Here is a 57671-nt window from a genome sequence, read left to right on the forward strand (position 1 = left end):
ACTGGCTCAACCCGGGCGATGTGGTGAGCATTCACTATTAGGAGGGATCTGCCAGTCCTATTGACAGGTTCTCCAATTGAGGCGATGGTTCCCTGTGGGGGGGTGAGCGATGGCTCACCCCTTTTCATATCCGCAGGATGAACGGAGGATTGCCACATGCCCGACCGAATCGTCTTCTCGGGCGAGAACCCCGGGTTGACCCTCTTCAAGCCCGGGACTGAGCAGGTTATAGCCAGAGTGAGCTATTGGCGCTGCGTCTATTCCGCCGCCGGCGATGGCAACGCCACGCTGATCTGGATTGATCCCGAAGTGTCCGGCCTCGGCGACGCCGCGCCACACGCGATCTACACCGACAATCCAGCCATGGCCCGCATCGTCGCCGATCGGTTCACGCAGCACTTCGGCGGTTGGGGAGAGCTCGGCTTAGATCGTATCGAGCCGACACTTGCCCGTTTCTTCCAGGAGGGTGATGGTCGCTGGTATCACCGGGTCGTATCCAATACCGGCGACATGGTCGTCGAGCTGACCTGGTGGGATGTCATTGAGCATCAGATGACGATCCGACAGGACTATCAGGTTGGACCAACGCAGTGGGATCTGGCGACGCTCATCTGTCCGTGCAAAGAAGCGTCGATCTCGGTCAACAACATCCCGGTTGAAGGCGAGGTGCGCTGGAAGACTGACGGCGATGCGCCATCCAGCTCCGCATTCCTGGCGTTCTCGGAAACGTGGCGGGAGCGATAGCAGTCCAGTTCTCGGCGTCGAGCCGCATTGTCAGGCTTAGAGGGGAGGAGTCGACATGAACGAGGCTCTGCTGAATTCTCTCGAATGGCGACTAATCGGACCATTCCGCGGCGGGCGTGTGCCTGCCGTTGCCGGTCATCCAAATGAAACAGGCACGTTCTATTTCGGGGCGTGTGCTGGCGGCGTCTGGAAGACGACAAACGCCGGTGATTACTGGGAGAACATCTCCGACGGCTACTTCAATACCGCTGCTGTCGGCGCGATCGCCCTGGCTCCATCTGACCCGAATGTGATCTATGTTGGCATGGGCGAGACATCGATTCGCGGCGACGTCTCGCACGGTGATGGCGTCTACAAGTCGACTGACGGTGGCCAGACCTGGCAGCACGTTGGGCTGGCTGACACGCACGCTATCTCGACGATTCGCGTGCATCCAAACGATCCTGATCTCGTATATGTCGCTGCGTTGGGCCACGTCTGGGGACCGAACGCGGAACGCGGTGTGTATCGCTCGGCTGATGGTGGAGCCACTTGGGAGCAGATTCTCCACGTCAGTCCAAGGGCCGGGGCGATTGACCTGGCGATGGACCCCCATAATCCGCGCGTGCTGTATGCGGCGATGTGGGATGCCCAGCGCTACCCGCATGCGCTCCGCTCTGGTGGCCCTGACAGCAGCATTTACAAGACGGTTGATGGCGGCACTACCTGGGAGAATCTGACTTCGAATCCTGGCCTGCCAACTGGAACGCTAGGGAAGATCGGCGTTGCCGTGTCGGCGAAGCCGGGGCGAGTCTGGGCATTGGTTGAGGCAGACGATGGTGCGTTGTTCCGCTCGGAGAATGGCGGCGCGACATGGCAGCGAGTTTGCGACAACGCCGATCTCCGCCGACGCGCCTGGTATTACATGCACATCGTCGCCGATCCGCAGGATGGCGATACCGTCTATGTGCTCAACCTGAAGTTCTGGAAGTCGATTGACGGCGGTCGGACATTCACCGCGATCCCCACGCAGCATGGTGACAATCAGGATTTGTGGATCGATCCGAACAATCCGCAGCGCATGATAGAAGGCAACGACGGCGGAGCCAACGTCAGCTTGAATGGCGGGAAGTCGTGGTCGACGATCTATAACCAGCCGACCGCGCAGTTCTATCACGTCACCACCGACGAGCGCGTGCCGTATCGCCTCTACGGATCGCAGCAGGACAACACCGCGCTCTCGGTGCCGAGTTCATCCATCCGTGGCGCGATCACTGAAACCGAGTACTTCGAGCCAGGCGGCGGTGAGTCTGGCTACATCGCGATCAAGCCGGACGACAACAACATCGTCTATGGCGGTGCGATCGGCTCCGGTGCTGGCAATGGCCGGCTGCTGCGCTTCGATCAGCGGACCATGGAGACGCGGATCGTTACGCCATGGCCCGAAGTGCAGGGCATGGGCCGTGGCGCGGGAACGATGAAGTATCGCTTCCAGTGGACGTTCCCGATCGTCTTCTCGCCACACGACCCGAACACGCTCTATGCGACGTCAAACGTCGTCCACCGCACGCGCGATGAAGGCATGAGCTGGGAGGTCATCTCTCCCGATCTGTCGCACAATGACCCTGAGACCCTCGTCGCATCAGGCGGACCGATTACTCGCGACAACACCGGCGCAGAAGCGTACGGGACGATCTTCGCGTTCATAGAGTCGCCCCACGAGCCGGGGGTTTACTGGGCGGGGTCGGATGACGGTCGGGTGCACATATCGCGCGATGGCGGTGAATCGTGGGATGACGTCTCGATTCCAGCGAGCCTTCTGCCCGATCGCCCGATGATTTCAGTGATCGAGCCGTCACCGCACGATCAGTCGACGGTATACATCGCCGCGACACGGTACAAGCACGACGATTTTGCCCCGTATCTCTACAAGACGACGGATGACGGCGCGACCTGGACGAAGATCACGAACGGCATTCCGGACACGGATTTCACTCGCGTCATCCGGGAGGATCCGAATTGCAGGGGCCTGCTCTATGCCGGTACCGAAACCGGCGTTTACGTGTCGTTTGACGACGGTGCGAACTGGCAGCGCTTCAACGCCAACTTGCCGATCGTGCCGGTTTATGACCTGATGATCAAGGGTACCGACCTGCTGGCGGCAACACACGGTCGTTCGTTCTGGATCCTCGACGACCTCAGCCCGTTGCATCAGATGGACGCCACGACGGCGGATCAACCGGCCACACTGTTCGCGCCGCGTGTCACCAAGCGCATCAAGGTGCTGGGTCGCCTCGGTGATCCGTCGCCCGAGACGTACTCCTATGGTCGCGCTGGGGGCATGGCGATGACAACCCGCCAGCGCCCGAACGCGCTGGGCGGGACCGATGTGCAGTTCTTCGACGCGGGAAAGAACCCGCCCGACGGCGCGATCATTCACTACTGGCTGAAGGGATCGCCGAAGTCCGTCACCCTCACCATCAAGGACTCCGATGGCAATGCGATTCGTCACTTCAGCAGCGACGGCAGCGCCGCTGAAGGTCTGCCTGCTGAGGCGTTGAAGGTCTCGGTGGCCGATGGCGCGAACCGCTTTGTCTGGGATCTGCGCGTGCCAGGTGCTGCGCCGATCTCGGGAATCGATCCGACGTTCACCAGCGGGTTGAACCGCGATTCGTTGGTCGGACCGGTTGTCGCTCCGGGCTCGTACTCGGTCGATTTGACCGTTGATGGCACGACGTATTCGCAGCCGCTGACCATCGAGGCCGACCCGCGCGTGACCGGGAATCAGGCGGACCTTGAGGCGCAGTTCGATCTCCTGATCAAGATTCGCGACAAGATCAACGAAACGCATGCTGCCGTCGACCGCATCCATTCAATCCGCGGACAGGTGCGCCAGGCAACGAGTCGCGTTGCCGACGATGCAGCAAGTGCTGCTGGAGAGCAGATCCTCGAGCGGCTCGCGCCGATCGAGGAATCGTTGGCGCAACCACGGGCGACCGACCCGCGCCAGTTCCCCAATGGCCTGAACGACAAGCTTGCGGCTCTGCCGGGGATGATCTCGAACGCGGATACGCGCCCGCCAAAGCAGTACTACGATGTCTACGAGAAGCTTTCTGTTGAAGTAGACGAGCAACTGAAAGCACTAAATGATGTGATCGACAGCGATGTTGCGACCTTCAATCAGATGCTGGCCGGGAAGATTGCTGCGGTCACGGTTTCCTGAGCGCCTGTCTTGAGTCGTCTCGCGATACCTGCTGGACGGCTCATCTGGCTCAATTGGATAACGGTTGCCATGGCATGGCGACTTTGGGTTTATGTCGATGAGAAAGAGGGCTGCATTGACTGCAACGGAATCGTCGACCGGCAAGGTCGGCGAGAGTGTCCTGTCGTCGCTGGACTGGCGGCTAGTCGGGCCGTACCGTGGTGGGCGTGTCGTCGCTGTCGCCGGTGATGTCTCAAGCCGCGAGACGTTCTACTTCGGTGCGTGCGCGGGCGGTGTCTGGAAGACGACCGACGCAGGTGTCTTCTGGCACAACGTCTCCGATGGCTATTTCAAGACAAGCGCTGTTGGAGCAATCGCCGTATCGCAATCTGACCCGAACGTTATCTACGTCGGCACGGGCGAAACCTCTATTCGCGGCGACGTTTCGCATGGCGATGGCGTCTACAAATCGACCGATGGCGGAAAGACCTGGACGAACGTTGGTCTTGCCGACACGCGCCACATTGGCCGCGTCCGCATTCACCCGACGAACCCGGACATAGTCTACGTCGCCGCGCTCGGCCATGTTTGGGGGACCAACGAAGAGCGCGGTGTTTTCCGCACCAAAGATGGCGGCAAGTCCTGGGAGAAGGTGCTCTACAAGAGCGATCGCGCCGGTTCTCACGACCTCTGGCTCGATCCGTCGAATCCTCGTGTTCTGTACGCGTCGATCTGGCAGGCACAGCGACACCCCAACGCGTTGTCGTCCGGCGGTGAAGACTCGGGTATCTGGAAGTCGACTGACGGCGGTGACACCTGGGTCGAGCTGACCCGCAAATCCGGTCTGCCGACCGACGCAGTGCTCGGCAAGATCGGCATCGCGTCATCTCCCGCGCAGCCGGAGCGGGTCTGGGCACTGATCGAAGCGGTCAACGGCGGGCTGTTCCGCTCCGATGATGGCGGCGAGACCTGGGAGAAAGTCAACGTCGAGGCCAAGCTACGCACGCGCGCCTGGTACTACATGCATATCGTCCCCGATCCGCGCGATGCCAACACCGTCTACGTCATGAACTACAACTTCTGGAAGTCGATCGACGGCGGCACGACGTTCGAGGAAGTACCCTCGCGACACGGCGACGAGCACGACGTCTGGATCGATCCAAACGATACCCAGCGCATGATCAAGGGTGACGACGGTGGTGCAACAGTGTCGTTTGACGGCGGCCGCAGCTGGTCGACGATCCTGAATCAGCCAACTGCCCAGCTCTATCACGTGACGACCGACGATGCGTTTCCGTTCCGGCTCTATGGATCGCAGCAGGACAACTCGGCGATCAGCATCCCGAGCGCCACTGTTGATGGCGCGATCCTTGAGCGCGACTGGTTTGCACCGGGCGGTGGCGAGTCGGGCTACATCGCGATCAAGCCGAGCAATCCGAACATTATCGTGGCCGGCGCGATTGGCTCCGGTAACTTCAACGGTCGCCTTATCCGCTTCGATCGCAGCACCGACCAGTGGAAAAACATCACGGTCTGGCCAGATGTTGCCGGTATGGGCAGCGGTGCCGAAGACCTGAAGTACCGGTTCCAGTGGACCTACCCGATCTTCTACTCGCGGCATGAAGAGGACACCCTCTATGTCGCTGGTAACCACGTCTTCCGGTCGACTGACGACGGTATGTCGTGGGAAGTCGTGTCGGATGATCTGACGCGCAACGATCCGACCAAGCTCGGACCGTCGGGCGGACCGATCACGAAGGACAATACCGGCGCTGAGGCGTATTGCACGATCTTCGCGCTGGCTGAGTCAATTCAGGAAGCCGGCACGCTCTGGGCTGGCACTGACGACGGGCTGGTCAAGATCAGCAAGGATCGCGGCAAGACCTGGGCCGATATCACCCCATCGGATCTCCCCGAGTGGGCGTTGATCTCGATCATCGATCCTTCCCCGCACGACCCGGCGACGGCGTATGTCGCAGCCACGCGCTACAAGCTGGATGACACGCAGCCGTATCTGTTCAAGACCAATGACTACGGCGCGACCTGGACGAAGATTACCGATGGCATCCCTGACGGTGAGTTCACGCGCACGATCCGCGAGGATCCGGCGCAAAAGGGCTTGTTGTTCGCAGGCACCGAGACCAGCGCATACGTCTCATTCAATGATGGCGAGACGTGGGAGCGCCTGGGCGGCAACGTGCCGGTTGCTCCAATCTACGACCTGATCATCAAGGACAACAGTCTGGTCGTCGCGACTCATGGCCGATCGTTCTGGATGCTGGACGATCTCACCCCGTTGCGCAATGTCGCGGGCGGCGCTGCCGCTGGCGAAGTTGTGTTGTTTGCCCTCCCGACGAAGGTGCGCTTCTCGTTGCGCGAAGGGTTTGGCAGCACCCCACGCAAGGGCTACGCGGCCTACCAGGGTGTGAACACGAGCCAGGTTGCTTACCACGAGACCGAACGACCGGACGGCACCAAGCAGAAGGTCATGCTCGACGGTGGTGACAATCCGTTCGAGGGTGTGGTCGTCACCTACTACCTCGCATCGGAGCCGAAGGAAGCGATCGAACTGGTCGTTGTCGATAGCAATGGCGATGTCGTTCGCACCATTCGTGGCGAGCAGGCGGAGAAGACACCAACGGGCCAGATTGTCCCCGGCAAGATTGGGGTCAATCGCGTCTATTGGGATATGCGCTACGAACCGGCTGTAACGCTGGAGGGCCAGAGCCTTTCCGGCTGGGGCGCGCCGGTTGGACCGCGTGTCCTTCCCGGTGAGTACACGGTCCGTCTGACAGTTGACGGAACGGCCTACGAGCAGTCGTTGACGATCGCCCCGGACCCGCGGCTGGACACTCCCGTCGAGGCTCTGCAGGAACAGCTCGACCTGCTGCTGAAGATCCGCGACCGGTTGAGCGACACGAACAACGCTGTCACGCGCGTTCGCACCGTCCGAACCCAGATCGAGGACTGGGAGAAGCGGGTTGAAGGAACAGACGCTGCCGAATCGGTTTCGTCCGCTGGCAAGGAGGCCCGCGAAGCACTCAGTGGTATCGAGACCGAGCTGATCGACACGACCAGCGACAGCCCGTTGATGGCACCGGCGCGGCTCTTTGACAAGCTGAATGCCTTGACGGAGTTTGTCGCCAGCGCCGATAGCGCGACACCGAAGCAGGGCCACGAAGTGTTCGAGGATCTCTCGACCCGTCTGGATGACCTGCTGGAGACGCTGGATGGCATCATCAGCAGCAAGGTCCGCGCGTTCAACGACGCGGTCCAGGCTGCGAAGCTGCCGCCCGTCGGCTAGTTTGTCCAGGTTCACGGCAAGATGATGAACGCCACCAGCATTACGCTGGTGGCGTTCATCATCTGTTTCGCGAGGGTCGAAGCGTCAGCGCTTCAGAATCTCCTTCGTCTGCGTCTCGGCAGTCTGAATCGCGTCATCCAGCGACTTGGTGCCGAAGAAGGCGACGTAGATCTCCTCGTTGATGATCGACTCGATCTCCGGCCACTCCGCGATGGCGGGCAGGCTCACCAGGCTCGGGCCGAGATCGAGGAAGATCTGGCTGTTGGCCGGCGATTTGCCCGGATCGAGGAAGGCGTCCGATTCAGCAACGGAAATGAGTGACGGTACGGTTCGACCGACTTGAGCGGCAACGGTCTGCCCGCCCGGACCGATGGCGTATTCAACAAACTTCCAGGCTGCGTCCTTATGCTTGGCATCCTTAGGAATGCAGAACGCATCGCTGTGCAAGGTCGATGCCTGGGTCACGTCAGCCGGCGGCGGCGCGACATCCCACTCGAAGCCGTCGATCGAGCGGAATACCGGTGTCGAGCGGCGGCTGTTCAGCACCATCGCGATGCTGCCATCCATGAAGCGGCTGTCCGGATCCTGCGCGGTGTATGACGCTTCGTCAGGAACGACGCCATGCTCCAGGTTCAAGTCGATGAAGAATTGCAGCGCCTCGCGGGTTGTCTCGGTGTCGAAGGTGATGCTGGTCGGGTCGTTCGGATCGGCCAACAGGCCACCGCCGTGCGACCAGATGAACGGCGCGGCACGAATGATCGACGGCTCGAAGCCGAGTCCCCAGACGTCGGTCTTGCCATCGCCATCGGTGTCGCGCGTCAGCGCCTTGGCGGTCTCGACAAAGTCATCCCACGTCCAGTCGTTCGCCGGCAGCGGGACTCCAGCCTCCTCGAACATCGTCTTGTTGTAGTAGACGACCAGGCTGGACTGGTTGAACGGAATGCACTGCAGCGTATCGTCCCAGGTGAACGCGTCCATCGGGACGTCGAAGTACTGGTCGGCGCTCAGGTCGTCCGAATCCTCCAGCATCGGGCCCAGTGGCTCAAGGACGCCCTTCTCGACAAACTGGCCGTTGTGCCGATAGTTGACCAGGAAGACATCCGGCGGACTGCCGCTGGCGAACGAGGCCGACAGGCGCGAGAGGAACGTCTTGCGATCCGGGATCGCATTGAGCGTCACTTCGGCGTCCGGGTTCTCCTCAACGTAGGCGTCAATGATTGATTGATATGCCTCGGATTCCTCCGGATCTGCCCAGACCTGCCAGGTGATGGGTTCGTTGTCGGCACCACTATCACCTCCACAGGCAGCGATCAGAATAGATAGGCCGAGTAGCATCGACAGGACAATGCTGCTCCGTCGTCTCATCTGGTCCCCTTTTCCCCCTGACGGATGCGCACGTCAGGTAATACAAGAGGGGCACCTTTTCCGCTAGCGGAATGGGTTCCCCTCGTCATACTCACGCAGGAAGTGGCGCTGCGCCACGATGAAGACCGCAATCGCGGGGATGGTCACCAGGACGGCGGCGGCCATCATGAGCGGCCAGTCACTCGGATGCAACTGCTGGAGTCCCTGCAAAGCCACGGGAAGCGTATACCATTTTGGGTCATTGATATAGAGCAAAGGGTCCAGAAAATTCCCCCAATGGCGCTCGAACGACAGTACGGTGACCGCCAGTAATCCTGGTCGCACCTGCGGAATGCCGATAGACCACCAGGTGCGAAACGGTCCAGCGCCGTCGATGCGCGCCGCCTCGAACGCTTCTTGCGGAACACGGCGAAACGCCCAGAACATGATCAGGACATACAGCGGGCTGCTGCCCATCAGCCCCGGCACGATCAGCGCGCCGAGTGTGTCCAGCACTCCGAGCCACTTGTAGACCATGAACCGTGTCAGCCAGACCGACATGACCGGGACCATCAGGGCTGCGACGAGGACTGCGACAAACGCATCCCGCCAGCGCTTCGAGAGCTGCGTCATCGCGAAACCGGCCATGGACGTCGTGAGCAACGTGAGTGGCACGACGGCGATGACGACGATGGCGGAGTTGAGCGCGTAACGGGCCATCGGCACGATGCGGAAGATGTCGCGATAGTTTCGGAACGTTGCCGGAGCGGGCCACCATTGTATCTGCGCCGGTGTCGGTAGTCCGGTCGGGCGCAGCGACGCGATGACGAGCCAGACGAGCGGGATGAGAAACAGCGCCGCAACGACCGCCGCAGCGAGGGGGCGAAGGATCGACAGCCGACTGCGACGGCGTCCGGAAGCGTTGCGCAGCGTCGAGTCAATCAAAGTAGGCCAGCTTCCAGCGGCGCACGACAGCAAACTGCAGCGCGATTGCGATGCCGGTAATCAGGTAGAGCACTAATGTCATCGCCGACGCGTAGCCGAAGCGGTGGTAGTCGATCGCGTTTTGCCAGATCCAGAATGGCAGGTAGCTGGTTGCGTAATATGGGCCGCCGTTAGTCAGGACGACCGTCGCGACGAAGTTGGCCTGGAAGCTGTGAATCGTGTCGCGGAAGACAACCAGCAGGAGCATCGGTGCGAGCAGCGGCAGCGTTACCCGCGTCATGATCTGCCAGCGCCCTGCGCCGTCGATCGCCGCTGCTTCCATCATCTCGCGCGGAATGTCCTGCAGCGCGGCCATGAGTAGCACGAACCCCTCACCGAGTGTCCAGAACAGCGCGATGACGATGGCGATTTGGGCCGAGGTTCCGCCGAGCAGCCATCCGGCCGGCGCGGCACCTGACCCGCCAAACAGCGGCAGAAGGAAGTTCAGCGGGCCGAAGAGCGGGTTGAAGATGTAGAGCCAGAGCAGCACGTAGGCGATGTCGGGGACGACCGTCGGCGCGTAGACCGAGCCGCGGAAGAACGTCATCATCCTGCCGGGTCGATGCATCAGGAGCGCGAAGATGAGCGCGCCAAGCAGCCGCAACGGAACTGCCAGCACAACGTAGATGAGTGACGCCCGCAGGCCGTTGAAGAAGCGGCCGTCGTGCAGCATCTCGCGGATGTTCTTCAGGCCGACCCAGTCCGGTGAGGTGAGCGCGTCGTAGTTCGTGAAGGCGAGCGGCACGGTCATCAGCGCCGGGATGATGATGAGCAGCAACAGTCCGATCAGAACCGGACTCAGCATCGCGGCGAGTTGCAGGTTCCGGCTGCGACCGAGATGGCGACGAGGTCGCCGTTGGCGTGGCTTCGATTGTCTGGCCGGTGGGCTAGCAGTAGACAGTGACGCACTCCCCTCTGTCGCGTCCTCGACCTGGAGAGTATGTCATCTGAGGTGACCGGTGCAGTCCGCAGTCACGCATCACCTGCCGGAGCGCTCACCAGATCAGGTTGCGAAACTCTCTGTCTGGGGATGTCAATCTTCTGTGTGTAGTAGATCGACAGCAGGACGAACGCCGTGCCGAACAGGAACGGGAATTGATACCCCAGTTGCGTCCAGAGCGCCGCGCCAAAGATCGGTACGGCCACGGCGGCGACGTGAGCCCATGACACACCCATCGCCAGGCTCGGAGCGATGTCTTCTTTGCGCGCGATCTTGCGCAGGTAGGTTGTGGTCCCGATCGAGAATGTGTACAGGAAGTTGTAGCCGAGGTAGAAGAGATAGAGCATCCAGACATTCTGTGACAATGCGAAGCCCAGAAACACGACGAAGTGGCCGCAGTAGTTGATGGTGAGCATGCGCCGTTCGCCGTAGCGGTCAATGAGCCCGCCGATCCAGCCAGCGGTCCGCCAATTAATCAGCCCGGCGATGATCAGCAGCGAGGTGATGGCCAACGCGCTGACCCCGAACTGCTCGACCAACACGAACGGGGCGAAGGCGAAGTAGATCTCCTGCCGACAGCCATCCAGGAACGACAGCAGGTAGTACAACCAGTACTCACGCTTCAGCATCAGCTTGCGCGAGGTGTCGCGTTGCTCGTCAGCATCGACAGGGAAGCGCAGGACCGTCACAGCTCCGATCACCGCGCTGACCCCAGCCACCACAAAGACAACGCGGAAGATCGATCCCTGGACGCTTTCAAGGGTCTCGGCCAGACGACCGGCGATCAGCAACGTCATCAGGACGGCGATCATGCCCAGCATACGACCGGCAAAGCCGACCGAGCTAATACGTCCGAGGACGCTGCCTTCCTGCCCCTGTTTGGCGATGCTCAGCCCGAGAGCGTATTGCATCTGCATCCACGAGTGGAAGCCGATGCTGCCAACGACGGCGGCGATGATGACAGCCGTAAACGTGTACGTCAGAGCAAACGATGCATAGCCGATACCCATGATGAGCAGAGCGAGGGCCGTCGCCCGGGCAGCACCGAGGCGCAGCAGGATCGCGGCGACGAAGGCCAGCAGAAAGCCCGGCAGCTCACGGAACGCAACGAGATAGCCGTTTTGCGCACCATCCATGCCGATCTCTTCCCGGAAGAAGTTCGGCGACACGGACTGGTTGAATCCCATTGAAAGGCTGACAGAGAACGCCGTGATTGCCAGGATGACGAATCCCCGTCGAAACTGTTGGTCAGACATGCCCACTCGCGCGATTCCTCCCCCTGCACACGTACGATTCGGCAGCGCTCACATCGTGTTCGTGAACGCTGCCGAATTGAAGGTTGCGTTGTGCGTGTGCGAACGGCGGATACGCCGCTGTATCGTACGGGCCAGCTCGGCCCAGTCAGGACGCGGTTCGCATGATCACTCCGACGGGATGGTAGGCGCGAGCCGCTGTTGCGTCAATGTGCTGGCGTTTCGACTTCCGGCGCTTGCCGCCCATTCCACGGGCCATCGCGTTCGATGACGCGGGCTGCACGGAAGACGAGCGACTCCATCCACGGGCGTCCCACAATTTGGGTCGCGACCGGGAGATTGTTCTCGCCGATCCCGACCGGCACGACCATTGCCGGCCAACCGAGGGCGTTGAACGCGCCAGTGAAGCGGGTGTTGCTCTGCACGACACCAATCGGCGGTGCTTCGTGCGGCATCCCCGGCAGGATCAGCAGATCCAGATCGGCCACGCGGTCTGCAACCCGCTCGCGCAGGATTGTGCGCGCCTGTTGGGCGCGGACAAACGTCATCGGCGAATAGGCATAGGCAACGAGCATGCGATCGCGGGCGAAGTCGCCGAGCTCATCGAGGCGATGCTTGAGGAACTCCTCGTACGCCGCCGCGGCCTCGATGACGAGGATCGTGCCGTAGAGTGCGGAGAGTGCCGACACTTCCGGGATGGCGATCTCGACCAGCGTTGCGCCTGCATCGGCCAGCGCTGCCGCGCCCGCCTGCAATCCCTCCAGGACCGCCGGTGTGCCCATCGGGCCCGCGCCATCGTCGGTCAGCACGCCGATCTTCAGGCCACTGACGCCCTGCTCGATGGCGGCCGGGTAGTCATCGACCGGCACGCGGCGCGTTCGAGGATCACCAGCGTCGTAGCCGGCCATGGCTTGCAGCATGATCGCCGCGTCGCCAACGGACCGACACATCGGCCCCATATGATCGAGTGACCACGAGAGCGTCGCTGCCCCACGACCGCTGGCCCGTCCAAAAGTCGGCTTGATACCGGCGATGCCGCAGAGCGTCGAGGGCATGCGGATCGAACCGCCGGTGTCGGAGCCGGTCGCGCCGAGCACGAGTCCGGCGGCGACGGCAGCGCCCGAGCCACTGCTCGATCCGCCGCTGTCGTGGGCATGATTCCACGGATTTGCCACAGGGCCGTAATGGGAGTTGTTCGACGCCGGTGAGAAGGCGAACTCCGGCATATGGGTCTTGCCGACGATGACAGCGCCAGCGGCATCAAGCAATCGCACGACTTCGCTGTCCTCAGTCGCCACTTTGTCGGCCAGCACGCGAGAACCTGCCGGCGTCGTCTCGCCCTGCATGTCCATCAGGTCCTTCACCGCCAGCGGGATACCGTGGAGCGGCCCGCGGTAGTCGCCGCGACCGATGGCCTCCTCGGCTGCTCGCGCCTGGGCGAGCGCACGATCCGGTGTCGTCGTCCGGAAGGCGTTCAGAACCGGGTTCGTGCGCTCAATCTCCGCGAGCGACGCTTCTGCCAATTCGACCGGCGACACCTCGCCGCGCTGAATGAGCGCCGCGACCTCGGCGATCGACTTCCGAAGGAGTGCACGATCAGCCACGATTCGCCTCCTTCGCTGGTGCTGCGATCAGCGGGTCGAGATAGTCAGGAATCTCAACGCCGGTGACGATGTCGTCGATCATTTGCTCGACGGCCAGCGCGCGGGACAGGAAGCCGCGTTCGGCAGTGCGCTGAATGTCCTCGTCTGAAATAGCAATTCCGGCCGACTTTGTCGCCGCTTTCCAGCGCTCGATCATGGCCTGTTCTCGCTCGTCAGTCATTCACCCCCCTGCTCCTCTGAACTACTCCGGTAGCGCAATTGGCGTATCGTCTCGATTACCCCACTCGCCGAACGAACGGTCGTAGTTCGCAACGCGGTCGTACCCCATCAACGTCAGGACAAACACTCCGTGCGCCGCACGGATACCACTTTGTCAATATGGTGCAACGGCTTTGCCGCGCGTGACGCCGTTACTTTCAAGCAGGGCCGCGATGTCGCCTGCGGGCCTGAAGCGCGCGTTGTGGTCCCAATCCATGAACTGTTTCCACTCGATGTGGACAGCACCTGGAATGTAGCCCTCCCGCTGGTTGTTGCGTGCGAGCGGCTTGCCGGACCACTCCAGGTCGCTCCGGACGTCCAGTGTTACGAAATCGCTCGATCCAAGTAGCGGAAGAATCAGGTCGCAGCTTGTGATGCGCTCGGCGTGCGCAGATGCGACAAAATCACCCGGGCGCAGCGGCTGCCACTCCTGTTCCACTGGATAGCCCTCCGCTACCCAGGCGATGAGCCCGCCATCTAAGACCGCTACGTTTTCGTGACCGTAATACCAGAGAACCCACCAGCACCGCGCTGCCAGTACGCCACCCTGCGAGTCGTAGCAGACAACACGGCGACCGTTGCCAACGCCCATGCCACCGAGAATCTCGGTCGCCTGATCTGGCGGGAGCACGCCGATATTGGTTTCGGTGTTGCGAAGATACGGATGGATCGGCATTTGTACGGCGCCGGGGATGTGTGGGCGCCCCATCGAAACTTCTGCCGCGTCACAATCTATGATCAGAATGTTGTCGGAGCCCAGCTGTGCGGCAAGCTCAGCTGGCTCAACGAGGAGATCACCACGCGGATATGTCCGCGACGAATCGATCACGCTGCCACCTCTTTCTTCTGCCGTGTCAACGTCTAGCGAACTCGTGTTGCAATGGTAATGACGTGGGGAAGCGCGACCAGAAATCGGTGCTGCTGAATGGCGCGGTCCACGGCCCGCTCCCAGCGCTTGACCGTGCTGCGATCCACCTGCCGACCTGCAATGGCGTGCTCGGCCCACACCGTCGTGATCCCCTGAACGTGTTCAGCATGCGGATTGTCGAACACCAGGAGATAGCCACGCACCTGCTCAACATACAGCCCGACCTGCACGCAGGCCGATGGCGCTTCGCGCGCAGCCAGCGGAGAGGCATACATCGACGCCGCCGACGCCAGCACGCGGGCGGTGATTGTGGGATCCGGGCCGGCTGCAAACGACGAGTATGGATCGTAGTCAGCCATGACCACACGTCCGCCGATGGTGAGTACCCGACAAATCTCTGACAGGACGCGGTTGATTGGCGCGACATGCATGAGCAGTCGCTCGGCGAGCACCGCGTCGAACGTCTCGTCCGGGTACGGTAGCGTGTGGCAGTCGGCTGTCACGTAGCGGGCGTTGTCGAGGTCCAGCATTCTGGCACGGCGCGATGCAATATCGATGAAGTGCGGGTTCAGGTCGAGTCCGTGGATTTCGCCGTTGGCACCGATCCGGTCGGCGATCCCCTCCAGCATCATCCCCGGCCCGCAGCCGAGCTCCAGCGCGACCGCGCCAGGGTACAGATGCGCGTCATCGAGAAGGGAATCGCGCAGGGACGCGAAGCGCTGGTCATCGAGTGACTCCAGGAGACCGGCCGCGATTGGGTTTGTTTGAGCAGCACTGCCCAGCGCCAACTGCTCATAGAGATCGTTTTGCCAGTGCTCCTGCGCCAATCAGACCCATCCTTCTCCCGGTTGGAAACCTAACAGAGGTTCGCTCGTGTTTCCATGCCTCGCGCCCGCGTGTCGTGGCTGCGCTTGGCCCTATGCCGCCATCGCGACGGTCATTGCGGCCAGCGACAGGACTGCAACGAGGCTGAGCGTGGCGATTGTCCCAACTCGCTTGCCAAGGCGCTTGCGGAAAACCGGAGTCAGTCCGAGCGACAAAATAGCGAGTAGACCAAGGATCGGGTGAATGATCGTAATGCGGTCGGCGTCCTCAGAAATGAGGATGATTCCCAGAATGACCTGGATGCCAAGCAGTCCGTGAGCGAGCCCGGTGAGCGCTGGTGGCACTGGCCGATCGCGTCGCCCAATGAACAGCATCGCGATGATGACGAAGATGTAAATGATAAACAGGCTCTCGCCAAGATACCGGTGAATACTCTCCATCTGGCCTCCTCGTGTTGCTGCACGGCGCGCAGCGATGCGTGCCGACGCTACTGTAGCCTATGCTGACACGATCGTGCGATGCTGAGCGCACGATTCGTGAGATAAAGCGAGACTTCAGCCATTGGAATGAGCCCCATGCTGACGAACAGCCAGATTGCCGATCATGTGCGGACGTATGCCGACCTGCTGGAAATGGCCGGCGAGAGCGGCTTCCGCCTGAACGCATACCGACGCGCGGCGGACGCGATCCGACAGTTTGATCGGGCAGTGGCGCTGGAACCGGACCCGCGAGCCGTCCCGTCAGTAGGACCGGGAATCGCCGCGATCGTGGCTGAGCTGGTGACGACCGGCCGCTTCCAGCAACTCGATGAGTTGCAAGAGCAGATGCCCGCGTCATTGCTGGGTTTGCTGGATGTCCCCGGCGTCGGGTTGAAGACGGCCGCCCGCCTCTATCACGAGCTCGGCATTACCTCCCTGGATGACCTCGATGCCGCGCTCCAAACCGGCAGGTTGTCGACGGTCAAGGGCATGGGGCCAAAGATTCAGGGCCGCATCGCCGACGGATTGGCATTCCTGCAGCAACGATCAGGCCGGATTTCCATCGGCGTCGCACTCCCGCTCGCCGAGCGGCTGGCGGCGGAGATCGCCACGGCAACCGGGGCACCGGTCCATATCGTTGGCTCAGTCCGCCGGATGTGCGAGACGGTCGGCAACGTCGATCTGCTTGTCATCGCACCGTCGCCGTCCTCCAGGTTGGCTGCTGTCGCGCAGCTGCCGGCCGTGGCTTCACAGACTGAGCAGGGCGCGGACTGGGCGACATTCCTGCTTCAGCAGGGGGCGATGCTCAGGGTCGCGGTTGCGCCGCCAGAGGTTGCCGGCACTGCGCTGATTCGCTGGACTGATCGAGTGAGCACGTCGCCCTGCTCGGCGGTAGCTGACAATCTACCTGTCGGCAGCAGCGAAGAAGAGGTGTACGCCGCCCTCGGAATGGCATTTATCCCGCCGGAGCTGCGCGAGAATCGCGGCGAGATTGAGGCGGCTCGGCAGAATCGACTGCCCAGACTGATCGACGTCGAGGATCTGCGTGGTGATTTGCACTTGCACTCGACCTGGTCAGACGGCGCAGGATCTCCCGAGGAGATGGCTGCGGCAGCTGGAGAGCTCGGGTACGAGTATCTGGCAATCACTGACCATTCCGGCGGGCTCGGTGTCGCGGGTGGTTTGCGACCGGAGCGGCTGACTGAGCAAATCGACTATGTCCGTGACCTGAACCCGGCTGCCCCGGTACACATGCTGGTTGGCTCAGAAGTTGAAGTGCATCGCGACGGGCGGCTCGACTTCGACGATGATCTGCTGGCGGCGCTCGATATTGTTGTCGCGTCCCTCCACAGCGGGTTGCGTCAATCTGAGGACCAATTCACGGAGCGTATGTGTCAGGCTATTGCCAATCCCAACGTCGACATCATCGCCCACCCAACTGGCAGGCTCGTCGAGCGTCGGCAGGGGGCAAGCGTCGATTGGGGGCGTGTCTTCGAGGCCGCGAAGCAGACGACGACTGCTCTGGAGATCAATGCCGACCCAGCCAGACTCGACATGACCGACCTGGTTGCTCGTGAAGCGGCGCGTGCCGGCGTGCTGATCACCATTGATTCCGATGCGCATCATCCGGGATCGCTGCGCAACGTTCGTTACGGAGTGGGCGTCGCGCGGCGCGCATGGATCGAGCCATCGCAGGTAATCAATACATGGACTCTGTCCGATGTGCAGGCGTGGCTCGCTGATCGGCAGGTTCCGGGTGGGCGGCACTAGCCACAATCTCACGCTGGGTATCGCAATTCTGCCGATTTAGGAGTATTCTGTTTAAGCGATCCGCTCGCAGGATCGGTTGACCGAATCATCGTGTGACAGAACAACCCCATCGCCCGTGATGGACCGCCGCGCGCTCGGGAAAGCCGCATCGCGCCTGCGGTATTGTTGTGTGTTTCGACCGGTGGTGATTCGTCCGGAATCGTCGCTTCGAGAGGAGGTGTGGTCCTCATGATGGAAACGTATCTTCCGGCATGGTGCGAACGAAGCAACCCGGGTCCGGACGGCAGATATTTCGTGGCCTGCTACTTCAACCGTGACGGCCACCCTGTCAGCCGGGCACGAGCCGAACGCGTTGAGCTGGTTGAGTACGCGCCGGATGGCACGGCGCTGCGTCTGGTTGAAGCAACCGTTGACAACCTCGCCCTTGAGCAGGATGTGGTCTTCACGAGCGCGGTTCAACACTTCTCAACCTGAAATGCTCTACCTGCCGCCACCGCACGCTCAATGAGCGTATTCTTTTCCGTGCCCCGCACGACATGAGCGGGTGCCCCTCACTACCGATTATCTTCTTCTATCTCTATTCAGTGGCCAGCGATTTGCATCCGTTTCGACAGCGTTGTCCGGGACACCGGCTACGTGGAACGCTGCCGCCTGTATCGGCGCGCAGTTGACTAACGTTTCGCCTGTCGTATCCTGAGGATGTACCCTCTTCGCGGCGAACTGTCGAAATCAAGGAGCACCTATGGCTGGAAACCTCGTCGCGTCATCCAATCATCAGCTTGGTACCAACATGGCTATGCAGGATGACCGCTCTCCTGCTCACGCGACCGATGCAATCATCGATGTACGGGGCCTCGTAAAGCAGTACGGATCTCTCACTGCGGTCGATGGCGTCAATCTCCAGGTTATGACAAACGAGATCTTCGGAATTCTGGGGCCAAATGGCGCAGGCAAGACCACGACTCTGGAGATGGTCGAGGGCTTGCGTGAGCCGGACGCCGGTTCGATCACCATTGCCGGCATTGATGTCGTCGCCGACCCGGCAGCGGTCAAGCGTGTCATCGGCGTCCAGCTCCAGTCCACCGCATTGTTCGATCATCTCAGCGCCCGCGAGCTGATCGAGCTCTTCGCTGCGCTCTCCGGCGGCGACAGTTCTCGCCGTCGGGCTGACGAGCTGATCGCGCTGGTGTCACTGGATGAGAAAGCTGATAGCTACGCAGACCAGCTATCCGGGGGCCAGCGTCAGCGCCTGTCGATTGCGTTGGCGCTGGTTAATGATCCGTCTGTCGTCTTCCTCGACGAGCCGACGACCGGACTCGACCCGCAGGCACGGCGCAACTTATGGGACCTCATCCGCCACCTGCGGGATAGCGGCAAGACAGTCGTGCTGACGACACACTACATGGAAGAAGCAGACGTCCTTTGCGATCGCGTAGCCGTCATGGACCACGGCCAGATCATCGCCTGCGACACGCCTCTGGCGCTGATTCAGTCGCTCGACGTCGTTGCGTCGATCAATGCACGGGTGAATCAACCACTCGACATCAGTGACCTGCCCGGTGCGCTGGACTCGTCCACGCAGGACGATCAGATCACGGTGAGCACGCGGGATGTGCCGCTGACGCTGACTGCGCTGCTGGCGCGGGCTGCCGAGCGCGGCGTCCAGTTGCAGAACCTCTCGACATCTCAGGCGACGCTGGAAGACGTGTTCCTGACAATGACCGGACGGAGTCTCCGCGAATGAGCGCTTTCTGGCAGATGGTCCTTGCCAATCTCAAAATGACTGTGCGCAATCGCGTCGCACTCTTCTGGAATCTCGCATTCCCGCTGATCTTCATTCTGCTCTTCGGATTCCTGTTCTCCGGCGACGATGTCAATATCAAGGTTGGCATTGTTGGGGCCGATCAATCACCAATGACGAGTCAGGTCGTCGATGCGATGAAGTCGACCGACGGATTCAGCGTCGAGACAGGTGACGAGCAGGCCGAGCTCGATCGGTTGAAAGACGGCGACCGCTCGGTGGTGGTGGTCTTCCGTGCCGCCGACAGCAACGGGCAGATCCCGACCGACGTCTATTGGGACTCAACCAGTCCGCAAACCGGCCAGGTGGCGCTCAGCGCAGTGCAGAGCTTCCTCGCGCAAGCCGGCGCGCCGGATCCGGCTAGTAAGCCGATTGCGGTATCGGTCCACTCCGTCGTGTCGACCGACCTGGACTACATAGACTTCCTGGTGCCGGGTATCCTGGCGATGACGATCATGAACTCCGGCATCCTTGGGCTCGCGTCGGCGTTCGTCTCGTACCGCGAGAAGGGCATCCTGCGGCGGATCAAGGCTACGCCGTTCCCACTCTCGTCATTCATCGGTGCGCGCATCGTCAGTCAGTTGATTGTGGCTGTCTTCCAGGCAGTGATTCTGGTGGCGGTGGGAATCGTTGTTGTTGGCCTGAACATCAACGGCAATCTGCTTTACGCGTTGATTCTCGTGATTCTTGGATCGCTGGCGTTCCTGTCGCTCGGGTTCGTCGTCGCGTCGTTTGCACGTAACCAGAAGCAGCCGACTCACTGGCCAACGCGGTCGCGTTTCGATGCTGTTTCTGGCCGGTGTCTTCTTCCCGACTGACGCCGCACCAGCAGTGTTGCAGCCGATCATCAAGCTGATGCCGCTGCGGTATCTGGCCGACGGCCTGCGCAATGTCATGGTGCTTAACAAGTCATTGCCGGCTCAGTGGCTCAACGTCAGCGTGCTGGTGTTCACGACCGTGGTCGGGTTCCTGCTGGCGATGAAGCTGTTCCGCTGGGAATCAAACGCGGTGTAATTCCACCGACGTGTGCCACTGAGTCAACACAATGCGCCTGCCTTGGTGTGCAGGCGTATAGCGCGGAGGGTGGCGATTGCCGCCCTCCGTCGCGGTTTTCCGAGGCGGGTGTGACAGGCTCGGCAGCCGCATCATGCTGCTATTCAATCCATTTACTTGACAATACGGCAAACCTTGACGGTAAGCAATATGCGTATGTACGCTATGTACGTACACCCGCTGGCGAGGGTGAGAAGTTCCGATGATCGAACGGGTGAGTATTGTATGTCGAAGTTTCGTATGGGGTTGCTGGCGGGCACGATGAGTCTCGCTGATGGCGAGCGTCATCGGATCGGCCGCAGCCGCTGACACCTACACCGTCTACGACGGCGACACGCTGAGCCAGATTGCAGAACGCTACGGCATGACGGTCCGTGAGTTGACCTACCTCAACGGTATTGACGATCCAGACCTGATTTTCCCTGGGCAGCAGATCGTTCTGTCGGGCGGCGGCAGTGGCGTAGCCGAGGAAGCCGCAGTCGAGTACTCGAGCGACGACGCGGACACGACCGAGTGGTACGACGAAGGCGTGTCGCAGGGTGGCTCGTTCGAGCTACCGCCGTACTTCCCGCAATGGCAGGTTCGCGATCTGCTCATTGATGCGGCAAATCGGTATGGCTGGGATCCGAACCTGATCATGGCGCAGGCGTGGCAGGAGAGCTACTGGAGACAGGACGAGATCTCCTGGACCGGCGCGATCGGCGTGATGCAGGTCATGCCGTCAACTGCCGCAGAGATGGAGTCGTGGTACTTCGGCTACGACATGAACACGTTCTACAGCGCCTACGACAACATCGAGATGGGTGTCGCCTACCTGTCGGTGCTCTACGAAGAGACTGGCTCGGTCGAGCTCGCGCTGGCCAGCTACTATCAGGGCTGGGGCAGCGTCCAGCGCGACGGCTTCTTCCCAGACACCCACGAATACGTCGATCGCATCTTCATGTTCCAGCAGATGTTCGCGAACGGCGAGCTGCCGTAAGCGGGCCAACGGCAACACGATACTGTTCACCAAGCGGGCGGCATTCAAGTCGCCCGCTCGGTGTGTTGTTGGCGGGTGATTGGGAGATTCGGGCCGGTGCCAAATGCAGGTACTGCGGTTCACCACCCCAAGCGCCTGTCATTTACAGCGCGCACACGCGGACTCTCTCCTGCGCCTGACCCAGTCGAACGGCTGAGTCCGATGCAGGGAAGAACGCTCCCCTGCATGCTCGATTACGTGGCAGGCTGCGTCGGTCGCCCGCCCACCAACAATGCGACTCGGCACACTTCGCGTTGGCGCTCGTCCATGATCGACCACGTTTCCGCAACTGACAACGCGAACAGATCGAGTGCCGCGTCCAGCGATTCATCCAGCGGGATGGCTGACGCTGCCAGCGCCGCGAGTTGTGTGGTGGCCCAGGCGGAACCCAAACGCTCGTTCATGCCTGCCCAGAGGACATTCTCGGATTCGTACAGCCAGCGATGATGGATTGCCAGCTTCGGTGCCAGGCGAAGCGCGAGTATTGAGCGCTGGATTGCTGCGGCGACAGCGTCGCCGCGTACGCGCGCCGCGACGAGCTTATGTACTTCTTCTGCGAAGCCGGTGATTTCCTCAGCAACCCAGTCATTCAACCGCGCATCGCCGATTGTGTCCCAACGCCAGTCAATCGCTTCCTGTTGCAATGTCGCGGCCATGCCTGATGCGTCCGCGACGATCCAGGCGTTGCGCCATCCCGGGACGACCTGTCCGACCTGCGCCGGGTCGATGAACGCTTCGCGAATGTCACTTGGTGAACGCCAGGAGACTGACACCAGGTGGTCGCTTGCCACCTGCAGGGTGTAGCTCGGGCCTTCGCCAATTGCGTACAGATCGATGTCGGACGCGGCAGACGCGCGCCCGGAGACATGGCTACCGGTCAGCAGGACGGCGAGTGCGCCGCTCGCCGTCAGATGTTCAGCTTCGCGCTGGGCGAGGGTTCTGACAGTCGGATCAAGCGTTGTGATCTCTGGCATGCGCTACGGAAGCCGACGATCGATCTGATCCAGATCCTCCGCGCACGTCTGGATGCCAGCCTTGTCTGCGGCTGCGTTCGCGCTGGAGTCGGTGCTGATGAATAGGACACGACCCGGCTCGACGCCGGTTAGCGCCGTCGCGCGGTCAAACGGCCATGTCTCGTCCGCGCCCGGCAGCCAGAGGTCGAAGCGCTCGGCCAGACCGACGCGTTCGAGTGCGGCGGCGACATTGTTCGCCGACGAGATAGCGCCGCGATGGATACCGCGACCGGCAACCTCTTCAACCGCAGCCGCCACCCGCTTGTCGCCAAGGGAGTCCGTGTCAAATAGAACGAGCTCGACCATACTGCACGGCTGGGACATCCCGTCCCCCTCTCTGTCACATGTCGATCTTCGCATACAATCGCCCGAATCAGCAGCCGATGTATGCCGGAAGGAACCGCATGATGTCCGCGCGACCACGATGCCTGCAGCCTGGTGCAACGATCGGCCTTGTCTCTCCATCGAGCCCGACCTCGCGCCCGAGCGACCATATTCGTATTCAGCAGTGGGCCGAAGAGCAGGGCTTTCGGCTGAAATTTTTCCCGCACGCCGCAGACCGTGCGACATATCTCGCTGGACGGGACGAGGACCGCGCTGCCGACCTGATAGCGGCCTTCGCCGACCCGACAGTGGACGCGGTGCTGACGATCCGCGGTGGGTACGGTGGCTGGCGGGTCGTGCCGCACCTGGATTTCGACATCATCCGCGCGAATCCCAAATTCTTCTGTGGCTACTCCGACACGACAGCACTCCACGTTGCTATGGGCAAGTCCGCTGACCTTGTGTCGTTCTACGGGCCGGCGGCATCCTCGTTCATCAGTCGGAACCGCTCCGCATATTCGCTGCGCCACTTCCTGAAGGCACTGACCGATCCCGCCCCGTTGGCTGTCATCGAACGGGACCCCGACGATCCGTTTACCTGGGCGATTGCGTCTGGCGTTGCTGAGGGTCCCTTGCGAGGCGGTTGTCTGTCGCTGCTGGTGCAGTCGCTCGGCACACCCTGGGAGGTGGACTGGGACGGTGCAATCGTCTTCGCCGAGGACGTGAACGAGGAGCCATACCGCATTGATGCCTACCTGACGCAGCTCAAGCTGGCCGGCAAGCTGGACAACATCGCCGGATTCGTCGTTGGCGAGCATGTGAGCTGCGGTCCGCGCGAGTTCCGCCCCTCGTACGCCTATGGCACCTATTCAACCGAGGAGGTCTACCGGCACTATCTGGAGCCGCTGGGCGTCCCGGTGATGGTCGGACTCCCCTGCGGACATGGCAAGCACCTCGCCACGTTGCCGTTGGGTGTGCGAGCTCGACTGGACGCCAGTAATCTCACGCTGGAGATTCTGGAATCGGCGACGATCTGAGATGTCAGATCCATCGACGCCTCAAGAGTGCGCCGGTTGACTTGTTGAGACGTCACTTCCGAAGTGTCAACACGGTCTTAACTAGTGAGGCTGCCAGATATGTGAGGATACAACCGTCAAGGCAGTGTCCAGCGCCGGGACGCTGACACTTGGCAAACCACTCCTCCACCGGTGCAAGCCGGGACACCTCCCACCACAACGGCTGGCGGCCCATCGCTGGGTCGCCAGCCGCCTTTTACACGTGTCGCGCGGTTCGCTTGTTGGCGACGTAATCGACGAGGATGTACTCGCCGAGGCGGTCCGGCGTGGCAAAGAACGCGCGACCCTTATTAATCTTCGCCATCTCGGAAACGAACCCGGCCATGTACGGGCTATGCTCCAGCATGAACGTATTGATGGTCACATTCTCGCGGGTGCAGCGCATGACCTCCTTGAGCGTCTCCTGCAATGTCTGGTACGTCGGCGGGTAGGAGAACCGCACCTGGCCGTCCTCGAAGTGCGCTGTCGGTTCACCATCGGTGATGACGATTACCTGTTTATTGCCGCCCTTGTGGCGGGCGAGAAGCTGCCGAGCCATCATCAGGCCGTGCTGCATGTTCGTGCCGTAGTTGTATTCGTCCCAACTGATGCTCGGCAGGGTCGCCGGATCGAGCCGCGTCGCCACGTAGGAGAACCCGAGGACGTAGAGATTGTCGCGCGGGAACTGTCCGCGGATCAGGCTGTCGAGCGCTAGCGCGACTTTCTTGGCCGCGGCGAAGCAGCCGTTGTAGAGCATTGATCGGCTCATGTCGACCATCAGCACGGTTGATGACTGCGTGATCTGTTCGGTGCGATAGACCTCGAAGTCCTCGGCCGCCAGATGCACTGGCGCACCAGTGCCGTCCCGCCAGACCGCGTTCATCACCGTCTTCGGCAGATCGAGCAAGAACGGGTCGCCGAACTCATACGGTTTGCTCGTGTCGGTTCGCTCGCCACCCTGGCCTGTGTGGTCGATCTGGTGCTGGCCGAAGCGATCGCGCTTGAGATGCTGGAAGATATCGGTCAGCGCCTTCTGGCCGATCTTCCGCACACCCTGGGCGGTCATCTCCCAGCCACGACGGCCCTTCTTGATGTAGCCTGCATCTTCCAGCAACTGCGTCAGTTGGCGAAGCTGGTCGAGATCATGTTGAAACTCGTCGCCCAGCAACTCGCGGATCTTCTGATCGTCAACGTCCTCGAGGTCACGCCAGTCGCGGACGCCACGCAGCTGCTCGGACATCTCGTCCATGTCGTGCAGGCGATCCATCAGACGCAGTGCCTGGTCGAGCGACAAATCCTCATCGCCACGGAACCGATATTGATCGGCGTACGGATTCGGTCCCATCATCTGCGACAGATTCTCGGAGAGCCGCTCCATCTGCTGCTGCATGCCGGGGTCGTTCATGACCGCCTGCATGGCATTCCATAGCTCGGCGCGCTGTTCTTGCGACATTGAGTTCATCAGCGACTGCATCGCCGCCATCTGCTGCGCCATGTGATCCATCAGCTCGTCGAGCGACTTGATGTCGTTGCCGAAGTAGTGCCCCCAGCGGTGCATGAAGCGCTCGAAATCCGGCTGTCCACCGTTGGCGCGTTCTTCGAGCATGTCGTTCAGCTCAGAGAGCATCTGCTGCATCTCCTGCATCGACTCCGGCGTCATGTTCTGCAGCGACTGCTGCATCCCCTGGAAGGTCTGCTGCAGCATCTGCTGCTGGAGCTGCTCCAACAACTCCTGGAACTTCTCGCGGGCACGCTGATCCATGAACTCGTATTCGGTCAGCGCCTTGATCTGTCCGGCCGGATCGGGCGGGAGATTGTCGAGCGCGTCCAGCTTCTTCTGCGCCATGCTTTCCAGCAAGCGCTGCAGCCGCTCGTTGTCGTCAGCATCGCCTGTCTCAGACTTGTCCTGCTCACCAGTGGATTGCTGCGACTGCTCGCCCGTTTCGCTTGCCTTGTCTTTGCCGTCGGACGACTCGGTGCTGTTTTCGGGCTGCTGCGTCTGCTGACGACTCTGGTCGAGGCGCTGCTCGATTCCGTCGCGCTCAAGCTGCTGGATCTCTTCGAGGCGCTGCTTCAGATCGTCCAGTACCGAGCCGAGGTCGTAGCGATTGAGCTCGCGCTGCCGCATAGCTTTCAGTCGCTCCATCAGCTGGCGGATGCCGGGCATCTGCGTCGAGTCCTGCTTGTTGAGCCCCTGATTGAACAGCCGCTGCAGAGCACTCTGCAGGTCGCCCTGCGCGAACATATCATCAGATATGGCGTCCATGATGTCGTCAGCGGTCAGGCCGTCGATCTGCTGCGTGCCGTCCCAGCGAGAGTAGCGGTTGCGCGGGTAGAAGGAGTAGTCGAAGCTCATCTGGCGCTCGATTCAGGTAGGTGATGTAACGGACGGGGACGTTGCTATCTACGGGTGCGGATGCTCGTGTGAGGTTGTGACGTTGTCGTCAATGTCCGGCGCAGATTCGATGTGTCAAGGATAAGCCGATGTTCGCGCAGTCGCAATGTCGTGGCCAACGATGCCGTGCGGCTCTGCTCCTCCCGAATCGTGCATCTGGGGGGATGCTTCGTTTGACTCGTCTGCAATTCGACAGGCATAGTTTGCGGTCAGCGCGCACCAACTTGATTTTTTTTGCTCTGGTGCTACCGTCACTTCATGACAAGAGAAGCCCGAAAGCTGATTCAATCCATCGTTGTCGTCACGGTCGGGGCGGCACTCTTCGCAACGAGTGCCTGCAACACTGATTCCACGCACGATAGTGCTTCGTCTCCGATATCCAGCGCAGCGGCAAGCCTCGTGTTGCCAACGCCAATCCAGGACGGAGTCTGGAATGCTCTGACGGTCGAGCAGGCTCGTGCGCTCGCGTCGTTCCCGCTCGCGATCCCCGATCCCATGCCTGACTCGCTGCAGCTGACCAACATCGTCGTCATGACGTCGCCGCCGTCCGGCGCGCTGGGTAAGACAAATTACGCCGAAGTGCACATTATGAGTACAAGCGGAACTTCAAAGATCGTGCTCACGGAGACGACGCGCGAGACTCAGCTGAACGTGGGTGACTCAGTGACGCGCAGGACGCTCGACATCAACGGTACGTCTGTCGACAAGGTTGATGACCCGCGAGGCGATGGTAAGACGACGCTGAGCTATTCGTGGAACAGCAATGGAGTCTGGTATTCAGTCGTTGCCTTGATGCCTTCGGCGGATGTGACCGAGACGCAACTGGAGCAACTGATCACGAATCTCAACATTGCGGAGTGATCTCGTCCGCGGGTAGGAGCGGGTTGATCAGAGAGCCGAATCGCAGCGAGATATACCTCGCTGCGGTTCGGTGTCGATTGGCCTATCGTAGCTCAGAGCGCGCGTGACCACCGGAGCAGCAACGCTGCGTCGTTGGCTGGCATCATTCCGAGCATGGCCGAGAAGGAGACCGCGACCTGGAAGCGGACCATCATCGTGAATGCCACCTGCTCCTGGCCGCGCCGCGCCGCATTCTCGGCGGCCGCGAGCATGCTGCACAGGGAGTTGGCTTCGCGCGCGCTCGTGAGGATCTCCCTCGACAGCCCGCACAGGTCGGCGTGTGTTGCCACAACGCGGAAGGTGGCTTGTGTGCTGGATGAGTTACCGGCCTGATCGAGTGCGGTCGCGGTGATGCTCTGGTCTCCAGCCGAGAGCGAGCTCGCCTTGCGGTTCAGGTCTGCGCACGTATCAGACGCTACACCGGAGGTTGCATCGCTGACCGAGCAGGATATGACGATCGTGTCGAGCAGCCCATACGTCCCCTGGTTGCCGGTAAAGACGACCTCCGGCGCGGTCGCATCACGCTTGACGCTGACCGACTTGGTTGAGCTACCACCGGCGCTCACCGCCGTGCAGGTCAACGTTCTTTCCGCCGTGTCCTCAGTAACAACTGTCTGGTCGCAGCCGGTCATCGACGTGATGCCCGACTCGTCGTCGGTCACCGTCCAGGTGATCGTGACATCGCTGGTGTACCAGCCGTCGTTGCCGAGCGTGCCATCGAGCGTCGCCTCGACTGACGGTGCAGTGGCGTCGTTGACGGTGTACGTAAAGTCCGCCGTCGCGCTGTTGCCCGCGATATCGGTCGCCGTACAGGTGATCATGTGCTCGCCGAGCGACGCTGTGTCAACCGATGGGCAATTCTGCGACGCGACACCGGACAGCGTGTCCGTTGCATTCGATGTTGCAGTCGCCTCGCTGTTGAACAGGATGACTGTTGGGTCAATGGTCGGGCTGAGCGTCGGAGCCGTTGCATCACGCTTGACGGTCACGGATTCAGTCGTGCTGCCACCGTCACTGGCTGCCGTACAGGTGAAGGTCGTCTCGGCAGTATCAGTGTTGATGACCGTCTGATCGCACCCAGTCATGACGGTGATGCCTGAGTCGTCGTCAGTGACTGTCCAGGTGATGGTGACATCGCTCGTGTACCAGTCGTCATTGCCGAGCGTACCAGTGACATTCGCGACAACCACTGGCGGCGATGGATCGTGGACCAGGTAGGTGATGTCTGCTGTCGCGGAGTTGCCGGCGGCATCTGTCGCGGTGCAGGTGATGGAGTGCTCGCCGACTGACGATGTATCCACGATCGGGCAATGTTGCGATGCAACGCCCGACAGCGCGTCGTCTGCATTTGGCGTCGCTGACGCCTCACTATTGAGCATGATGTCCGTCGGCTCGATGGTCGGACTGAGAGCCGGTGCCGTTGCATCACGCTTGAAGGTCACGGACCCGGTCGTGCTGCCGCCGGCGCTCACGGCTGTGCAGGTGATTGTCGTCCCGGCAGTGTCTTCAGCAACGACTACCCGATCACAGCCAGTCATCGACGTAATCCCGGAGTCCTCATCTGCGACCGTCCATGTGACCGTGACATCACTGGTATACCAGCCATCGTTGCCGATCGTGCCAGCGACCGTTGCTTCGACCGTCGGCGCTGTGTTGTCGATGACGGTGTAGGTGATTGACGCGCTCGCGGAGTTGCCAGCGACGTCGGTTGCTGTGCAAGTGATGGTGTGCTCACCGACCGATGACGTGTCAATCGTCGGGCAGCTCTGCGAAGCAATACCGGACGCAGCATCGCTGGCGTTTGGTGTCGCGGTCGCCTCGCTGTTGAGGAGAATGACGTCAGGCGCAATCGTTGGATTGAGCGATGGTGCCGTTGCATCTCGTTTGATCGTGAGCACCTGTGTGGTGACGCCACCACTGCTCGTGACCTGGCAGGTGGAGGAGACGCCATCGGGTCCGACCGAGTCGGTAGTCACGTCAAAGACATCGCAGCCCACGACGGACGTGATCGGAGATTCGTTGTCTGAATACCACCACTCGAACGTGACGTTGCTGGTGTACCAGCCGTTGCGGCCTTGCGTGCCGAAGACCACTGGATGGACGATCGGTGGCGTGCTGTCGACCACGACCAATGTGCCATCGACCCAACTGATCTCGTAGTTTTGGGAGGTCAGACCCTGGCAGGTGATGGTGTAAACACCGCGTGGTGGGACGGGACTGAGCGCAACTGCGTTTCCGGCCTTGTCCTGCAGCACGCAGCTCAGAGTGCCGTTCAGATTGTTGACATCCTCACCGCTGGCGAAGCCATCGTAGGTGACAGCTGCGATGTCCGGCAGGGATGCGGCGTTGTCAGGCACATCGTAAGACGGTGCGGTGATCGTCAGGTGTTGCGCTAGTACCTCAAGTTGAACTGAGACTGGATCCGGAACCCAGGTGTTGCCAACGTTCGGTGTGAACTGCACAGTCAGTGTGTGCGTTCCAACCGGAAGGATCTGGCTTGCGTCGTACGCATCACCGTCAACAGTGACTGCGAATGTGCCACTAACAGGTTGGCCGGCAGCGTCTGTTGCTGTGTAGCTTAGTGGCACGTCCCCTAGAGCCGTGCCATAGGTGATCGGATCTGGGGCGGGCCAGGAGACAGTGACACCATTCAGGATGACGTATGTCGCCACTAATGACGTCGCGCCAGCAGCGTCAGATACCGTCACGTTAACTTGGTAGTGGCCGATGGCCGCATATCTGTGCTGGGACCAGATCTTGTAGGTCCCGACACTACCGGCGACGGGGATGAGGTCGATGTCATCGACGCCAAGCTCGATCATCATCGGGGATTCCGCCACGGAGAGAGCCGGCGAGCCGTCGCCCCAATCAACCGTAAGACGAACTTCATCTTCGGCAAATGGCGCGACCGTCAAACCAGTCACTTCCATCGCTTGTTGCGGCACACCAGATCGAACGTCACAGACCACTTCCGGGGTGCAGGTCGTAGCACCAACAAAGACAGACAGATCCAGCGTCGGTTTTTCGACGGATTCGATCATGACGTTGAATTCGGATGACGTCACGAGGCCAAGGGAGTCCGTGGCGGTGAGACGCACTCCCCAGATACCTGGCTTCGCGAACGACTGCTGAATCGAAGCGCCATTAATCGGATCGCCGAACGGGTTGCAGGCCACGATGCCGCCGCAGCCAACGATCACGGTCGATGGCTCCTTGAACTGCCAGCTATAGGTGACATCCAGCCCGAGCGGTGAAACACCATGCGCATTGAACGTCATTGGCGAGTTCAATATCCGCGCACCGCTATATGTTGGCGCAACATGCGGCCCGCCACCGGAGTCGACAACTGATGCCGAATATTGCTCTCCATCGTCACCAACGTAGTTGATCGACTCAGAGATGGAGCAGGTGCCGTCGTCGATACACGTGCTCGGGTTGATCTCAGGGTCGGACTCTTCGCGCTGCTTTGCTTGAACGAACTGGTAGGTGCCTTCATCATCCTGCACCAGCCAGGCGAAGCGATTCACATCGTCCCAATCGGTGTAGAAGAGCCGCAATGACGGGCTAGCGGACGGCGGGAAGTCAATGGCGCGGAGCTCGTTGATGAACCAGTGCCCATGGATTCGCGTGGTTTCGGCGGCCTCCGCTGATGGCAACTGATGTGAAATCGTCTGCGAGTAGAAGGACTCGCCCGTTTCAGCCTTCGTGACCGAGAAGAGCGGATCTGTTTGGCTGTAAGCGGGAATCTCCGTTGCATTCAGGCACGGCGCAACCGTTGGGCCGTACTCGGCGTTGTCGCACGTATCAAATCGTGGAGCTGGCAGTGCAGCAACCAGGAACATCGCGAACAGCCCGCCGACCTTGTCCGGATCGTTCACGATCGATGCCAGGTCAGGCGTTGTCGACTGCGCAGTCTGAATGTTGTCAGCGAGCCTGACTGGCAGTTCTCCTTCGACGGAGAAGTTGATGATGGCGATGACGGTGATGATGATGGTCGCAATAATGAATGCGACTGCCAGCCCAGCTGCTACGGCAGTTGACGCGCCACCTGCGATTGCCAGATCGGCCTTGACCGCTTCTGATGCGGCTTTCGCCGTCATACCGGAGGCCATGTAGGCCGAGTAGGCCGCTTGAGCCGAAGCCAGGGTGAAGTCTCCGACGTAGCCAGCGAATGGCGCAACGGCTTCCCAGATCGCTGTCGAACTCGCGAATGCCGAGGCAACGGTGGAGGAAGTTGCTATCCCGTAGCCGATGGCGGCAGCTGCGACACTGCCAGCACTGAATGCGATGGCATTCGCCGTACCTCGTGAAATGCGAGCCAGATCTGGCGAGTCGAGGATCTGGTTTTCCCGAGCAAAGCCCCATTTGACGAACTGATCGTACTCAGGCGGCATTTGCTGGCAGCCAGTTGGAGACGTGCAGGGCGTGTAGCAGGTCTGCGTCTGGTAGCCGATGTACTCTTCTTCGTATGGCGACGGCGATCGATAGTCACAGTATCCAATTGGATTCTCGTACACATCGCTCGCAAGAAAATTGACGAGTGCGCCGTGGTCAGCGCCGGTTGCGATCAGGTTGTTGTAGGCCTCCAGATTGAGCCCTTTCCAGCTCACATATTCGCGGCCAGCACCGATTGCTGCCTCCACATCCTGACGATGCTGAGCTGTCGTGAGCCAATCCACCACGTTCTGCTGATCTGTGGTGCGGCTCTCAGCCGGCGTCTTGATCGCTACGACAACGAGGCCCCACAGCTCGGCCAGCGCGTCTTCGCGCGCCCAGCTGAGGACGGCGTCGCCGTCGTCTGGGTCGAGGCCGTGGACTGCGATGACGGACGCGATTGCCGCGTTCTCCATCGCCCGGATTGACTCGGCCTGTTCAGGAGTGGCCTCATATTTCCCGAACGTCAGCGTCCCCTCGTTGATCAGTGGGGGTGGTGCGTAAACCGCTGCCGATGCCGGCTCGGCAAAGCGGTACACATACGACATCATCATGGCGACGATGAGCAGATAGACGAGTGACCGCGACCAGAGCGGTCTCGTCCTGGATGACCTGCGCCGCCCATTGCGTCGCGTTAACCCTGATGAGCGCTCCCTCACCTTACGCGCCGTTCTCATGTGTACCCTGTCCTCGCAGTTTCTTCATCGTGTCGCTCACTTCCTGGTGATGAACATCTGCTACTCACGCGACGTGAGGTCGTGCCCCCTGACGATGTGGATGAACGAACCTGGCAAGTGCGCCGAGAGATCGAGACGTCTGGTCAACCCGCAGGAACGGGCGGAGTGATTGGAAACATCGGAGTCTGCGCGCACGTCGTTGCCCTTCTCGTCACACAATTGCCAGATGCAAATCCGGTCGCCTGGAGCGGCCGGTCAACGGACACTGCGTGCGCCAATCTGTCCGGCCACTCCAGGGACTGCATTCAGCGTAGTGAGTGAGGCTGGGGTTGACTTCCGTGCAAGCCGCCAATCTGCGACATATGACATGGCGGTTTGCACCTATGCCGGAGTGGCGGTTACAGGTATCGACTTGCGAATGGGTGCGTTGAGGAAGTGGCTCAGGAGTTGAAGAAGTTGTGGCGGTGCGCCAGCGCGATGGCCTCAGCCCGGCTGGACACGTCGATCTTTGTGTAGATGTTGGCGGAGTGTCGTTCAACTGTGCGCACACTCATCGAGAGCTCGTGCGCAATGTCCTTGTTGCTGCGACCGGCAGCGATCAGTCGCAAGACATCGAGTTCGCGAGGGCTCAGTCCATATTGCGGCGCGGAGTCCGTGTGCAGCGGCAACTGCGTCTCCGCTGCGTCCACTCGCGCCAACACGGTCTCCGCGCGAATTGGCTCACAGATCCTGCGGACTTCCTGAAGCGCGATTCGGGCTAGCTCAAATTGCCCAGTCGCTAAGTACAGATCGGCGTAGACCTGCATTGAAACCGCCCGCTCGTACGGCAATGCGCAGGCGGTTGACAGTGAAAGCGACTGATCGAGATGATGGGCGGCAGCGGCAGCATTTCCTGTGATGATCTCCAGCCGTCCGACTGCGCGGTGGGCCATCGAGAGCAGTAGCGGTTGACGTGGCTCGCTGGCCAGATCGAGCGCAGTTCGCGCGTGATGCATGGCGGACTCGTTGTCGCCGGTCAGGGAGCAGAATCGCGTCCACAACAAGTGCCCTTCTGCCCGCCCGATCACTGCGCCGCTCCACTCAACCCAGCGGCCGTGCGCCACGATCCATTCATGAGCTGTCGGCAGGTCTCCCGCATCCATCGCCAGCCCGGCCGCCAATTCCTGAATCATGAGCACATCAATGAACCCCTGGTTGCCGGGTTCGGTGGCCGCGCCGGTGGGGAGCAATTCGTGAATGAACTCCCACGCCTCTGCGACCTTGCCCTGATCTCGCTTCAGCTGAGCCAGCACCGTGCCCAACTTGATATGCCACCATGACACATTTGTTTCTTCGGAGCCGTACGCCTCTTCTGCCGCCTGAATGTCCGACCAGCGACATTCGAGAAGCGCGAGGTATGAAATTGACGCGACGAGCGGCAGGTTAACCTCTGTCGAAAACGTGCCGACAACCTGTTGGTACATGGCGGCGATGTGCTGCGCGAGGAAGCCACGCTCTCTTACCTGCTCGGTGCGATATGGCAAGAGCACGAGCTCAAGCTCTTGCGAGTAGACATCGCCGATCAGCATCCGATGGTCAATGGCCTGATACATCGCTCGTGCGGACGCGAACGCTCGGTCTGCGTCGTCCGGTCGACCGACGAGTGCGTACGCGATGCCAAGGCCGTTGTACAGATCCGCCCAACCGCTGCCGGTGTTGCCACCAAGGTCAGGCGTCAGGCGCGCTCGCTCTGGATCGGGAGGCCAGATCGTCGCTAATGCTTCGCCGATGGTGAGCGCTTCCTCGATATATCCCAACCAGGCCAGATTGGTGACGACAGTCCCCCATGTGAGGCATATTGGATGATCAGGCTGGTCTGACAACAATCGCGCTGCCCGACAGTGCAACGCGACTGACTCCTGCGCCTCGGCAATACCTAGCGGTGGAACACCGCACGCATCGAACGCCCCTGCGCGGAGCGCAGCGTCTGTTTCTCGGCAGGCTGCCTCAGCTTCACGGATGCCCCGTCGCATGTCTCCAAGGAGGAATTGCAGGTAGCCGGAATAGAACGACGCCAGGGCCCTCAATAGCGGATCGTCCAGACGCATGGCTGCCGGGAGTACGTCCTGAATCGCCGCGAGGCCGCGCTGAGGATCATCGAAGCGGCGCATGATGCCAGACCAGAACTGGAGCCAGCTGTATTCGCGCGTGCGATCAACCTCGTGGCGGAGCCAATTCGCGGCAGCGTCGAAATGATCGGCTGCCTCAACCCAGGCGTGTGACCAATGCGCGCGTCGCCCCGCCTCGATGAGCCATTCGACTGCACGCGGATCGTTGGCCTCCTGATAGTGTTGTGCCACCAGATCGGGCAACGCAGGACGCGATGACGCATACGCCTCGGCAATCTTCTGATGCCACAACCGTCGTCGCGGACCGTGCAGGGACTCTACGAGCGCATCGCGAATCAACGCATGATGGAATCGGAGTTGGTCTGTCGTTTCGCCTTCGTCAAGGATGCGAGCTTCGAGTGCCTCGTCGCAGATATCGAGCAGCGTGGCATCGTCGAATCCGCAAATCGCTGCCCACAGGTCGAGCGAAACGTTCTCCCCGAGCATGGCTGCGACCTGCAACGCTGAGCGCGCTTCAGGCGTCAGCCGTTGCAAACGGACATCGATCACTTCGCGCAGGCGGTTGGGAATGCGGAGATGCGCGACATCTGTCAGCACCCAGCGCTCCATGTTACGGGTCAGCGTGCCGCTTTCCTCAAACGAGCGCAGCAACTCGTTGGCAAAGAGCGCGTTGCCCTGGGTTAGATCAACAAGCATGTCGGCCAACTTCTCGACATCCGGATCTGCAAGGCAATAGCGCGCCTTTACCAGGTCGGCGAGACCAGACCGATCAATGGGCTGGAGGGTGAGTCGTTCTGCGTGCGTATCGCGCACGAGATGCGGTAACTGCTGCGCGAGGGGATAGCGCGAGGTGAGCGCATCGTCGCGATACGAACCAACAATGAGCAGTGGGATTGTCACGGACCGCCGACCGACGAAACGCAGCAGGTCGATGCTCGATTGATCGGACCAATGCAGGTCTTCCAGTATGAGGCAGATGGGTCGCTGTTTGCTCGCTGCTTCGACAAACACACAGAAGGATTCGAACAGTGCCAGTTGGCTTGGTGCGGCGGCGGCTTGTCCATCCGCCCACAACTGGCCAGGCGGAGCGGGAGGTGGATCGCCAACCGGTGGATGCCTCGCTATATGCATTTCCCAGGCGCGAGCAATGCCAATCCAGGGAGAATATGGTCGGGATATTTCCTGATCGGAACAGTTGCCGATCAATACGGTGACGTCCTGTGCGGATGCAATGTGGGTCAAATCCTCAAGCAGGGCCGTTTTGCCGACACCAGCTTCACCACGGAGCAACACGAGTCCGCCGGTACCAGCGATCGCTTGCGACAAGTGCGCCTTCAGGAGCGTCCGCTCATTGTCTCGGCCAACAAGAATTGTGGAGAGCCTCTGATGGGCTTCATATGCATCGCCGCGGTCGTCCATTGAGGCGTCGCCCGTCGGTCAAAGTGGCTGCGTCTGCTCATAGTGGTCGCTCGTTCGCAGTATAGCAGCCGGTGTTGTTGGCAGCGAATAATTTGCGCAAGTGAGATGCTGTGTGTTGATTGCAGGCGAAGAACAGCGCGGTTGTCATGCAGCAAAGCACGACGACCGCGCTACTCAGAAGATCGCGCGTTGTTGTGAGATTGTCTAGGCCTTGTATTGCGCCCCAGCCCCAGCAGCTCGATCCTTGTTGAGCCGCCGGTTCAGGTGCAGGCCCTCCAGCACGAACTCGACGCCAGACGCGACGCCAGCCGGGCTACCGGGCAGGTCCAGCTTCTCCAGCGCCTCGCGGACGCCATCGATATGCGAGACCTGATGGACGTAGTTCATCGCCGGGAGATCGTCGGCGGCATCGACGGTCAGGCCATTGTCGAAGCCGAGGACGAGATCGTCGAACTCACGGACGGAGAAGTAGCGGTTGAACGTAGCGATGATCGCACCCTGAATCAGCTTCTCAACGATGCGATCCTCGCGAACCTCGCCCATCGTTTCCAGCTCGATCTTGCCGGTGGTCGAGGCGATGACCGCTCGCAGATCGGAGATGCGCGGCACGGCCTGCTTCTCGTTCAGCCGGATCGTCCGCTTGAGCGCGCTGGCAACGACGTTCTCATAATTAGCGATCGACATGCGCACTGAGACACCGGAGCGCTGGCTGATGTCGTGGCTGCGACGGGCCAGGTGCGTGATCTCGGCGATGATCTCGCGCATGAACTGCGGGACGTACAGATCGACACCGTCGGTCGGCGCGGGCAGCGACTCCTGCGCCATGATGTCCATCTCCAGCTCGATCGTCTCCGGGTAGTGTGTGCGAATCTGCGAGCCGTAGCGGTCCTTCAGCGGCGTGATGATGCGACCGCGGTTGGTGTAGTCCTCCGGGTTGGCGCTGGCGACGACGTAGACATCTAGCGGCAATCGCACGCGGTAGCCACGGATCTGGACATCGCGCTCCTCCATGATATTGAGCAGGCCGACCTGGATACGCTCGGCGAGGTCCGGCAACTCATTCATGGCGAAGATGCCGCGGTTGGTTCGGGGAATCATGCCGTAGTGGATTGTCAATTCGTCGGAGAGGTAGCGGCCTTCGGCTACCTTGATCGGATCGACTTCACCGATCAGGTCAGCGATGGTCGTATCGGGCGTTGCCAGCTTCTCAGCATAGCGCCGCTCACGACCGATCCACTCGATCGGGGTGTCGTCGCCCTTTTCTGCAATCAGGTCGATGGCGTAGCGGCTGATTGGATTGAACGGATCGTCATTGATTTCGCTGCCGGCGACGATTGGTACGAATTCGTCGAGCAGGTTCACGAGGCTACGGGCCATACGTGTTTTGGCCTGTCCACGCTCACCGAGGAAGATGATGTCCTGACCGGAGAGAATCGCATTCTCGATCTGCGGCAGCACGGTCTCTTCATAGCCGACGACACCGTCAAAGAGCGGCTGATCGGAACGAAGGCGGGCGATCAGGTTCCTGCGCATCTCTTCGCGAACTGGTAGGACGGTGTAGCCGCTGGCGCGCAGTTCGCCTAATGTTTGAGCCTGGTGCTGATCCGACATAGTGATCGAACCTTTCTGCAACGGTGGGTGAACGATTCGGATGCGCAATCCGCTTCACGAGCCGTTGGCATTTTCGAGCGGAGGGCGGAAGAGGTGGCGCACATCAGTCATGTATATGTGACGCGTGCTGCGCTCAATCGTACTGCCGCGCGTCGGGCTGTCAAGAAAAAACAACTCAGTGGTGCGTCAATCGTTCTGCGAGCGAACGACCGTCCGATGGGACGCCGGTTCGCTCAGCCTTGGCGTCCAACTGTGCGAAACCACGCTGAACCAGCCGCACGCCCAGAAAGCGGTACGGCTCCGGCTCCCACGGCTTTGGTGCGTGCTGGGCCATCGGCAGGCGGACGAGGTCGGTGTCACGACCAAGGATCTGATCCGCGAGCACGCGGCCACTCAGGTTTGAGGTGGCGACACCGGTACCGGTATATGCACCGGCCATAGCGACGTTCTCGCGCGGATCGAATCGCATCGTTGGCATGTAGTCTCGCGACCAGCCCAGCGCGCCTCCCCACGAGTGCGTGAACTTCACATCCTTCAACATCGGGAACCACGTGCGCACGTTTTCCTGCAACATGTGGTGGGTCGGACCATGGCGATCGTACTCGTCGCGGATCGCCGAGCCGAAGTGGTACGGCGCGCCGCGACCGCCGAACATGATTCGGCCGTCGGATGTGCGCGACAGGTAGTTCACCATGAAGCTCATTGATGAAACGCATTCATGTGCGTCCCAGCCGATCTCCTGCCAGTCTGACTCCGTGAGCGGCTCGGTCAGCGTGATGAGGGAATAGGCCGGCAGGACTGCGCGGCGCATTTTCGGAAGCTGGCTGATGAATGCCTCACCTGCCAGAACCAGCGTCTTCGCGCGGACGTGTCCGGTGTCCGTGTGTAGCGCAGGCCACGCTCCGGCCGTGAAGTCGGTGACGCGCGTCTGCTCGTAGATCGTTGCGCCGCGCTGCTCGACCGCGCGGGCCAGGCCACGGACGAGCTTGCCCGGCTGGATCGTCGCGGTATGTGGCGTATAGATTGAGCCGAGCGTGTTGGTGACGTTGATCCGTTCGGCGGTCTCTTGCAGATCAAGCTTCTGGTAGTCGTTGGTCAGACCGAACTTCTCGTACGTAGCCCAGGACGACTCGATCGACGGCAACTGGTGCTGACCGCGCGCGAGGCGTAGCGAGCCGCCCTTGCGCCACTCGATATCGATTTCTTCCTGCTCCGCCCGCGCGCCGACTTCATCGACCGCATCCCACATCGCGTGTTGCACAGCCAGTGCGGCGTCGCGACCATAGCGATCTGCCAGTGACGACAGGCCGAGCGGGAAGCCCGATGTGCACCATGCGCCGTTGCGACCCGACGCGCCGAAGCCGGCGATCTCAGCTTCGAGGATCGCGATCTTCAAGGTCGGTTCATGCTCGAGCAGATAGTAGGCGGTCCAGAGCCCGGTATATCCCGCTCCGAGGATGGCCACATCGACGTCGATTGATCCGCGCAGCGCGGGACGCGGCGTGAGATCGTCGCCACAGGTTTCCAGCCAGTAGCTATAGCTTGCGTAGTTCTTCATTGACCGACTCACTCCTCGCATTCCAGTGCGTACCTTGCCTGAGGCGGCATTCTACGGGCATACGCGCCCGCTCGGACCCGACTACGGCAGCTCGTCGGTGCGGCGTGCGTCGATGACATAGCCACGGATCGTGCTGGCTGTACTCAATCCGCGTGCACACCAGTCGCGGATCTGATGTGTTCTGCGCGCCAGACGATCCGATGCCTCACGGTCGTCCCAACCGCCCAGCTCAGCGAGGACGGCTATGTAACGACCAATCTGAAATTCGAGATCGCCGCGCAGCGACTGGCGGTATGCGATCTGCACGATGCGCGGAGCGTCTGCGTCATTCGGCACGATGCGCTCGATGGTTGAGACGCGTCGAAGCAAACGGCTGCCCGAGTACCCGACGCTAATGTTCACAACGAGGTCAAGATGAGCGAGGTGCTCGGCCGGAACCTCCAGCGGGTACGACATGAGTTGGGCGAGCGCATCTGAAGCAGACGAAGCGTGCATCGTCGTCGCGAGAGGGTAGCCATCGAGGACGGCATCAAAGACACGCCGCACACCATGTCCCCAAAGGTAGATCGGCAAATGCGCACTGATCTCATTGCACAGCAGATACGCATGCGAAGCCGGAGTAGCCGATAGAAACTCAAATCGCTCATACCAGCCACGCAGGAAGATCGGCGCAATGTCGTTCGGCAGGAAGTCGAGCAGTGCGGTGAGTAGCGTCGTTTTACCTGCGCCGTGCGGTTCGGCGATGACCATAAGCGAGGCTCGCGCTTCGATCGCCAGCGTGAGGAACGCGGAGCTGACGACATCGAGTGCTTCGCGTTCGATGAGCCAGATGAGTGAGCGCTGGTTGTGTGGCGTCCAGCCTGATCCCCACCAACCGAACGGCTGTCCGTAGTCGGATGGGCTGGGTGATGCCGCAGATGCAGTTCCAGTGCTGCCGTGAGGCTGCGTCAACTGATCGCTCCTAACGACGCAGATAGTACGGCATTGGGCTCGTCTCGTCGCAGGACGTGGCATTTGCCGTGCGGTGGAAACGCCGCGGGGTCGCATTCCAGACTGTGCGCGTGGGTGGATAGTGGCTGACGGAGGCTCATGCGCAGGTGAAATCCACATCGAAACGGATAGTTGTCGTCCTGCTTGTGCTGCAGTGCGTCATGCTAGCTGGCATGCTCCGCCGCGATGGCCCATTCGATCATGTCGGCATGGATTTTCTGACCACCTGGGTTGATGCCAGCATGATTCGCGATGGCGATGCTCACCGGCTGTACGACACCCGCGCCCAGTGGGAATACGAGCTTCCGGTTATCAACCAGTACGACGTGCATTGGAACGACCGCGTCATGCACCCGTATCTGGCTCCGCCACCGCTGGCGATCCTCGGTATTCCCTTCACCTTGCTGTCACCGATGGCCGCGCTCGCAATCTGGATGAGCCTGGCGATCGGCGCAGTGTTGCTGGCGCTTCGCAAGCTCTGCTCGTCGTTCGCGATTGAGTGGAGTGACATCGCGCCGCTCGTTCTTGGGTCGATGCCACTGTTCGCGCTGGTCATGCTTGGGCAGGCCGACGGTCTACTCGTGCTGGCGTTTGTGGTGTTCCTCGCACAGTTGCGACGCGGTCGAGAAGGTCGAGCTGGCCTTGCGCTCGCTGTGCTGGCGATGAAGCCACAGCTCCTGCTAGCGCCGATCATCTACCTCCTGGTGACCGGTCGGCGTCGGGCTGTCGTGTCGGTTGCTGTGGCAAGCGCTGCCGAAGCCGCGCTGTCGTTTGCCCTGATCGGCTGGGGTGGATTGCAGGACGCGTTGGCAGTGTCGCGTCGCATGGGTGGCCCAGCCGGCGATGCCGTGATCCACGTCGCCGGCATGCTCAACATTCGCGCTGCGGTCGCGCGCTCGCTGCCGACCAACATGGAATTCCTCCAGACGGTCGTCATCGTTGTGCTGACCGCGCTCATTCTGGGCGTCACTGCCCGAATCTGGCGACGGGGCGATAGTCATGCGGTCACGCCGATCGGAGCGGGGTTGCTCTGCATCGTGACTGTGCTCACGGCGTTTCATGCGCACTACCATAGCGGCGTGCTCGCGCTGCTTGGTGTCGGGCTGCTCGCAGTTGGCCTTCGGGAACACGGCGAAGCCCAGGCAGCGCAGCGCCTCGTGACGTTGACGCTGATCACCTTCAGCTTCGTGCCGTTCGTGCTATTTCTAATCAACGAGTCGACACGCCGACCTGCGGCGCTCGGGACGATCGTCCTGCTCGGTATGTGGACCTGGATGGCCTACAGGCTTTCGCTGCAGGCGCGTCCCGTTGCGAGCCTGACCGTGCTGGCCAGAGAGACATCACCGTCATCGTCACAACCACACTCGGAGGCGTAGATCAGGCCGCTTGCAAATGGGTCTCGTCGAGGGCACCAAGCTCGCGCAGTACGAGCGCGCGGTGCTTGCAGTAGGAGCGGAACTCGCTACCCCGACAGGTGCAGAGCAGATCGCTGTCATACACGGTGACCTCGTAGGCGGTCAGCGGTTGACTCTTGCTGGAGACGGCCCAGTACCGTGGGTCGCCGTTGAGGCGGTAGGCCCGCAGACCTTCGCGGTCGGCTTTCTCTGCCATCCGTTGCCAGGTGGAGAGCGGGGTCACCGTCTGTATATGCGTCATCATCATTTACTCCCGCTTTCTCGTCGAACAATTCGACCTATTAATTCTACTAATTTGCACCTGTGACGGCCAGTCACTTTCCGCGTCCACATGCGGAAAACAGGACTTTTCCAAAGACGAACGCAGCGATTCAGCCTCGCTCTCTCGCCTGACTACATCTCTGCGTCCGCCTATGGAGTTGGCCTGTCACAGCCGAGAATCGTGCCGCTCGACTGACAGATCAGCGCCGTTTACTCGTCACTCATTCGTCGCAACCAGATGGTCAGTTATGTGCAGTCGTGACGAAGTCAACGCTGTAAAACACATTGACTTCGTTCGCTGCGGGTCATTTCCTGCCCGTTGCTATACTGAAGAATGACAGGAGCCCGGTATCCGGTCGGAAGAGACTGCTACAAACATGACCGGACCGCGGAACATCTGAATTGCTCGCGCGACGATTGCGCGGACGATGCTGCTGAGCGATGTGTGCTCAGTGCCGACGACTGGATGGGAGTGGCGGGATCGGTATGGCGCAGGAGCAGAACTCGTACGATGTCCTCTTTCTCGGTGGCGGAACCGGTGGGTACGTCGCAGCAATTCGGGCCGCACAGCTGGGAATGCGCGTAGGGGTCATTGAAAAGGACCTCGTCGGTGGCACATGCGTCCATCGCGGTTGCATCCCGGCGAAGGCGCTGCTGAAGGGCGCATCGGTAGCCAGCACCGTGAAGGAAGCCGCGAAGTACGGTGTGACGCCTGGTGAAATCAGCCTGGACTACGCCGTCACGATGGGCAATGCCCGCAAGGTTGTGGATCAGAACTACAAAGGCATCCAGTTCCTCTTCCGCAAGCACAAGATCGATACGATCGAGGGCTGGGGCGTCCTGACCTCACCGAACACGATCAAGGTTCAGACCAAGGACGGGTCGTCAACGGAAGTCACCGCCAAGAACATCATTATCGACACCGGCTCAACTCCTCGACCAATCAAGGGGCTCGACTGGGACCCGAAGCGTGTCTTCAATAGCGACCACGCGACGACTGAGCCGTACCTGCCGAAGCGCGTCATTGTTCGTGGCGGCGGGGCGACCGGCCTTGAGTTCGCCAGCACCTACCGCGACTTCGATTGTGAAGTGACCCTTGTTGGTCGAGTCGCGCCGAACGAGGACGAAGAGGTCCAGAAGGAGCTCACCCGAGCGTTCCAGCGGCGCGGCATTCGCGTTATCCCGAACGTCCGCCCGACGGCCGAAGACTTCGAGATCAGCGATGATGGCGTGAAGATGCGCTTCACCGCAGACGGCAAGGATGAAGTCATCGAGGCTGACGCGCTGCTGGTTGCGACCGGGCGCTTCGGCAACTACGAGGGCATCGGCCTGGAAGAGGTCGGCGTCAAGGTTGTCGATGGCTACATTGCGGTTGATGAGTACATGCGCACGAACGTTCCGGGCGTCTTCGCCATTGGCGATGTCACCGGGAAGCAGCAGCTCGCGCACACCGCCATGCATCAGGGCGTTGTTGCTGTCGAGCTGATCGCCGGCGAGAAGCCGCACGCGCTCGACTACGGCAAGATCCCCTGGGTGACCTACTGCTCGCCGGAGATCGGATCTGTCGGTCTCACTGAGCAGAAGGCTCGTGACGCAGGCTACAACGTACAGACCGGCAAGTTCCCGCTCTCGGCCAACGGCAAGGCCCGCATCGAAGGTGACACCGTCGGTTTCGCCAAGCTGGTGGTCGACGCTGACACCGACCAGATCCTTGGGGTTCACCTGCTGGGCGGTCACGCGACGGAGTCGATCTCCGAGGCCGGGCTGGCGATGATGTTCGAGGCAACTGCCTGGGAGCTGACGATTACCGTCCATCCGCACCCGACGATTTCCGAAGTCATTCACGAGGCGGCGCTCGACGTCTTCGGGCGGCCCCTGCACATCTAGTCGAACGGAAGCAGAACTTCGGACGGTCGCCCAGCGGCCGTCCGAAACTACAGGTAGTAAGGAGAAGCCGAGCTCAGAGCAACGTTGTCTACGCAAGTGAATAGCCAATTCGTCGCGGTCGTGGTTCGCGTTATGCGGAAGCAAAGACACGAATCGACAGCGGCGTGCTCACAGGTGAAGATCCAGTCCAACGGCGGGCTGGAACGGCAAAGGAGGCAGCACTATGGCGAGCAACGGCACAGGCAGTGCGGCAACCGTATCCCACGAAGCGGTGGGAGATCTGTCGCACGATGAACTGCGAAGAATGTATGAGACGATGCTGCTGGCCAGGCAGCTTGATGAGCGCATGTGGTTGCTGAACCGTAGCGGTCGCGCGCCGTTCGTCGTTTCCGTTCAGGGGCACGAGGCCGCGCAGGTCGGCATGGCATTCGCCCTCGATCCCAACCGGGACTGGCTTGTCCCCTACTATCGTGACCTTGCACTCGTTCTCCACTTCGGATATTCCGCACGCGACGCAATGCTCTCGCTCCTTGCCCGGGCCGAAGAGCCGAACTCCGGCGGGCGGCAAATGCCCGGCCACTATGGCTCCCGCGAGAAGCGCTTCTACATTGGATCCAGCGTCGTTGGCACGCAGTTCCCGCAGGCAGCCGGTTTCGCACTGGCAGCGAAGATGCGCGGCGAAGACACTGTCGTCGTGACCAGCATCGGCGAGGGCGGCACAGCGCAGGGCGATGTCCACGAGGGACTGAACTGGGCCTCGATCCATAAGCTCGGCGTCATCTTCTTTGTCCAGAACAACCACTATGCCATCTCGGTCCCGATGGATCGTGAGATGGCTGTGAAGACGGTGGCCGAGCGTGCAGCCGCGTACGGCATCCCGGGTGTGCGCGTCGATGGCGCGGACGCGGTTGAGGTGTATCTGGCTGCGCGCGAGGCAGTCGCTCGCGCACGTCGCGGCGACGGGCCAACGCTGTTTGAAGCTGTCGTCACCCGCATGACACCCCACTCGTCTGATGACGACGACCGACTCTATCGCAGCCGAGAAGAAGTGCAGAGTTACAAGGAACGCGACCCACTGGTCGTGACTCGCCAGCGCCTGGTCGATCTGGACGTCCTTGATGAAGTGCACGAGAGCGAAATACTGGCGCGGGTGAAAGCCGCTGTCAACGACGCGACCGAGTACGCCGAGCAAGCCCCGCTGCCCGATCCGAGCGAAGCCTTCAAGCATGTCTATGCCGAGGTCGGGCAGACGGTCTAGCGGCTCGCGCGAGCAGCCGATGTCATCGACGCTGTTGTCGACGACGCATCGCCCGCTCGCAGTGCTCACCAGCGTGCGCAGATGCACGTAGCGCAGGAGGATACGTGGCAACGAAGCTACTGATTGAGGCGATCCGCGAAGGGCTCCATCAGGAGATGGAGCATGACGAGCGGGTGATGATTCTCGGTGAGGATGTCGGCAAGCGCGGCGGCGTGTTCCGCGTCACCGACGGGCTGCAGGAGAAGTTCGGCGAGCTGCGAGTACTCGACTCGCCGCTGTCCGAATCGTCGATTATTGGTGTCGCGATCGGCGCGTCAGCGAACGGGATGCTGCCGGTTGCCGAGATCCAGTTCCTCGACTTCATTCATCCGGCAATGAACCAGATCATGAGCGAGGCCGCCAAGACGCGCTACCGATCCGGCGGCGATTTTTCGTGCCCGATCGTGATTCGCGCTCCTTATGGTGGCGGTATCCACGGAGCGCTCTATCACTCACAGTCGATTGAAGCGCTGTTCACGCACATTCCGGGGCTCAAGGTCGTCGCTCCGATTGATCCATACGACGCCAAGGGGCTGCTGAGCTCTGCGATCCACGATCCCGACCCGGTCATGTTCCTGGAGCACAAGCGCGCCTATCGCGCGATCCGTGGCGACGTGCCGGACGAGATGTACACCGTGCCAATCGGCAAGGCCAGGGTCGTGCGCGAGGGCACTGACATGACGATCATCTCCTACGGCTGGTACGTGCAGGAAGTGCTGGAAGCGGTCGACGCCTATACGCAGCAACAGCAGGCATCAATTGAGGTCATTGACCTGCGCTCGCTCCGTCCGCTCGACAGCGAAACTATCCTGTCGTCGGTCATCAAGACCGGCAAGGTAATGATCGTGCATGAAGCCAACAAGTTCGGCGGCCTGGGCGGCGAGATTTCAGCGATCATCGCTGAGGAAGCCTTCCCGTATCTGGACGGCCCGATCGTACGAATCGCCGGCCCGGAAGTCCCGGCGATGCCGTACGCCGCGCCGCTGGAGAAAGCCTTCCTGACCTCTGCTGACGACATTCGCGCTGCCATAGATCGCCTGGCGGCTTACTAGCCACCCGAACGTGAGGAGGACAACGATGTCCAGTACAACGCAGGGAACGACCATCGCCATGCCGAAGCTTGGCGAGAGCGTTACCGAAGGCACGCTCGGATCGTGGCTGAAGGCGGTCGGCGATGTCGTCGAGAAGTACGAGCCACTGGTTGAGGTTGTGACTGACAAAGTCACGGCAGAGATACCCGCTCCGGTGTCAGGAACAATCGTCGCCATTGTCGGCGATGAGGGCGAGACGATCCCCGTCGGAGGCGCGATCTGTGTGATCAACGAGGGCGGTGATGTCGCAGTCGCCGAAGCGCCGATCACCGAGGTGCTCGGCGACGAGGCTGCGAGCCAGCAGGCCGCAGCGCCGCCCGCAGCATCAGATCGCCACGGCGACGAGGAACGCGCGCGCGCTGACCGTGATGAGCAGGAGATGCTGCGCATCCGATCGTCGCCGATCGTGCGCCGCCTCGCAGAGGAGCATGAGATCGACCTGGCGTCCATCGCTGGCAGCGGCATCGGCGGGCGCGTGACCAAGTCCGACATCCTCGCCGAGATCGAGCAACGTCGCCATGCTCCGGTTGCTCCGGCCCAAGCGCAAGTGCCACCGACGGTACCTGCGCAGCAGCCGGCAACGATCCAGCCGCCGATCGCGCCTCCGCCGCTTCATGCTCCGATCCATCCCGCGCCGCCGGTTGAGATCTGGCCGGGCGATGAGGTGATCGACGCGAGCATCATGCGCCGCCAGATCGCCGAGCACATGTCCAGATCGGTCCAGACAGCGCCGCATGTGACCGTCTGGATGGAAGCCGACATGAGCCAGGTCGTCGCGGTTCGCAATCGCTACAAGGACGAGTTTGCTCGCCGCGAGGGCTTCAGTCTCACTTACTTCCCGTTCCTGATTCGCGTCGTGACGCAGGCGCTGCGCGACTTCCCGGACGTGAATGCGGTCTGGGACAACGGTCGGATCATTCGGCGCAAGGCGGTGAATATCGGCGTTGCGGTCGCGCTCGAAGATGGCTTGATTGTGCCGGTAATTCACGGCGCGGACGAGAAGAACCTCGTTGGCATCGCCCGGTCGGTGCACGATCTGGCGGAGCGCGCTCGCACGAACCGGCTGTCGGCCGACGATGTGCGCGGCGGCACGTTCACGCTGAACAACCCCGGCACGCTCGGCTCGCTGTTCTCGACGCCGATCATCGTCCAGCCGCAGAGCGCAATCCTGTCGATGGAGGCCGTCGTCAAGCGTGCAGTCGTCATCGATGACGCGATTGCAATTCGCCCAATGATGAACTTGTCACTCTCGATCGATCACCGGCTGCTCGACGGCCTGGCCGCGACGCGGTTCCTGGCGGCAGTGAAGACCAGTCTGGAGTCGTATCCGACTGACTCTTCGATCTACTGATTCTGCTAGTCAACCTCGGACGAAGCCGCCTTCCGAGTGAATGATCTGCCCGGTAATCCAGCCCGCCTCGTCGCTGACAAGAAACGCGACGAGGCGGGCGCAATCTTCCGGCGTGCCGAGTCGACCCATCGGCGCGTGCTTCAGCAAGCTCGCGCGCAAGTCGTCAGAGATCCAGCCAGTCTCAGTCGGGCCGGGGTTGACGGCGTTGATCGTGATGCCGCGTTCCGCTAGTGGCGGGGCGAGCGACACGGTCAAGGCTTCAATCGCGCCCTTCGTCGCGGCGTAGGCGAGCTCGGTCGGCATCGGGCCAAGCGATTGCCCCGAGGTCAGATTCACGATCCTGCCCGGACGACCTGTTGGGTGGCGGCGGGCCATCTCGACGCACAGCATCGTTGTCGCGCGCACGTTGACAGCGTAGTGCGCATCGAGATCCGCGCTCGTCAACGACAGCAGGTCAGTCTGATGCGAGACGGTCGCGTTGTTGACGAGGATCGTCGGCTGGCCGAGTTCCCGCTCGGCTGCCTCCAGAAGCCGCTGCGCGGCGTCCGGCTGGGAAAGGTCGATCTCTGTGGCGGCGCAGCGTACGCCGAGGTTGGACACCTCATCAATCAGGACGCGCGGCATGTCCTGATCGACACCCCAGTCCATCGACGCATCGTACGGTCGCCAATAGGTCAGCATGATGTCGATGCCGTTCCGCGCGAAGGCACGACAGATCGCAGCGCCAATACCAGCGCGACGACCCACTCCGGTGACAATCGCGATCGGGGCGCAGTCGCTCATCACATTTCTCCCTTGCCGTTGGGCAATCACAGACAATGCCGATGTGTTGTGTCCAGCGTGGCGTCTGTCTTGCGACGTCGATATCGCAACGTCGGGCGTGTCACGGTTTGCGTACCACCATTGCCCTGGCGGTAGACGTGTGACGATGCTGAAGGACGGACATAGATGATGCATTCTCAGCCGCGAGCTTCCGAAATGAGCTCTCGCGAGGTCAGACGGAAATCAGATCATCACGCTGGCAGCGTACCAGCCCGGCGGAGTATCCACGCGAACCTGTCGTACCTGCCGGCAGTTGGACTTCTCCTCGCGTTGATCGGCGATGTTCTCTACTTTGTGAGCGGAGCCCAGGCTTGGATCGTGTGCTCGAATATCCTCATCGGCCTGAGTCTCGTCGCCAGCGTCCCGGTGGCAATGCTCGGCGTCGTCGCGCACCGAGCAGTTGAACGCGAGCCTCAGTCACACCGCCTGGCAACCGTACACGGGATCGTCAGTGTGGTTGCGCTGGTGATTGTTTCAGCTGGGTGGGCGATCCGACTCGGAGCAGAGCCGACTATCGGCTCGACGCTGTTAATCTGGTCCGGCGTTGGAGTCATGTTGGTTACGTGTCTCGTGGGTGGCGAGATTCCGACTGGGATTGCGCGCCCTGACGTGACGTCTGGCCTCAGTGAGGAGCGCGAATCACTTGGTGAGGTCACATGCATTCAGTCGGTGACCAGCCAGGCGAACGAACGGACTGCCGCAAACGCCTAGCGCCCGACGAAGCTACGCTGCAATCGCTGGGACCACCACCTCGTCGGCAACGGCCTCTGCCGTCCGGGTCGATCTGAGGGTCAGCATCAGCAGCAGGTTCGCGCCGAGCGCGAGGCACAGGCCCGCAACTGCAAGTGCTGAAACGTGCTCGCCATAGAAGAGCGCTCCCCAGACCGGTGAAATCGCCGGATTCACGAACGTGGCGACGGCGATGACGAATGCCGGTGCGGAAACCGATGCGCGGTTGTAGGTCACCGGTGCCAGGATGTAATGGATGCCAACCCAGGCGAGGAGCGTCGGGATCATCCACCAGACGAGGGTTCCGAACGCGCGCCAATCAACGAGCGGGATGAGAACCAGACCGCCGACGAACATCGTCCAGGTTGCGGTCGCATCAACCCCAACACGCGGAACCAGACGACGTCCGGCAAGCGCCGACACCGAACCGGCGATAGCCGCGATGAGCGCGAGCGCCAGCCCGCCGAGCACGTTCTCGCCGACAGATGAACCACGCCCAGCCATCAAGAGCAGGATGATGCCGGCCGCTCCGATGGCCATCGCCGGGAGTGCTCTGGTGGGCACGCGATCGCCGAGGATCGGTCTGGCGATCAGTACCATCCAGAGTGGCAACGATGCGTACGCGAACGCAGCATTGCCGATGCCCGCCAGCGTGATCGCTGCCGCCATCAGCGCGTTCGTCGCGCCGTTGGCAATGCCAAATCCGATGGCTTCCAGTCGCAACCGATTGTTCGGCAGGCGCAAGCGATGTCGCGGCGTCAGAACAGCCAGAACCGCGCCGGATACGAGCAGCGCACTCGCCATCAACGTTTGCGGTAGCGGTTCCCAACAGATGACGACGCCACCAAACGACCAGACGAGCTGGCAGAGTCCGAGCATGAGAATCGCGCGGCGCACGAGAGTATCCTTCTGTGTGCTGGCGGCCAGATATGCGCAACACCGGTCGGTCGCGCCCGAGACCGGCGGAAGTGTACTCGGCGCGACGGACCTTGCCGAGCGGGATATCAAGGGAGACAGACCGTGGATCGAGAACTGTACATTGAGCACCTTCGACGCTCGTTTGATGCCGTCGATACCTGGCACGCCGACGGTGCTGCATTGCCTCCTGATTCGACTATGGACGTCGCGCCCGAGCGTGTTGCCGAAGTGCTCGGCGACCTTACCGCGCGCCTCGCAGATAACTACCCATACGGCCATCCGCGCTATGCGGGGCAGATGCTGAAGCCGCCGCATCCGGTGGCGAGCCTCGCCTATGCCATCGCGATGCAGATCAACCCGAACAATCACGCCCTGGACGGCGGTGCTGCGACATCCCATCTGGAGCGTGAAGTCGTCGCCAATCTGGCCAGGATGTTTGGTTACCCCGACGAACACCTCGGGCACCTCACCAGCGGCGGGACAATCGCCAACATCGAGGCGCTCTGGGTCGCCCGCTGCCTGCACCCGGATCGCGCAATCGCGGCCAGCGATCAGGCGCACTACACGCACGCACGCGGCAGCGCCGTGTTGAACGCGCAATTCATATCGATCGCCTCAGATGCAGCCGGACGCATTGATCTTGACGCCCTCGAATCAGAGTTGCGGACTGGTCGAGTCGGTACAGTCGTTGCCACGGCGGGCAGCACCGGGCTAGGCAAGGTCGATCCGATTCATGAGATCATCCCGCTCGCCCGGCAGTACGGAGCGCGCGTGCACGTCGATGCCGCCTACGGAGGATTCCATACGCTGCTGGCGCAACGCAGCGAACCGCCGATCGATCCAGCACCGTTCCTGGCGATTGCTGAGGCAGACAGTGTCGTCGTCGATCCGCATAAGCATGGGTTGCAGCCATATGGTTGCGGTTCGGTGATCTTTCGCGATCCCGGTATCGGACGCTTCTACGTTCACGATTCGCCATACACTTACTTCACGTCAGACGAGATGCATCTCGGCGAGATCACGCTCGAGTGTTCGCGGGCCGGTGCTGCTGCAGCCGCGCTGTGGGCGACGTTGGAGTGCATCCCGCTCGAACCTGACGCAGGTCTTGGCGCGATCCTGGCGAAGTCGCGGGCGGCGGCGCTGCGGTGGGCTGAGATCATCGAAGCAGATGGACTGTTCAGACTGGTTGTCGATCCCGATCTGGACATTCTCTCGTTCTATCCGAGTCCGGCTGTCGTCGGTTCGCCATCGGCGAGCGCGCTGTCAGACGCCGCCGATCGCCAGTTTCTCGCCGCCGAGCGCGATACCGAGAGCCCGATCTATCTGGCAAAGCTCAGCGTTGACCAGCGACAATTGGCGGAACGCGACCCGGAGATCGTCTGGGACCAGCCGACAATGACCGTTATTCGAAGCGTGTTGATGAAGCCGGAGCACTACGACGCCGTACCACTGCTGCATCAAACGCTCGTGCGCCAGCTAGAATCGCTTTCGGAGGCTGTGTGATTTTCAATTTCAATGCGCCGGTGGCAGATCTGTTTGAGACTCGCGTGACGTTCACGACCTACGGGCGGATCGTCCGCCTGCAGATTCAGGAGTCGTCACTGAAGGTCGGGCCGCCACGCGGACGCACATACGACCCCACACCGATTCGCAGCGTCGAGCGCCTCAAGATCACGCCCGACGGCGCGTCGGCGATCGTCGACGGCGCGGAAGTCATCGACGTGCACAACGCGTTGCATCCAAGTTCAAAGAATCGCGATGGTATCAACGATCTGTCACTCGCCTTCACCTCCAACTACGACAAGATGCGCGCGAAGCTGGGCGACCATCTCGTCGATGGCATCGCCGGTGAAAGCATCCTGGTGGATTCCGATGCTGCTCCGTCGCTGGAAGAGTTGGCGTTTGGTCTCGAAATCGAGACCGAGTCCGGCGACTGGATTGTGCTCGTCGAGGCTTCGGTCGCCCATCCGTGCGTCGAGTTCAGCCGGTTCTGTCTGGGCCCGGAGCGCAGCGAGCCGCGCCAGCTCAAGGAGACGTTGCAGTTTCTGGACGACGGGATGCGCGGCTACTATCTTGGCCTGCCCGACGTTGAACCAGTCGAGATCGCGCTGGGCGCGCGCGTGCGCTGGTCGCGCTTCGGCATAGACTAGGCAGTTGATCTGGCCATAGCGCGAGCATTCAGTACTGCCGCCGTGACGAGGCAGCCCCAGACGAGCGTCGCTGCCGCGAGATGACTGATGCGGACCCAGTCCGCCAGCTCCAGCCAGATGTTCGCTGCACCAATCAGCGTTTCTATGAGCACGAATCCCAGCGCTGCGAGTGCGAAGAGCGTGAGCGGTGCGCTTGCCCCGACGTTTCGCACTGACGCGAGCACAAGCCAGATGATCGCGACCAGCGCGAACAGCACCATCCAGCGATGCAAAACGTGGATGTCGACGAGCGACCAGCCTGTTGGCACGTACTTATCTCCGCATAGCGGCCAAGACGGGCATGCCCAGGCTGCCCCGCTCGAGGCCGTGTAGGCCCCGGTTAGCAAGAGGATGAACGTTGTCGCGCAGGCCGCCGCCGCCGCGCGCCCGATGGCGGCCGATCCGCGTGCAGTGTCACGTCGTAGCCGCTTGCTGCCAAACAGCGCGATGACAATCACGACCGCGAAATAGGCTTGCGCCATGCCCAGGTGAGCCGTCACTGCGCGAGGATCGAGTTCGGCAAAGACCGTGACAGCGCCGAGCCCAGCCTGCAACAGGACGAGCGCGAGCGCCGACACCGAAAGCCCACGGCGAATGTCATGCGGCGGTACTGTGCGCCAGGCAACGATGGTCAGCGCGGTGGTCAGGAGCAGGATCAGGCCGGCGACGACGCGGTGGAGGTACTCGATCGCTGTCAGGTAGGTGAAGGTCGGGATCACCTTGCCGTTGCAAATGGGCCAGTCGTCGCCGCAACCCATCCCGGCACCCTCGATTCGGACAACGCCGCCGATGAGAATGAGCACGTAGCCCAGAATGACTGTGGTGATCCCGAGGTGTTCGAGCGTGACACGTTGCCGGATTCTGGCTAGCCCACGTCTCCAGCCCGCTGATGATGCTCTCTCCGCCACGCCCCGCACCCTTCTGAGCACACTCGCTCACACGCGAACGGACCCGCCACCGGGAGGGTCCGCTCACATATAGGTACTTATTGGCTTGCGAGGCTATGACCTAGCGCACACGACAGCGTGCACTAGAGGCCGACCGCGCTCGGTGAACTGCTGGAGAACGCCGCGATCAGGCGCACTGCCTCTTCAAAGTCTGACAAGCGCAGCGTGGCATATGGGGAGTGGATATAGCGGCACGGCAGCGAGACCGCACCCGCCAGCACTCCGGCGCGCGACCGATGAATCGCGCCGGCATCGGTACCGCCCGGAGCAGGGACCTGGTACTGATAGCGAATTGAGTTCGCTTCGGCAGTGTCGGAAAGCGCTCGAATGACACGCGGCATCCCGATCATGCCGCTGTCCATGATTCGGATCGACGGGCCGAGTCCCTGGCGCGTTGGTTGCCGTGCTGCTGGCACGCCCGGCATGTCGGCTGCGACCGTACCTTCAAGCGCGATGGCGATGTCGGGGTCGATGTGGAACGCGGCAGTTTGCGCACCACGCAAGCCGACTTCCTCCTGGACAGTGAAGGCCGCCACGACGGTGTACTCCGCCTCTAACCCCTGCAACTCCTCGAGCGCGCGAATGATGACGGCGCATCCGGCGCGGTCGTCCAGTGCCTTGCCCATGACAACGTCATCGCCGAGCTGTTCGAACCCGTAGGAGATGACGGCTGGCGAGCCGATACGAATGCCCATGTCGCGCACCTCGTCCGCCGAACGCGCGCCGACATCAATAAAGAGATCCTCAATGCGGAACGGTCGATCGCGATCCTCAGGTCGCAGGATGTGCGGCGGTGCGGTGCCGATCATGCCGCGGACGAACGTGTCGTTGTCAGTTCGGATCGTGATGGCGTGGGCAGGCACGATGCGCGCATCCCAGCCACCAATCGTCGTGAAACGCAGGAAGCCGCCATCCTCGATCCAGGTCACCATGAAGCCGATCTCGTCCATGTGAGCGTCGAGCATCAGGACCTTGTCACCGGTGCCGCGCTTGATCGCGACGAGGTTGCCGAGCGTATCGACCTGCGTGTCATCGACGTACGGTTCCACGAGCTTCGTGATCTCGTCACGAACCAGATCTTCAAAGCCCGACGGCCCGACAATCTCCGACAGCGTCCTGAGAACCTCGACTGAATCCATTGCGCTTCCTTCCCGTACGAATGCCATGTTCAGTTGCATCGTCGCATACGTCGTTGCAAGTCGGGCGATACTAGCACTCGAGAACCGGGATCCGATATGAGGGGGACTCGCATGCAGATCATTCGCTTGAGGATGTGTTTGTCGACATTGAGCAGCGTCACAGAAGAGTCGATGCAACGACTCTTCGACTATCTACGCCGTCCGAGTATCAGCGCCTGGGGAGATGGTATCGGCGAGGTCGCTGACTACATTGCGGGCATTCTCGAACAGATCGGGTTGACATCGCAGGTCATGCCGACATCTGGCTGGCCGATGGTTGTGGCGCGCTCGGAGCCGGTGCCGGGCACTCCGACGGTGATGATTTACGGGCACTACGATGTGCAGCCACCCGACCCTATCGAGGCGTGGCTGTCGCCGCCCTTTGAGCCAACTGTGCGCGACGGGCGCATTTACGCGCGTGGTGTTGGCGACAACAAGGGTCAGCACTTTGCCAATATCCTCGCAATTGAGTCGCTGCTGCGCGTGCGTGGCTCACTGCCGTGCAACGTTATCGTGTTGCTTGAAGGTGAGGAAGAGGTTGGCAGCCCGCATATGGCCGAGTTCGTCCGCGAGCATCGCGATCTGCTCGACGCTGACCTCGTCATCACCAGCGACGGGCCAGTCGACGACAGTGGCCGCTCGATGCTCACTTTCGGTGTGCGTGGCGTACTTTCATTCGAGCTGCGCGCTCGCGGTGCGAACCGTGATCTGCATTCGGGTAACTGGGGCGGTGTCGTGCCAAACCCACTCTGGTCGCTCGTGCAGTTGCTCGCGACGATGAAGGATGCCAACGGCACGGTCACGATCAACGGCTTCTACGACAGTGTTCGTCCTCTGGGCGATCTGGAGCGCGCCGCCCTGGCTGAGCTGAACGTTGATGTCGAAGGCGTCAAGCAGTCGCTCGACCTGCGTGATCTTGATGTGCCGCTCGATCGAGGCTACTTCGAGCGCCTGTCGGCCTGGCCGACCTTCACGATCAATGGCTTTCACGGTGGCTATGGCGGACCCGGCTCCAAGACGGTCCTGCCGCACGAAGGCGTCGTGAAGTGCGATATCCGCATGGTTGCCGATCAGACTGCTGACGAGGTGTTTGCCAAGGTCGCGGACCATGTTGCGCGCCACGCACCGGATGTGGAGCTCGTCCGGCAGGGCTCAATGGACCCATCGAAGACGCCGCTCGACTCGCCGTTTGCCGGCCCGATCGCTGAGGGCATCACACTCGCGCAATCCGAGCGCCCGCTCATCGTTCCGGCGCTGGGCGGCAGTCTGCCGGACTATGTCTTCACGCGCGATCTGGGTATCCCGGCGTTTGGCGTTCCGTACGCCAACTCCGACGAATCCAACCACGCGCCAAACGAGAATCTTGAGGTCCGTCGATTCTTTATGGGCATTCGCACTGGTGCGGCGATGCTCGACCGACTCGGCGCGATGGGCAAATAAATGCCGCGTCTATCTGTCGTGAGACGGAAGTTGCGGCTATCATGCACCTGGATTGACTCATTGAGGGGTAGGGGTACGAAGTCAAGGAGGACACATGGCCGATATTCTCGAAGTGCGTAATCAACTGCCGGGCGTGACCGACACCGTCTATCTGAACACCGGCACCTGCGGACCGTTGCCAATGGTGGCGTACGAAGCAATGCAGGAGGAGATGAAGCACGACCTGACCAAGGCGCGCATCGACTCTGATCATTTCCCCAATATCGGACGGAAGCGCAATGACGTCCGAGAGGCGGTCGCTTCGTATGTCGGAGCAGACCCGACCGAGATTGCGGTCACTGCCAGCACGACCGATGGTATGTACGTCTCGATCATGGGTTATCGCTGGCAGGCGGGCGACGAGCTGTTGCTGAGTAACATCGAGCATCCGGGCGGCATGGTGCCGTCGTTCCTCGCCAAGCGTCGCTACGGCGTCCGCATCAGGGTCGTTGACATTGGCATCGGCGGTGGGGATCCGGCGGATGTCGTCGCGGCCTTCGAGCGCGCAATCACGCCACGAACCCGCATGATCGTCGTCTCGCACGTCTCCTACACGACTGGCGCGAAGCTGCCGCTCAAAGAGCTGGTCGCGATGGCACACGCGCACGATGTACTGGTCGTCGCAGATGCTGCGCAGTCTTACGGCCCCCTCGATCTCGATCTTCACGACATCGGCGTCGATGCCTATGCCGGGTCGGGCCAGAAGTGGATGTGCGGGCCGGACGGCACCGGCATGCTCTATATCCGGGCTGATCGCGTCGGCGACTTCGAGCAGTCGTTCGTTGCCGGCGGCATCACGATGGGCTCGCTCGACTACTTCGGTGGCTCCTATCAGCCGGCAGCCGGCACGGCGCGCTTCGATACCGCCGGACGCAACACGATCCTGACCGCCGGCCAGGCGGCTGCGACTCGCTGGATCGCTCAGGATCTGGGCAAAGAGTGGGTGGCAAATCAGGTCAAGGACATGGCCGGCCTCGCATACGACGAACTGTCGCGACTCCCCGGCGTCACGGTCGTGACCCCGCGAGAGGCGATGGCGGGCCTGATCGCGTTCAACGTGAACGGCATTGCTGGCCCTGACCTTTCGGCGCGCATGGCGCAAGACCATAACGTCACCATCCGATACGTCACGAAGTACATCAACAACCCCGAGGCGGCCCGTGTCTCGCTCCATTACTTCAATACGCCCGAGGACATCGGTGCGTTGACCGAAGGCATCCAATCGATTCAGGGTACGTTGTAGATGAAGCCGCATCTTCCGACGGTTGAAGAGCTGAACGACTGGTCGCCCGGCTCGCTCGTCGAGCTGCTCGGCATCACGATCACCTCGGTCGAGCAGGGCCGGCTGACCGGTGAATGCCCGGTTCGCCCCGAGCTGATGGCTCCGAACGGCTATCTGCACGCGGCAACCGTCGTGGCCATCGCCGACACGGTGTCAGGGTTTGGTACTCGCGCTCATCTTCCCGAAGGGGCACTCGGATTCACCACGATTGAACTGAAGTCGAACTTCCTTGGCACTGCCCGCGCGGGCATGGTGGACTGCGACGCGGTGCTGCGCCACGGCGGCAGAACCACCCAGGTCTGGGATGCGACCGTGACCCATCGCGATACCGGCAAGGTCATTGCGCTGTTCCGGTGCAGCCAGATGATTCTGTATCCGGGTCGCGGCTGATTCCAGCGCCCCGAGCGCGTACACTGAGATATCGCGAGGCGACATCGGCGTCGCCTGGCGATATCTCTTTTGCCGTGGAAGGTCGCTGATGAGAGCGCGAGACGTGCGCGGCATGACGACAATCGGTGTTCTTGCCGTCGCCGGATACATTGCAACCGTCTTTGCCGCCAACTGGGCCATCGACCGCTGGGGCGCGGTGCCGGTCGGATTCGGGCTGGTCGCCCCGGCCGGGGTCTATTTCGCCGGGCTGGCTTTCACACTGCGCGACATCACCCAGGATACGCTTGGTCGGTCGTGGGTGCTTGCCGCGATCATCATCGGGGCGTTGCTCTCTGCGTTCGTGTCGACACAGTTCGCGCTCGCCAGTGGAGTTGCGTTTCTCTTCAGCGAGCTGTTCGACTTCGCCGTCTACACCCCGCTGCGTGATCGCAACTGGCTGGGTGCAGTCGCGCTGTCCAACGTCGTCGGACTGATCACGGACTCGGTGCTGTTCCTCTGGATCGCGTTCGGGTCCCTGGAGTTCCT

Annotated in this window: 45 protein-coding genes (1 of these 45 running past the window's edge); 23 read left to right on the plus strand and 22 right to left on the minus strand. The window is 61.4% G+C overall.

The annotated features are described in order from the left end of the window. Positions 1-156: 156 nt before the first annotated feature. The 3 genes from M9890_02045 to M9890_02055 all read left to right on the plus strand — a co-directional run bounded on the left by M9890_02045 (position 157) and on the right by M9890_02055 (position 7229). On the plus strand, positions 157-744 hold the full coding sequence (locus M9890_02045) for a hypothetical protein (GenBank protein ID MCO5175738.1): 588 nt from the start codon (positions 157-159) through the stop codon (positions 742-744). Between the two features lie 55 nt (positions 745-799). Next, positions 800-3946 carry a glycosyl hydrolase gene (locus M9890_02050; GenBank protein MCO5175739.1) on the plus strand — a complete coding sequence of 1049 codons (3147 nt, stop codon included), beginning with the start codon at positions 800-802 and terminating at the stop codon, positions 3944-3946. A gap of 115 nt (positions 3947-4061) precedes the next feature. Further along, entirely contained in the window at positions 4062-7229 is a 3168-nt protein-coding gene (locus M9890_02055) for a glycosyl hydrolase (protein ID MCO5175740.1), read from the plus strand. An 84-nt stretch (positions 7230-7313) separates the two neighbouring features. Here M9890_02055 and M9890_02060 read toward each other — a convergent pair whose 3' ends face one another. The 9 genes from M9890_02060 to M9890_02100 all read right to left on the minus strand — a co-directional run bounded on the left by M9890_02060 (position 7314) and on the right by M9890_02100 (position 15745). Next, positions 7314-8594, minus strand: a complete 1281-nt coding sequence (locus M9890_02060; GenBank protein MCO5175741.1) for a sugar ABC transporter substrate-binding protein — start codon at positions 8592-8594, stop codon at positions 7314-7316. A gap of 63 nt (positions 8595-8657) precedes the next feature. Continuing rightward, on the minus strand, positions 8658-9518 hold the full coding sequence (locus M9890_02065) for a carbohydrate ABC transporter permease (protein ID MCO5175742.1): 861 nt from the start codon (positions 9516-9518) through the stop codon (positions 8658-8660). Next, positions 9511-10362: a sugar ABC transporter permease gene (locus M9890_02070; protein MCO5175743.1), complete on the minus strand. Its 852-nt coding sequence runs from the start codon at positions 10360-10362 to the stop codon at positions 9511-9513. The genes M9890_02065 and M9890_02070 overlap by 8 nt, the downstream gene beginning before the upstream one ends. Positions 10363-10529: 167 nt before the next feature. Then, the gene (locus M9890_02075; protein MCO5175744.1) at positions 10530-11753 is read right to left on the minus strand and encodes an MFS transporter; all 1224 of its coding nucleotides are present in this window, start codon (positions 11751-11753) and stop codon (positions 10530-10532) included. A gap of 203 nt (positions 11754-11956) precedes the next feature. Continuing rightward, entirely contained in the window at positions 11957-13354 is a 1398-nt protein-coding gene (locus M9890_02080; protein MCO5175745.1) for an amidase, read from the minus strand. Further along, on the minus strand, positions 13347-13574 hold the full coding sequence (locus M9890_02085) for a hypothetical protein (protein ID MCO5175746.1): 228 nt from the start codon (positions 13572-13574) through the stop codon (positions 13347-13349). Before M9890_02085 ends, M9890_02080 begins: the two co-directional genes overlap by 8 nt. Before the next feature lie 153 nt (positions 13575-13727). Next, positions 13728-14441 carry a rhodanese-like domain-containing protein gene (locus tag M9890_02090; GenBank protein ID MCO5175747.1) on the minus strand — a complete coding sequence of 238 codons (714 nt, stop codon included), beginning with the start codon at positions 14439-14441 and terminating at the stop codon, positions 13728-13730. A 32-nt stretch (positions 14442-14473) separates the two neighbouring features. After that, positions 14474-15307, minus strand: a complete 834-nt coding sequence (locus M9890_02095; protein MCO5175748.1) for a methyltransferase domain-containing protein — start codon at positions 15305-15307, stop codon at positions 14474-14476. 90 nt (positions 15308-15397) lie between these two features. Continuing rightward, on the minus strand, positions 15398-15745 hold the full coding sequence (locus M9890_02100) for a hypothetical protein (protein MCO5175749.1): 348 nt from the start codon (positions 15743-15745) through the stop codon (positions 15398-15400). Positions 15746-15880: 135 nt separating this feature from the next. Between M9890_02100 and M9890_02105 the strand changes: the two genes are divergently transcribed. From M9890_02105 to M9890_02130, 6 genes are all read left to right on the plus strand, one after another. Beyond that, positions 15881-17554, plus strand: coding sequence for a PHP domain-containing protein (locus tag M9890_02105; GenBank protein ID MCO5175750.1), 1674 nt, complete (start codon positions 15881-15883; stop codon positions 17552-17554). Positions 17555-17782: 228 nt separating this feature from the next. Then, entirely contained in the window at positions 17783-18028 is a 246-nt protein-coding gene (locus tag M9890_02110) for a hypothetical protein (protein MCO5175751.1), read from the plus strand. Positions 18029-18296: 268 nt separating this feature from the next. Then, complete coding sequence (locus M9890_02115; GenBank protein MCO5175752.1) at positions 18297-19298, plus strand: ATP-binding cassette domain-containing protein; 1002 nt, start codon at positions 18297-18299, stop codon at positions 19296-19298. Beyond that, positions 19295-20173: an ABC transporter permease gene (locus M9890_02120; GenBank protein ID MCO5175753.1), complete on the plus strand. Its 879-nt coding sequence runs from the start codon at positions 19295-19297 to the stop codon at positions 20171-20173. The genes M9890_02115 and M9890_02120 overlap by 4 nt, the downstream gene beginning before the upstream one ends. Further along, positions 20139-20369, plus strand: coding sequence for an ABC transporter permease (locus tag M9890_02125; GenBank protein MCO5175754.1), 231 nt, complete (start codon positions 20139-20141; stop codon positions 20367-20369). The genes M9890_02120 and M9890_02125 overlap by 35 nt, the downstream gene beginning before the upstream one ends. A 313-nt stretch (positions 20370-20682) precedes the next feature. Further along, positions 20683-21387, plus strand: a complete 705-nt coding sequence (locus M9890_02130; GenBank protein MCO5175755.1) for a LysM peptidoglycan-binding domain-containing protein — start codon at positions 20683-20685, stop codon at positions 21385-21387. Positions 21388-21620: 233 nt separating this feature from the next. Here the strand turns inward: M9890_02130 and M9890_02135 are convergent, their stop codons facing one another. Next, the gene (locus tag M9890_02135) at positions 21621-22400 is read right to left on the minus strand and encodes a hypothetical protein (GenBank protein MCO5175756.1); all 780 of its coding nucleotides are present in this window, start codon (positions 22398-22400) and stop codon (positions 21621-21623) included. Positions 22401-22403: 3 nt separating this feature from the next. Further along, the gene (locus M9890_02140) at positions 22404-22763 is read right to left on the minus strand and encodes a hypothetical protein (GenBank protein MCO5175757.1); all 360 of its coding nucleotides are present in this window, start codon (positions 22761-22763) and stop codon (positions 22404-22406) included. Positions 22764-22846: 83 nt separating this feature from the next. Between M9890_02140 and M9890_02145 the strand changes: the two genes are divergently transcribed. Continuing rightward, a complete protein-coding gene (locus M9890_02145) occupies positions 22847-23800 on the plus strand; it encodes an LD-carboxypeptidase (GenBank protein ID MCO5175758.1) in 954 nt (317 codons plus the stop codon). Between the two features lie 235 nt (positions 23801-24035). Here M9890_02145 and M9890_02150 read toward each other — a convergent pair whose 3' ends face one another. Then, a complete protein-coding gene (locus M9890_02150) occupies positions 24036-26174 on the minus strand; it encodes a VWA domain-containing protein (GenBank protein ID MCO5175759.1) in 2139 nt (712 codons plus the stop codon). A 297-nt stretch (positions 26175-26471) separates the two neighbouring features. On the opposite strand from M9890_02150, the gene M9890_02155 reads away from it, so the two are divergent. Further along, a complete protein-coding gene (locus M9890_02155) occupies positions 26472-27074 on the plus strand; it encodes a hypothetical protein (protein ID MCO5175760.1) in 603 nt (200 codons plus the stop codon). 92 nt (positions 27075-27166) lie between these two features. Here M9890_02155 and M9890_02160 read toward each other — a convergent pair whose 3' ends face one another. Then, complete coding sequence (locus M9890_02160; protein MCO5175761.1) at positions 27167-32224, minus strand: hypothetical protein; 5058 nt, start codon at positions 32222-32224, stop codon at positions 27167-27169. A gap of 440 nt (positions 32225-32664) precedes the next feature. Beyond that, a complete protein-coding gene (locus M9890_02165) occupies positions 32665-35232 on the minus strand; it encodes a LuxR C-terminal-related transcriptional regulator (GenBank protein ID MCO5175762.1) in 2568 nt (855 codons plus the stop codon). Between the two features lie 51 nt (positions 35233-35283). On the opposite strand from M9890_02165, the gene M9890_02170 reads away from it, so the two are divergent. Continuing rightward, complete coding sequence (locus M9890_02170; GenBank protein ID MCO5175763.1) at positions 35284-35754, plus strand: hypothetical protein; 471 nt, start codon at positions 35284-35286, stop codon at positions 35752-35754. A 201-nt stretch (positions 35755-35955) separates the two neighbouring features. Here M9890_02170 and M9890_02175 read toward each other — a convergent pair whose 3' ends face one another. The 3 genes from M9890_02175 to M9890_02185 all read right to left on the minus strand — a co-directional run bounded on the left by M9890_02175 (position 35956) and on the right by M9890_02185 (position 39871). Continuing rightward, complete coding sequence (locus M9890_02175) at positions 35956-37362, minus strand: magnesium chelatase (protein ID MCO5175764.1); 1407 nt, start codon at positions 37360-37362, stop codon at positions 35956-35958. Between the two features lie 175 nt (positions 37363-37537). Beyond that, the gene (locus M9890_02180) at positions 37538-38920 is read right to left on the minus strand and encodes an FAD-binding oxidoreductase (GenBank protein MCO5175765.1); all 1383 of its coding nucleotides are present in this window, start codon (positions 38918-38920) and stop codon (positions 37538-37540) included. 81 nt (positions 38921-39001) lie between these two features. Continuing rightward, positions 39002-39871 carry a type II secretion system protein E gene (locus M9890_02185; protein MCO5175766.1) on the minus strand — a complete coding sequence of 290 codons (870 nt, stop codon included), beginning with the start codon at positions 39869-39871 and terminating at the stop codon, positions 39002-39004. A 146-nt stretch (positions 39872-40017) separates the two neighbouring features. On the opposite strand from M9890_02185, the gene M9890_02190 reads away from it, so the two are divergent. Further along, positions 40018-41286 carry a DUF2029 domain-containing protein gene (locus M9890_02190; protein ID MCO5175767.1) on the plus strand — a complete coding sequence of 423 codons (1269 nt, stop codon included), beginning with the start codon at positions 40018-40020 and terminating at the stop codon, positions 41284-41286. Between the two features lies 1 nt (position 41287). On the opposite strand, the gene M9890_02195 is transcribed toward M9890_02190, so the two are convergent. Then, on the minus strand, positions 41288-41566 hold the full coding sequence (locus M9890_02195) for an SWIM zinc finger family protein (GenBank protein ID MCO5175768.1): 279 nt from the start codon (positions 41564-41566) through the stop codon (positions 41288-41290). Between the two features lie 506 nt (positions 41567-42072). Here M9890_02195 and lpdA point away from each other — a divergent pair. The 4 genes from lpdA to M9890_02215 all read left to right on the plus strand — a co-directional run bounded on the left by lpdA (position 42073) and on the right by M9890_02215 (position 47212). Then, on the plus strand, positions 42073-43473 hold the full coding sequence (lpdA, locus tag M9890_02200) for a dihydrolipoyl dehydrogenase (protein MCO5175769.1): 1401 nt from the start codon (positions 42073-42075) through the stop codon (positions 43471-43473). A gap of 223 nt (positions 43474-43696) precedes the next feature. Further along, complete coding sequence (locus M9890_02205) at positions 43697-44731, plus strand: thiamine pyrophosphate-dependent dehydrogenase E1 component subunit alpha (GenBank protein MCO5175770.1); 1035 nt, start codon at positions 43697-43699, stop codon at positions 44729-44731. 155 nt (positions 44732-44886) lie between these two features. Further along, positions 44887-45822 carry an alpha-ketoacid dehydrogenase subunit beta gene (locus M9890_02210; GenBank protein MCO5175771.1) on the plus strand — a complete coding sequence of 312 codons (936 nt, stop codon included), beginning with the start codon at positions 44887-44889 and terminating at the stop codon, positions 45820-45822. A 25-nt stretch (positions 45823-45847) separates the two neighbouring features. After that, entirely contained in the window at positions 45848-47212 is a 1365-nt protein-coding gene (locus tag M9890_02215; GenBank protein ID MCO5175772.1) for a 2-oxo acid dehydrogenase subunit E2, read from the plus strand. Between the two features lie 9 nt (positions 47213-47221). Here M9890_02215 and M9890_02220 read toward each other — a convergent pair whose 3' ends face one another. Together M9890_02220 and M9890_02225 are read right to left on the minus strand one after the other, a co-directional pair. Further along, positions 47222-47995 (minus strand): SDR family oxidoreductase, encoded by a 774-nt coding sequence (locus M9890_02220; protein MCO5175773.1) that lies wholly within the window; start codon positions 47993-47995, stop codon positions 47222-47224. A gap of 762 nt (positions 47996-48757) precedes the next feature. After that, positions 48758-49660 (minus strand): DMT family transporter, encoded by a 903-nt coding sequence (locus tag M9890_02225; protein ID MCO5175774.1) that lies wholly within the window; start codon positions 49658-49660, stop codon positions 48758-48760. Positions 49661-49783: 123 nt separating this feature from the next. Here M9890_02225 and M9890_02230 point away from each other — a divergent pair, with 123 nt between their 5' ends. Both M9890_02230 and M9890_02235 read left to right on the plus strand, forming a co-directional pair. Further along, positions 49784-51184: an aminotransferase class V-fold PLP-dependent enzyme gene (locus tag M9890_02230; GenBank protein ID MCO5175775.1), complete on the plus strand. Its 1401-nt coding sequence runs from the start codon at positions 49784-49786 to the stop codon at positions 51182-51184. Further along, entirely contained in the window at positions 51181-51831 is a 651-nt protein-coding gene (locus tag M9890_02235; protein ID MCO5175776.1) for a hypothetical protein, read from the plus strand. Before M9890_02230 ends, M9890_02235 begins: the two co-directional genes overlap by 4 nt. Here M9890_02235 and M9890_02240 read toward each other — a convergent pair. Continuing rightward, the gene (locus M9890_02240; GenBank protein ID MCO5175777.1) at positions 51828-52778 is read right to left on the minus strand and encodes a COX15/CtaA family protein; all 951 of its coding nucleotides are present in this window, start codon (positions 52776-52778) and stop codon (positions 51828-51830) included. The two genes, M9890_02235 and M9890_02240, sit on opposite strands and share 4 nt — an antisense overlap. A gap of 122 nt (positions 52779-52900) precedes the next feature. Next, entirely contained in the window at positions 52901-53956 is a 1056-nt protein-coding gene (locus M9890_02245; GenBank protein MCO5175778.1) for a M42 family metallopeptidase, read from the minus strand. Between the two features lie 147 nt (positions 53957-54103). On the opposite strand from M9890_02245, the gene M9890_02250 reads away from it, so the two are divergent. The 4 genes from M9890_02250 to M9890_02265 all read left to right on the plus strand — a co-directional run. Then, positions 54104-55435 carry a M20/M25/M40 family metallo-hydrolase gene (locus tag M9890_02250; GenBank protein ID MCO5175779.1) on the plus strand — a complete coding sequence of 444 codons (1332 nt, stop codon included), beginning with the start codon at positions 54104-54106 and terminating at the stop codon, positions 55433-55435. Positions 55436-55529: 94 nt separating this feature from the next. Then, positions 55530-56717, plus strand: coding sequence for an aminotransferase class V-fold PLP-dependent enzyme (locus tag M9890_02255; protein ID MCO5175780.1), 1188 nt, complete (start codon positions 55530-55532; stop codon positions 56715-56717). Then, complete coding sequence (locus M9890_02260) at positions 56718-57146, plus strand: PaaI family thioesterase (protein ID MCO5175781.1); 429 nt, start codon at positions 56718-56720, stop codon at positions 57144-57146. It abuts the gene before it with no gap. An 88-nt stretch (positions 57147-57234) separates the two neighbouring features. After that, positions 57235-57671, plus strand: the 5' portion of a protein-coding gene (locus tag M9890_02265; protein MCO5175782.1) for a VUT family protein. The gene runs 97 nt beyond the window's last position; the window shows 437 of its 534 coding nt (coding positions 1-437); the start codon lies at positions 57235-57237; its stop codon lies beyond the right edge, outside the window.

The sequence above is a fragment of the Thermomicrobiales bacterium genome (genome assembly GCA_023954495.1).
Classification (GTDB): domain Bacteria; phylum Chloroflexota; class Chloroflexia; order Thermomicrobiales; family CFX8; genus JAMLIA01.

Excerpts from the sequence above, each read along its gene's own strand:
- M9890_02045 (MCO5175738.1), top strand. The coding sequence starts at position 157 with ATGCCCGACCGAATCGTCTTCTCGGGCGAGAACCCCGGGTTGACCCTC.
- M9890_02050 (MCO5175739.1), top strand. The coding sequence starts at position 800 with ATGAACGAGGCTCTGCTGAATTCTCTCGAATGGCGACTAATCGGACCA.
- M9890_02060 (MCO5175741.1), bottom strand. The coding sequence starts at position 8,594 with ATGAGACGACGGAGCAGCATTGTCCTGTCGATGCTACTCGGCCTATCT.
- M9890_02070 (MCO5175743.1), bottom strand. The coding sequence starts at position 10,362 with ATGCTGAGTCCGGTTCTGATCGGACTGTTGCTGCTCATCATCATCCCG.
- M9890_02075 (MCO5175744.1), bottom strand. The coding sequence starts at position 11,753 with ATGTCTGACCAACAGTTTCGACGGGGATTCGTCATCCTGGCAATCACG.
- M9890_02085 (MCO5175746.1), bottom strand. The coding sequence starts at position 13,574 with ATGACTGACGAGCGAGAACAGGCCATGATCGAGCGCTGGAAAGCGGCG.
- M9890_02100 (MCO5175749.1), bottom strand. The coding sequence starts at position 15,745 with ATGGAGAGTATTCACCGGTATCTTGGCGAGAGCCTGTTTATCATTTAC.
- M9890_02105 (MCO5175750.1), top strand. The coding sequence starts at position 15,881 with ATGCTGACGAACAGCCAGATTGCCGATCATGTGCGGACGTATGCCGAC.
- M9890_02110 (MCO5175751.1), top strand. The coding sequence starts at position 17,783 with ATGATGGAAACGTATCTTCCGGCATGGTGCGAACGAAGCAACCCGGGT.
- M9890_02115 (MCO5175752.1), top strand. The coding sequence starts at position 18,297 with ATGGCTGGAAACCTCGTCGCGTCATCCAATCATCAGCTTGGTACCAAC.
- M9890_02120 (MCO5175753.1), top strand. The coding sequence starts at position 19,295 with ATGAGCGCTTTCTGGCAGATGGTCCTTGCCAATCTCAAAATGACTGTG.
- M9890_02125 (MCO5175754.1), top strand. The coding sequence starts at position 20,139 with ATGCTGTTTCTGGCCGGTGTCTTCTTCCCGACTGACGCCGCACCAGCA.
- M9890_02130 (MCO5175755.1), top strand. The coding sequence starts at position 20,683 with ATGGCGAGCGTCATCGGATCGGCCGCAGCCGCTGACACCTACACCGTC.
- M9890_02135 (MCO5175756.1), bottom strand. The coding sequence starts at position 22,400 with ATGCCAGAGATCACAACGCTTGATCCGACTGTCAGAACCCTCGCCCAG.
- M9890_02140 (MCO5175757.1), bottom strand. The coding sequence starts at position 22,763 with ATGTCCCAGCCGTGCAGTATGGTCGAGCTCGTTCTATTTGACACGGAC.
- M9890_02145 (MCO5175758.1), top strand. The coding sequence starts at position 22,847 with ATGTCCGCGCGACCACGATGCCTGCAGCCTGGTGCAACGATCGGCCTT.
- M9890_02150 (MCO5175759.1), bottom strand. The coding sequence starts at position 26,174 with ATGAGCTTCGACTACTCCTTCTACCCGCGCAACCGCTACTCTCGCTGG.
- M9890_02155 (MCO5175760.1), top strand. The coding sequence starts at position 26,472 with ATGACAAGAGAAGCCCGAAAGCTGATTCAATCCATCGTTGTCGTCACG.
- M9890_02160 (MCO5175761.1), bottom strand. The coding sequence starts at position 32,224 with ATGAGAACGGCGCGTAAGGTGAGGGAGCGCTCATCAGGGTTAACGCGA.
- M9890_02170 (MCO5175763.1), top strand. The coding sequence starts at position 35,284 with ATGCAGGTCTTCCAGTATGAGGCAGATGGGTCGCTGTTTGCTCGCTGC.
- M9890_02175 (MCO5175764.1), bottom strand. The coding sequence starts at position 37,362 with ATGTCGGATCAGCACCAGGCTCAAACATTAGGCGAACTGCGCGCCAGC.
- M9890_02180 (MCO5175765.1), bottom strand. The coding sequence starts at position 38,920 with ATGAAGAACTACGCAAGCTATAGCTACTGGCTGGAAACCTGTGGCGAC.
- M9890_02195 (MCO5175768.1), bottom strand. The coding sequence starts at position 41,566 with ATGACGCATATACAGACGGTGACCCCGCTCTCCACCTGGCAACGGATG.
- lpdA (MCO5175769.1), top strand. The coding sequence starts at position 42,073 with ATGGCGCAGGAGCAGAACTCGTACGATGTCCTCTTTCTCGGTGGCGGA.
- M9890_02205 (MCO5175770.1), top strand. The coding sequence starts at position 43,697 with ATGGCGAGCAACGGCACAGGCAGTGCGGCAACCGTATCCCACGAAGCG.
- M9890_02210 (MCO5175771.1), top strand. The coding sequence starts at position 44,887 with ATGGAGCATGACGAGCGGGTGATGATTCTCGGTGAGGATGTCGGCAAG.
- M9890_02215 (MCO5175772.1), top strand. The coding sequence starts at position 45,848 with ATGTCCAGTACAACGCAGGGAACGACCATCGCCATGCCGAAGCTTGGC.
- M9890_02220 (MCO5175773.1), bottom strand. The coding sequence starts at position 47,995 with ATGAGCGACTGCGCCCCGATCGCGATTGTCACCGGAGTGGGTCGTCGC.
- M9890_02245 (MCO5175778.1), bottom strand. The coding sequence starts at position 53,956 with ATGGATTCAGTCGAGGTTCTCAGGACGCTGTCGGAGATTGTCGGGCCG.
- M9890_02255 (MCO5175780.1), top strand. The coding sequence starts at position 55,530 with ATGGCCGATATTCTCGAAGTGCGTAATCAACTGCCGGGCGTGACCGAC.
- M9890_02260 (MCO5175781.1), top strand. The coding sequence starts at position 56,718 with ATGAAGCCGCATCTTCCGACGGTTGAAGAGCTGAACGACTGGTCGCCC.